57 protein-coding genes, 5 pseudogenes, 1 CRISPR repeat array and 2 riboswitches (2 of these 65 running past the window's edge) are annotated in these 57671 nt (G+C 30.1%); of the genes and pseudogenes, 21 read left to right on the plus strand and 41 right to left on the minus strand.

The genetic code is table 11. The annotated features are described in order from the left end of the window. Window positions 1-293, plus strand: the final stretch of a protein-coding gene (locus AGR56_RS12615; RefSeq protein ID WP_053242525.1) for a metallophosphoesterase. Its footprint begins 403 nt before the window's first position; the window shows 293 of its 696 coding nt (coding positions 404-696); the start codon falls outside the window, past its left edge; its stop codon occupies window positions 291-293. 8 nt (window positions 294-301) lie between these two features. On the opposite strand, the gene AGR56_RS12620 is transcribed toward AGR56_RS12615, so the two are convergent. The 15 genes from AGR56_RS12620 to AGR56_RS12680 all read right to left on the minus strand — a co-directional run bounded on the left by AGR56_RS12620 (window position 302) and on the right by AGR56_RS12680 (window position 15458). Beyond that, complete coding sequence (locus tag AGR56_RS12620; RefSeq protein ID WP_053242526.1) at window positions 302-1159, minus strand: methyl-accepting chemotaxis protein; 858 nt, start codon at window positions 1157-1159, stop codon at window positions 302-304. A 241-nt stretch (window positions 1160-1400) separates the two neighbouring features. Continuing rightward, the gene (gabT, locus tag AGR56_RS12625) at window positions 1401-2741 is read right to left on the minus strand and encodes a 4-aminobutyrate--2-oxoglutarate transaminase (RefSeq protein ID WP_053242527.1); all 1341 of its coding nucleotides are present in this window, start codon (window positions 2739-2741) and stop codon (window positions 1401-1403) included. Window positions 2742-2788: 47 nt separating this feature from the next. After that, window positions 2789-4177 (minus strand): APC family permease, encoded by a 1389-nt coding sequence (locus AGR56_RS12630; RefSeq protein ID WP_053242528.1) that lies wholly within the window; start codon window positions 4175-4177, stop codon window positions 2789-2791. A 221-nt stretch (window positions 4178-4398) separates the two neighbouring features. Then, entirely contained in the window at window positions 4399-5262 is an 864-nt protein-coding gene (locus AGR56_RS12635; RefSeq protein ID WP_242851436.1) for a helix-turn-helix domain-containing protein, read from the minus strand. After that, complete coding sequence (locus tag AGR56_RS21950; protein ID WP_242851437.1) at window positions 5259-5642, minus strand: PucR family transcriptional regulator ligand-binding domain-containing protein; 384 nt, start codon at window positions 5640-5642, stop codon at window positions 5259-5261. The genes AGR56_RS12635 and AGR56_RS21950 overlap by 4 nt, the downstream gene beginning before the upstream one ends. Before the next feature lie 221 nt (window positions 5643-5863). After that, window positions 5864-7279, minus strand: a complete 1416-nt coding sequence (locus AGR56_RS12640; RefSeq protein WP_053242529.1) for an amino acid permease — start codon at window positions 7277-7279, stop codon at window positions 5864-5866. A 305-nt stretch (window positions 7280-7584) separates the two neighbouring features. Then, the gene (locus AGR56_RS12645; RefSeq protein WP_053242530.1) at window positions 7585-8874 is read right to left on the minus strand and encodes an NCS2 family permease; all 1290 of its coding nucleotides are present in this window, start codon (window positions 8872-8874) and stop codon (window positions 7585-7587) included. Window positions 8875-9197: 323 nt separating this feature from the next. Then, window positions 9198-9299, minus strand: a riboswitch (purine riboswitch). Window positions 9300-9605: 306 nt separating this feature from the next. After that, on the minus strand, window positions 9606-10721 hold the full coding sequence (locus AGR56_RS12650) for an ABC transporter permease (RefSeq protein WP_053242531.1): 1116 nt from the start codon (window positions 10719-10721) through the stop codon (window positions 9606-9608). 142 nt (window positions 10722-10863) lie between these two features. Next, complete coding sequence (locus tag AGR56_RS12655) at window positions 10864-11832, minus strand: ABC transporter permease (protein ID WP_053242532.1); 969 nt, start codon at window positions 11830-11832, stop codon at window positions 10864-10866. An 11-nt stretch (window positions 11833-11843) separates the two neighbouring features. Further along, on the minus strand, window positions 11844-12779 hold the full coding sequence (locus tag AGR56_RS12660) for an ABC transporter ATP-binding protein (protein ID WP_053242533.1): 936 nt from the start codon (window positions 12777-12779) through the stop codon (window positions 11844-11846). A 115-nt stretch (window positions 12780-12894) separates the two neighbouring features. Then, a complete protein-coding gene (locus AGR56_RS12665; RefSeq protein ID WP_347460477.1) occupies window positions 12895-13368 on the minus strand; it encodes a response regulator transcription factor in 474 nt (157 codons plus the stop codon). Between the two features lie 35 nt (window positions 13369-13403). Then, window positions 13404-13526: a hypothetical protein gene (locus tag AGR56_RS23480; protein ID WP_347460478.1), complete on the minus strand. Its 123-nt coding sequence runs from the start codon at window positions 13524-13526 to the stop codon at window positions 13404-13406. A 1-nt stretch (window position 13527) separates the two neighbouring features. After that, window positions 13528-13902 carry an ATP-binding protein gene (locus AGR56_RS12670; RefSeq protein WP_053242534.1) on the minus strand — a complete coding sequence of 125 codons (375 nt, stop codon included), beginning with the start codon at window positions 13900-13902 and terminating at the stop codon, window positions 13528-13530. A gap of 83 nt (window positions 13903-13985) precedes the next feature. Beyond that, window positions 13986-14636 carry a histidine kinase gene (locus AGR56_RS12675; RefSeq protein WP_053242535.1) on the minus strand — a complete coding sequence of 217 codons (651 nt, stop codon included), beginning with the start codon at window positions 14634-14636 and terminating at the stop codon, window positions 13986-13988. A gap of 9 nt (window positions 14637-14645) precedes the next feature. Beyond that, on the minus strand, window positions 14646-15458 hold the full coding sequence (locus AGR56_RS12680; protein WP_053242536.1) for a tetratricopeptide repeat protein: 813 nt from the start codon (window positions 15456-15458) through the stop codon (window positions 14646-14648). Between the two features lie 181 nt (window positions 15459-15639). On the opposite strand from AGR56_RS12680, the gene AGR56_RS12685 reads away from it, so the two are divergent. Beyond that, window positions 15640-17037, plus strand: coding sequence for a sulfite exporter TauE/SafE family protein (locus AGR56_RS12685; protein ID WP_231017154.1), 1398 nt, complete (start codon window positions 15640-15642; stop codon window positions 17035-17037). Between the two features lie 23 nt (window positions 17038-17060). Here AGR56_RS12685 and AGR56_RS12690 read toward each other — a convergent pair whose 3' ends face one another. From AGR56_RS12690 to AGR56_RS12700, 3 genes are all read right to left on the minus strand, one after another. Beyond that, window positions 17061-17744 carry a response regulator transcription factor gene (locus tag AGR56_RS12690; protein WP_053242538.1) on the minus strand — a complete coding sequence of 228 codons (684 nt, stop codon included), beginning with the start codon at window positions 17742-17744 and terminating at the stop codon, window positions 17061-17063. After that, window positions 17741-19114: a HAMP domain-containing sensor histidine kinase gene (locus AGR56_RS12695; RefSeq protein ID WP_053242539.1), complete on the minus strand. Its 1374-nt coding sequence runs from the start codon at window positions 19112-19114 to the stop codon at window positions 17741-17743. The genes AGR56_RS12690 and AGR56_RS12695 overlap by 4 nt, the downstream gene beginning before the upstream one ends. 349 nt (window positions 19115-19463) lie before the next feature. Next, on the minus strand, window positions 19464-20795 hold the full coding sequence (locus AGR56_RS12700) for a PLP-dependent aminotransferase family protein (RefSeq protein WP_053242540.1): 1332 nt from the start codon (window positions 20793-20795) through the stop codon (window positions 19464-19466). Between the two features lie 113 nt (window positions 20796-20908). Here AGR56_RS12700 and AGR56_RS12705 point away from each other — a divergent pair, with 113 nt between their 5' ends. Both AGR56_RS12705 and AGR56_RS12710 read left to right on the plus strand, forming a co-directional pair. Continuing rightward, window positions 20909-21196, plus strand: a complete 288-nt coding sequence (locus AGR56_RS12705; protein WP_053242541.1) for a YciI family protein — start codon at window positions 20909-20911, stop codon at window positions 21194-21196. 11 nt (window positions 21197-21207) lie between these two features. Beyond that, the gene (locus AGR56_RS12710; protein ID WP_053242542.1) at window positions 21208-22140 is read left to right on the plus strand and encodes an N-acetyltransferase; all 933 of its coding nucleotides are present in this window, start codon (window positions 21208-21210) and stop codon (window positions 22138-22140) included. Window positions 22141-22145: 5 nt separating this feature from the next. On the opposite strand, the gene AGR56_RS21955 is transcribed toward AGR56_RS12710, so the two are convergent. The 8 genes and pseudogenes from AGR56_RS21955 to AGR56_RS21975 all read right to left on the minus strand — a co-directional run bounded on the left by AGR56_RS21955 (window position 22146) and on the right by AGR56_RS21975 (window position 31754). Then, window positions 22146-22325 carry a hypothetical protein gene (locus AGR56_RS21955; RefSeq protein WP_053242543.1) on the minus strand — a complete coding sequence of 60 codons (180 nt, stop codon included), beginning with the start codon at window positions 22323-22325 and terminating at the stop codon, window positions 22146-22148. 337 nt (window positions 22326-22662) lie between these two features. Continuing rightward, a CRISPR array of direct repeats spans window positions 22663-25048; the repeat unit is 30 nt; unit sequence ATTTAAATACATCATATGTTAATGTTCAAC. Between the two features lie 401 nt (window positions 25049-25449). Then, window positions 25450-27081 carry an NAD-dependent malic enzyme gene (locus AGR56_RS12725; RefSeq protein ID WP_053242545.1) on the minus strand — a complete coding sequence of 544 codons (1632 nt, stop codon included), beginning with the start codon at window positions 27079-27081 and terminating at the stop codon, window positions 25450-25452. 344 nt (window positions 27082-27425) lie between these two features. Then, window positions 27426-27833 (minus strand): beta-galactosidase trimerization domain-containing protein, encoded by a 408-nt coding sequence (locus tag AGR56_RS12730; RefSeq protein WP_347460537.1) that lies wholly within the window; start codon window positions 27831-27833, stop codon window positions 27426-27428. Between the two features lie 11 nt (window positions 27834-27844). Further along, window positions 27845-28324 (minus strand): beta-galactosidase, encoded by a 480-nt coding sequence (locus tag AGR56_RS12735; protein ID WP_157055767.1) that lies wholly within the window; start codon window positions 28322-28324, stop codon window positions 27845-27847. Between the two features lie 346 nt (window positions 28325-28670). Then, window positions 28671-29662: pseudogene (locus AGR56_RS12740) on the minus strand (Gfo/Idh/MocA family oxidoreductase). Between the two features lie 102 nt (window positions 29663-29764). Continuing rightward, window positions 29765-30321, minus strand: a pseudogene (locus tag AGR56_RS22890) (Gfo/Idh/MocA family oxidoreductase). A gap of 153 nt (window positions 30322-30474) precedes the next feature. Further along, window positions 30475-31080: a PRD domain-containing protein gene (locus AGR56_RS21970; RefSeq protein ID WP_242851438.1), complete on the minus strand. Its 606-nt coding sequence runs from the start codon at window positions 31078-31080 to the stop codon at window positions 30475-30477. A 50-nt stretch (window positions 31081-31130) separates the two neighbouring features. Further along, complete coding sequence (locus AGR56_RS21975) at window positions 31131-31754, minus strand: HTH domain-containing protein (protein WP_242851439.1); 624 nt, start codon at window positions 31752-31754, stop codon at window positions 31131-31133. 164 nt (window positions 31755-31918) lie between these two features. Between AGR56_RS21975 and AGR56_RS12760 the strand changes: the two genes are divergently transcribed. The 5 genes from AGR56_RS12760 to AGR56_RS12780 are packed head-to-tail and all read left to right on the plus strand — an operon-like array spanning window position 31919 to window position 34653. Continuing rightward, on the plus strand, window positions 31919-32143 hold the full coding sequence (locus tag AGR56_RS12760) for a hypothetical protein (RefSeq protein WP_053242550.1): 225 nt from the start codon (window positions 31919-31921) through the stop codon (window positions 32141-32143). Window positions 32144-32156: 13 nt separating this feature from the next. Further along, the gene (locus AGR56_RS12765; protein WP_242851440.1) at window positions 32157-32777 is read left to right on the plus strand and encodes an energy-coupling factor transporter transmembrane component T; all 621 of its coding nucleotides are present in this window, start codon (window positions 32157-32159) and stop codon (window positions 32775-32777) included. Beyond that, window positions 32759-33619 carry an ATP-binding cassette domain-containing protein gene (locus AGR56_RS12770; protein WP_242851441.1) on the plus strand — a complete coding sequence of 287 codons (861 nt, stop codon included), beginning with the start codon at window positions 32759-32761 and terminating at the stop codon, window positions 33617-33619. The genes AGR56_RS12765 and AGR56_RS12770 overlap by 19 nt, the downstream gene beginning before the upstream one ends. Beyond that, entirely contained in the window at window positions 33612-34142 is a 531-nt protein-coding gene (locus AGR56_RS12775; protein ID WP_053242552.1) for an ABC transporter ATP-binding protein, read from the plus strand. The genes AGR56_RS12770 and AGR56_RS12775 overlap by 8 nt, the downstream gene beginning before the upstream one ends. Further along, entirely contained in the window at window positions 34126-34653 is a 528-nt protein-coding gene (locus AGR56_RS12780) for an isochorismatase family protein (RefSeq protein ID WP_053242553.1), read from the plus strand. The genes AGR56_RS12775 and AGR56_RS12780 overlap by 17 nt, the downstream gene beginning before the upstream one ends. Window positions 34654-34882: 229 nt before the next feature. Here the strand turns inward: AGR56_RS12780 and AGR56_RS12785 are convergent, their stop codons facing one another. Further along, the gene (locus AGR56_RS12785) at window positions 34883-35257 is read right to left on the minus strand and encodes a hypothetical protein (protein ID WP_053242554.1); all 375 of its coding nucleotides are present in this window, start codon (window positions 35255-35257) and stop codon (window positions 34883-34885) included. A gap of 553 nt (window positions 35258-35810) precedes the next feature. Here AGR56_RS12785 and AGR56_RS12790 point away from each other — a divergent pair. The 10 genes and pseudogenes from AGR56_RS12790 (at window position 35811) to pdxT (ending at window position 44687) form a co-directional block, all read left to right on the plus strand. Continuing rightward, a complete protein-coding gene (locus tag AGR56_RS12790; protein WP_053242555.1) occupies window positions 35811-36509 on the plus strand; it encodes a response regulator transcription factor in 699 nt (232 codons plus the stop codon). After that, entirely contained in the window at window positions 36485-37891 is a 1407-nt protein-coding gene (locus AGR56_RS12795) for a HAMP domain-containing sensor histidine kinase (RefSeq protein WP_053242556.1), read from the plus strand. The genes AGR56_RS12790 and AGR56_RS12795 overlap by 25 nt, the downstream gene beginning before the upstream one ends. Window positions 37892-37905: 14 nt before the next feature. Continuing rightward, window positions 37906-38364, plus strand: a complete 459-nt coding sequence (locus AGR56_RS12800) for a hypothetical protein (protein ID WP_053242557.1) — start codon at window positions 37906-37908, stop codon at window positions 38362-38364. Further along, window positions 38342-39349, plus strand: a complete 1008-nt coding sequence (locus AGR56_RS12805; RefSeq protein WP_053242558.1) for a hypothetical protein — start codon at window positions 38342-38344, stop codon at window positions 39347-39349. The genes AGR56_RS12800 and AGR56_RS12805 overlap by 23 nt, the downstream gene beginning before the upstream one ends. A gap of 59 nt (window positions 39350-39408) precedes the next feature. After that, window positions 39409-39522: riboswitch (FMN riboswitch) on the plus strand. Window positions 39523-39678: 156 nt separating this feature from the next. After that, complete coding sequence (gene ribD, locus AGR56_RS12810; RefSeq protein WP_053242559.1) at window positions 39679-40761, plus strand: bifunctional diaminohydroxyphosphoribosylaminopyrimidine deaminase/5-amino-6-(5-phosphoribosylamino)uracil reductase RibD; 1083 nt, start codon at window positions 39679-39681, stop codon at window positions 40759-40761. Window positions 40762-40765: 4 nt separating this feature from the next. Beyond that, a pseudogene (locus AGR56_RS19625) lies at window positions 40766-41338 on the plus strand (riboflavin synthase); the annotation flags it as partial. 81 nt (window positions 41339-41419) lie between these two features. After that, window positions 41420-42626 (plus strand): annotated as a pseudogene (locus AGR56_RS12815) (bifunctional 3,4-dihydroxy-2-butanone-4-phosphate synthase/GTP cyclohydrolase II). Window positions 42627-42654: 28 nt separating this feature from the next. Continuing rightward, window positions 42655-43119 carry a 6,7-dimethyl-8-ribityllumazine synthase gene (ribE, locus tag AGR56_RS12820; protein ID WP_053242560.1) on the plus strand — a complete coding sequence of 155 codons (465 nt, stop codon included), beginning with the start codon at window positions 42655-42657 and terminating at the stop codon, window positions 43117-43119. A 126-nt stretch (window positions 43120-43245) separates the two neighbouring features. Next, on the plus strand, window positions 43246-44121 hold the full coding sequence (gene pdxS, locus AGR56_RS12825) for a pyridoxal 5'-phosphate synthase lyase subunit PdxS (RefSeq protein ID WP_198150092.1): 876 nt from the start codon (window positions 43246-43248) through the stop codon (window positions 44119-44121). 2 nt (window positions 44122-44123) lie between these two features. Then, entirely contained in the window at window positions 44124-44687 is a 564-nt protein-coding gene (pdxT, locus tag AGR56_RS12830) for a pyridoxal 5'-phosphate synthase glutaminase subunit PdxT (RefSeq protein ID WP_053242562.1), read from the plus strand. A gap of 97 nt (window positions 44688-44784) precedes the next feature. On the opposite strand, the gene AGR56_RS19630 is transcribed toward pdxT, so the two are convergent. Genes AGR56_RS19630 through AGR56_RS12850 form a run of 3 tightly spaced genes read right to left on the minus strand, consistent with a single transcriptional unit; the run spans window position 44785 to window position 46820 of the window. After that, window positions 44785-45444, minus strand: a complete 660-nt coding sequence (locus AGR56_RS19630) for a methyl-accepting chemotaxis protein (protein WP_084757020.1) — start codon at window positions 45442-45444, stop codon at window positions 44785-44787. Further along, window positions 45401-46225, minus strand: a complete 825-nt coding sequence (locus AGR56_RS12845) for a methyl-accepting chemotaxis protein (protein ID WP_053242565.1) — start codon at window positions 46223-46225, stop codon at window positions 45401-45403. The genes AGR56_RS19630 and AGR56_RS12845 overlap by 44 nt, the downstream gene beginning before the upstream one ends. Further along, window positions 46212-46820, minus strand: coding sequence for a hypothetical protein (locus tag AGR56_RS12850; RefSeq protein ID WP_053242566.1), 609 nt, complete (start codon window positions 46818-46820; stop codon window positions 46212-46214). The genes AGR56_RS12845 and AGR56_RS12850 overlap by 14 nt, the downstream gene beginning before the upstream one ends. Before the next feature lie 122 nt (window positions 46821-46942). Between AGR56_RS12850 and AGR56_RS12855 the strand changes: the two genes are divergently transcribed. Both AGR56_RS12855 and AGR56_RS12860 read left to right on the plus strand, forming a co-directional pair. Continuing rightward, complete coding sequence (locus AGR56_RS12855; RefSeq protein WP_053242567.1) at window positions 46943-47320, plus strand: GntR family transcriptional regulator; 378 nt, start codon at window positions 46943-46945, stop codon at window positions 47318-47320. A gap of 36 nt (window positions 47321-47356) precedes the next feature. After that, complete coding sequence (locus AGR56_RS12860) at window positions 47357-48262, plus strand: DUF1648 domain-containing protein (protein WP_053242568.1); 906 nt, start codon at window positions 47357-47359, stop codon at window positions 48260-48262. A 1057-nt stretch (window positions 48263-49319) separates the two neighbouring features. On the opposite strand, the gene cwlD is transcribed toward AGR56_RS12860, so the two are convergent. The 11 genes and pseudogenes from cwlD to AGR56_RS12915 form a co-directional block, all read right to left on the minus strand. Further along, the gene (cwlD, locus tag AGR56_RS12865) at window positions 49320-50015 is read right to left on the minus strand and encodes an N-acetylmuramoyl-L-alanine amidase CwlD (protein WP_053242569.1); all 696 of its coding nucleotides are present in this window, start codon (window positions 50013-50015) and stop codon (window positions 49320-49322) included. A gap of 222 nt (window positions 50016-50237) precedes the next feature. Beyond that, window positions 50238-51230, minus strand: coding sequence for an inorganic phosphate transporter (locus AGR56_RS12870; protein WP_053242570.1), 993 nt, complete (start codon window positions 51228-51230; stop codon window positions 50238-50240). Then, on the minus strand, window positions 51223-51810 hold the full coding sequence (locus tag AGR56_RS12875; RefSeq protein ID WP_347460479.1) for a DUF47 family protein: 588 nt from the start codon (window positions 51808-51810) through the stop codon (window positions 51223-51225). Before AGR56_RS12875 ends, AGR56_RS12870 begins: the two co-directional genes overlap by 8 nt. Before the next feature lie 441 nt (window positions 51811-52251). Further along, window positions 52252-52644, minus strand: a complete 393-nt coding sequence (gene rpsI, locus AGR56_RS12880; protein WP_053242571.1) for a 30S ribosomal protein S9 — start codon at window positions 52642-52644, stop codon at window positions 52252-52254. Between the two features lie 24 nt (window positions 52645-52668). Beyond that, entirely contained in the window at window positions 52669-53103 is a 435-nt protein-coding gene (rplM, locus tag AGR56_RS12885) for a 50S ribosomal protein L13 (RefSeq protein WP_053242572.1), read from the minus strand. 183 nt (window positions 53104-53286) lie between these two features. After that, window positions 53287-54021 carry a tRNA pseudouridine(38-40) synthase TruA gene (gene truA / locus AGR56_RS12890; protein ID WP_053243334.1) on the minus strand — a complete coding sequence of 245 codons (735 nt, stop codon included), beginning with the start codon at window positions 54019-54021 and terminating at the stop codon, window positions 53287-53289. 14 nt (window positions 54022-54035) lie between these two features. Further along, window positions 54036-54842: an energy-coupling factor transporter transmembrane component T gene (locus tag AGR56_RS12895; RefSeq protein WP_053242573.1), complete on the minus strand. Its 807-nt coding sequence runs from the start codon at window positions 54840-54842 to the stop codon at window positions 54036-54038. Further along, window positions 54835-55697 (minus strand): annotated as a pseudogene (locus AGR56_RS12900) (energy-coupling factor transporter ATPase). Before AGR56_RS12900 ends, AGR56_RS12895 begins: the two are co-directional and overlap by 8 nt. Then, window positions 55682-56527, minus strand: coding sequence for an energy-coupling factor transporter ATPase (locus AGR56_RS12905; protein WP_053242574.1), 846 nt, complete (start codon window positions 56525-56527; stop codon window positions 55682-55684). The pseudogene AGR56_RS12900 and the gene AGR56_RS12905 overlap by 16 nt, the downstream one beginning before the upstream one ends. Window positions 56528-56611: 84 nt before the next feature. Continuing rightward, a complete protein-coding gene (gene rplQ, locus AGR56_RS12910) occupies window positions 56612-56953 on the minus strand; it encodes a 50S ribosomal protein L17 (RefSeq protein ID WP_053242575.1) in 342 nt (113 codons plus the stop codon). Between the two features lie 93 nt (window positions 56954-57046). Continuing rightward, a protein-coding gene (locus AGR56_RS12915; RefSeq protein WP_053242576.1) for a DNA-directed RNA polymerase subunit alpha crosses the window boundary here: on the minus strand, window positions 57047-57671 show its 3' portion. It continues 323 nt past the right edge of the window; only the last 625 of its 948 coding nucleotides appear in the window; its start codon lies off the right edge, out of view — the gene reads right to left on this strand; it ends in the stop codon at window positions 57047-57049.

The raw sequence follows: 57671 nt of genomic DNA on the forward strand, positions 1-57671 counted from the left end.
AAATATACAATAGGGAGATTTTAAGACTTAAACTATCTTTAGACTCGGCAGTAAAAGCTGGATATAAGAAAATTATAGTTATGCTTCATTACCCTCCATTTAACGATAAATATGAGGATTCTGATCTTACAGATGTTGCGGAAAGTTATGGAGTTGAAAAGGTGATTTATGGTCATATTCATGGACCAGCATTAAAAAGCGTTAATGGCTATTTAATCAAGAATAATGTTGAATATATATTAACATCCTGTGATTATCTTAATTTTAACCCTATGAAAATAAAGCTAGTTTAACACTAGCTTTATTTTTGTTTTAAATTATTTATATATGTACTTAAATTAATTACATTAGAATTTTGAGAATCTAATTCAGTAGAAACCGTAGAAATTAACTCATCAAATTCATTAGATACATTTGATAAATTATTTATACCATCATACATTATTTGTTTTGTACCTAAAAATTCAGAAAGTGATTCACATACATTTGAAGTTTCAGATTTAGAATAATCAATTGAAGACTTCATTGATGATAAAGTTTCCTTTGTACTAGTTATAGTAGTATTTTGAGTTTTAATACTATCTTCAGCTGACGACATAGAAGTAGATGCGTTCATTATGTCATTTTTTATTTCACCTAATATTTTTGTACTGTTTTCAACAGCTGATTTTGTATTTTCAGCAAGTTTTCTTATTTCATCGGCAACAACTCCAAATCCTTTGCCAGCTTCACCGGCTCTTGCAGCTTCAATAGCGGCATTTAACGCTAATAAATTTGTTTGACCTGCTATTTCACTTATAGAGTCTGTTATTAAGTTAACTGATTCTATTTTCGATACCATGTCATTAACGATGGAAAAAGAAGTTTTGAAAACAGTTTCAAACTCATTTAAAGATGAATGTAAATCTTCTATGCTTTGGAGTCCGTTATCAGCTAAAGAATCACTTTTTTCTATTGTTTCAAGAACTTTTTGTGTTTTCCCAGATAAATTATTAATATTTTTACCAAGCCCATCTAGCATAGTAAGAAAATCTGAAACACGAGTTGATTTAGATTCACTTAATGAATAGAGCTTATCAAATGAGGAACATATCGATGAATTTTTAGAAGAAATCTCTTCACTACTTTTGGAAATTTCATCGAGAGCTTTATCTAACACGTCATTACGGGAAGCTTCAGTTTTAGATGGTTCATCATTTTCTTCTACAGATGTTGTATATCTGCAAATTTGAAGATTTATTTGTGGAACTTTTTAAATATATATCCATAAAATTATTTTTCTCAAGTTCATTCGTAAATAAAAGTGCTTTCTAAATTTAGAAAGCACTTTTTATTTATAAGCTTTGTTTTAAATTAATGCCATAAACTTATCAATATTCTTTTAAAATACAGTTTATTTATTAAATAGAAGCGTTTATTGCATCATCCAAAGTATTAAGTCCATACTCGAGCTGCTCTTTAGTCATTACAAGAGGTGGTAAGAAACGAATTACATTGCCAAATAATCCGGCATTGAGGAATATTACACCATGCTCAAAACAATATTTAATTACTTTTTTAACTATTTCACCATAAGGTTCTTTTGTATCCCTATCTTTAACAAACTCCAAACCTATCATAGCTCCAAGACCTCTTACATCGCCAATAACATTATACTTTTCTTTCATTTCATTTAATCTCTTCATTATATAATTACCCATCTCAAGAGATTTTGAATTTAAATCTTCTTTTTCTATTTTTTCTATAACCTTAAGTGCAGCCACACAGCCAAGAGGACTTCCACCATAAGTTCCTCCTATACCACCAACGCAAGCCGCATCCATTATTTCTGCTTTTCCTACTACAGCACTTAGTGGTACTCCATTTGCTATAGACTTTGACATAGTTATAAGGTCAGCTTCAACGTCAAAATTCTCATGTGCAAAGGTTTTTCCTGTTCTTGCAAAACCTGCTTGCACTTCATCTACAATAAATACTATATTATTTTCATTGCAGATTTCTTGAAGCGTTTTAAAATATTCTTTTGGTGGAACAACAAACCCTCCTTCACCTTGAACAGGTTCTGCAATAAGGCAAGCAATCATATCAGGTGAAATAACAGTCTTAAGCATAGTTCTAAGCTTCTCTGCGCAAGCAATCTGGCAGCTTGGATATTTACAGCCTAATGGACATCTATAACAGTATGCAGCATCAGTTTTATAAGTTTCTGATACAAAAGGACCAAATCCATTTTTATATGGCTTATATTTACTTGTTATTGACATCGTCATATTTGTTCTACCATGAAATGAACCTTGAAGAGAAATAATGCCTTGTTTTTTAGTATATGCTCTGGCTATTTTAATAGCATTTTCAACTGCTTCAGCTCCACTATTTGCAAACATTGCCTTTTTAGAATAATCTCCAGGTGTAATCTCAGTAAGTTTTTCTGCTAAATCTACATATGGTTCATACATATTTACATGAAAACTTGGATGAATATATTTATCAAGCTGTGCTTTTATAGCTTCAACTACTTCTTCATCTTTATGTCCAATATTTTGAACACCTATTGCACCAGCAAAATCTACAAATACATTTCCATCTACATCTTTTATGAGTGCCCCTTTAGCTTCATCTATAAATACAGGTGTACTGCTGCTAACCCCTTTTGCAACATACCTTTCTCTTTTTTTAGTGAGCTCCTGAGATTTAGGTCCTGGAACTTGAGTAATAATTTTTGCATTTGACTCTCTTATCATTATAAATACCTCCAGTATTTTAATTTAAATATATCTTAAATTTTTAATTAATTAGCATTTTCAATAAAAATATCTTCTTTGTTGGTTTGAACGTATAAGTTTTTCTTAGCAAACATTTTACTTAATATAACACCTAGTCCAATCCATCCTAGAACTATATAAGGAAATAAGTTTTGTGGAAATTCAGGGACAGGATAAATGCTTGACCACAGCACATATATAAGTGATATAATTCCGAAAACTGGGATCAATAAATTTAACTTGTTCCAAACTTTATTTTTTGTAAAATAAACTATTGCACCAGCACTTGTGAATATATACGATACTAATATTGCAAGTGAACCAATTGTTGCATAATACCCAAATACATCAATACCATCTTTATTAAATAAAGCTGCTTGAGCTATCACATTAACAACAATTATAAATATAAGAGCAAAATAAGGTGTGTTATATTTGTTATGAACTTTTTTCATGCTTTTATGCATTAATCCATCTCTACTCATTGAAAATAACATCCTTGCAGCTGCACATACAGCACCAAGAGCACAAGAGAAAAATGAAAGTGATCCAGATAAAATTAAAAGAGTTCCAAAACTTTTAAATGCATATTTACGCGCTAAATCTGAAAGTGGAAGTGTAGACGATGTTATTGCTTTAAGACCTTTTGCATCTAATCCAAAGCCTATGACTTGAGCATAACTTGATAATAAGTAAAAAACTCCAGTTAAAAATACTGCACTTCCTATAGCTATAGGGATGTACTTACGAGGATTTTTTGTTTCTTCTCCTAAACTAGATGCACTTTCAAAGCCTATAAAGGATAAAAATGCAAGCACTGAAGTACCAGCAATAGCCGACGGTTTAACGCCATTTAGTTTAAAAGGAGTAATGCTTAACCCCTTAGTGACACCAACTTTAAATATAATTACAATTGATAAAACTAATATTAGTAAAATTGACATTCCTTCCATAACAAGCATTATTCTTGTACTTATTTTGGCATCTGTAATTCCAAGAAATATCATACCTATAGAAAGAACTATTGATAATGGAAGCCAATCTATTTGTACTCCAAATACAGCTAATAGTTTAGAGGTAAATGCTCCAGCTCCTGCACTGCAACCTGCTGCAAGTGCCATATAAGCAAATAAAAGTGACCAGCCTGATATAAACCCCATTCTTCTGCCCAGTGCTTCTTTTGTAAAAGTATAAAGTGATCCAGCAGTAGATATATATTGATTAAACTTAATGACCGAATAAGCTACAATTCCCACAATAATAGTTGAAATTAAAAAAACAAGTGGGGAAGAAAACTCAGCCGTTTTAGCCATTAATGATATATTAAGTGACATTGATGCTGTAGGTGCTATAATTGCAACTGATAGAGCTACGGTTTCAATTATGCTTAGGTTATCTTTTTTTAACTTTTCCATAATTCACTACCTCCAATTTTACATATATGATTATCAATTTTGCCTTTTGAAATATTATTAATTTTTTTCATTTGTCATTGCCAATATATTATGTTTATTTGTATTTTATTAATGATTTATTAATAATGTTATATATAATTTATCATATTTTAAATTAATTTATATATTCATTTGGACAAATATACATACGTAATTTTGTTTCAAAGGATAAAAAAAATGAATCATTTCAACCTCAACTGTTGAAATGATTCATTTTTAAGAACTTTTTCTATTTTAAATGAAATATAAAAATCAAATAACTCATTAACATCTTTCAGATCACACTTTGAAATATCTTCAATTCTTTTAATTCTGTATTTCAAAGTATTCTTATGGATAAAAAGCTTTTCAGATGTTCTATTTAAATTTCCTCCTTCATCTATATAAGCTTCAAGGGTTTCTATAAGCTCTGTAGCATTTTTATTGTCATACTCCATTAAATTTTTTAATGAATTTAAATAAAACTTTTCCATCTCACTTTGGTTATTTATCTCGAAAAATAATTTATAAACACCAACATTTTCATAATACCTCACAGCATTTTTAAGTCCATTAGATTTTAAAAGTCTAAGTACTCTATGGGCATCACCGACACTTTTTTTAAAATCCTTAAGCTCATTCCATAATCCACCTATGCCAATATTCACAGTTAATTTATCAATGGCAACATTTATATTTTCAATTATTTCTTCCCCGATTTCTTCAACTGAATTTTCATAAGAATTATTATTACCCTCAGGAACCATCAATATAATAGAACTATCTTCCGTTATTTGAATTGGCTTTTTTCCTTTTTTATTAAGCACACTCATTACTATTTGTTCCACATGCTGTTTAATTTGAAGCATTTTTTCACCATTATGAACTCCATCTCTAATTGTAAGTTCATTAAAGTTTTCAAGATTTATAACAAAGGAATAGTACTTTTCATCTGGGTTGTATCCATACGAAATAGCTCTTTCCAAAATCTCCTCCGTGAAGACTACTCCTCTTAAGATAATATCTTTCATAAAATTATCTCTAGACTGCTGTTCTATCTTATTCATAAAAATTGCTTACATATACTTTGACTTACATCTATAAACTTCATTTGAAATGGAAATTCAAATATTGGGAATCCAAGTGAATTAGCCAGTTCTATAACTTCCTTTGGTGTTTTTTTAATATACGGTCCAATATTAACTGCAAGTCCAGAAACATTTTTAGAATTTATGTCCCTTACAAAATTTATAAATTTATCTACATCATTTTCAATAGACACTCCAGAAAATAAAATAAGTTCTCCGCCGTTAAGCCATTTTGAATATTCTGGATATTCCATAACATGAACCCATCGAATAATTCTATTTAATCCTTTTTCTCCTGCTACAACTTTCATTTTTTCAAGAGAAGGTAATTTTAACATGTTACCACAAGTTACTACCATGATACAGCCCCCTATCACAGTTTAAATATGATATGCATTACTAAAGATTGACCATTTGAAATTTCGAAAATTTATTTGTAAATAATATTCTTAATATTTAAATTATATTTATAATTATCATATTTGTCAATATTTTGTTAACATTTTGTTATTAATAATCAATAAAAATTGATAATTTATTATAATTTATAGCAAAAAATAGATAAGGCATAAAGTCTTATCTATTTATAATTTTCCTTTAAATTTTCTTCCATTTCTTTAGTTTGATTTTGAAGTACACTATGACGCACTCCATAAGTAAAGTATATTATCAATCCAATGCTCAGCCATATAACAAATCCAAGCCAGGTTATAGGCCTTAATGTTGTAAGCAATGCTATACAAGCTATCAATGTTATTATAGGAGTAAATGGAACCCCTGGGCACTTAAATTTTCTTTCAAAATTAGGCATCGTCTTTCTAAGCACAACAACGGCAAGTGATACAGTTGAAAAACTTAAAAGAGTGCCAACACTTAAGAATTCAACAATAATATCAAGTGGCAAAACTCCAGCTATTATAGCTGCTGTAATACCTGTTAACAAAGTGGCTACATATGGTGTATTATGTTTTGGATGGATTTTTGAAATAACTTTTGGAATAAGTCCATCTCTTGACATAACCATAAACACTCTTATTTGACCATAAAGAACTGCTATCATTGTTGAAATCATACCTAAAATAGCTCCAACACCAACTAATGCTGATCCCCATCTAATTCCTACTCTTGCAAGCGCACCTGGAACTGCATTTTCTGATATTATCTCTTTGTATGGAACCATACCAGTAAGAACAAACGCAACTGATATGTATAATAAGCTTACAACTATAAGACAGATTATAAGTCCTCTTGATACGTCTCTGCTTGGATTTTCAGCTTCTTCTGCTGTAGTTGAAATTGCATCAAACCCTATATAGGAGAAAAATACTGTTGATGCCCCAAGAAAAACTCCTTTAAAACCAAATGGCATAAATGGTTTATAATTTGTAACATTAATATGCGATGCGCCCAATGCTAAAAACAAAAGAATTATAAGTATTTTAATACCTACAATTATATTATTTACACGGGAACTTTCTTTCATTCCATAATATAACATATACGTTAAAGCTAAAGTTATAAGCACAGCTGGTAAATCTAGGATTCCACCTTTACTTGGTGATGTAATAATGCTGTGAGGAAGATTTATTCCCACATTCTTTAATATTCCAATTAAAGTTCCTGACCAACCAGATGCAACAGCGCTACATGCCACTAGATATTCTGCCGTTAAACACCAGCCTATTATCATTGCTACAAATTCTCCAAAGGTTATATATGCATATGAATATGTGCTGCCCGCTACTGGAAACATAGTGGCAAGTTCACAATAACTTAATCCACATAAGCATGCTACTATAGCTGCCAAAACAAATGAAATTATTATGGCTGGTCCTGCCATATGTGCACCTGTACCTGTTGCAACAAATATACCAACACCAACAACTGCACCTATTCCTAAAGCTGCTATATCTTTTGCCTTAAGGCTTTTTGTAAGATGTGTCTTTTCTGCACTATTAAGCATGCTTTCTAAAGACTTCTTTCTAAAAATGTTCATGAAAACCCTCCTTCTTATTAATTGCAACGATTAATATTATATCGTGAATTTTAACTATTTAAAAGTTTCATATTGTCCTTTAAAAAACGTTTTCATAAATCAATGTATTAATTTTTGCCCTATAATATTGACATGCTTTTTTAATATAATAAAAATTGACATAGTTCATTATTATTTTTACATATTTTTTTAAATTTCTTCTTTTTTTTGTATCCTCTAATAACATTTTTTTTTACACAAAATATTATTCCCTATTTGATATAAAAAAACTGCACAAGATTTCTCTTGTGCAGTTTTTTTATACATTAAAGTGCAAACATAATTATAAACAATATTGAGATTACATATAAAGCTTTTGGTATTTCTTTGAATTTACCAGAAAACACCTTAATTACTACATATGATAAAAATCCAAATGCAAGCCCATCTGTAATTGAATAAGTAAGAAGTATAAGTAACAAAGTTATAAATACTGGAAATCCTTCTGTAAAATCAGAAAAATTGACTTTGCCTATAGGTTCCATCATTACTGCTCCAAGTACAATTAAAACAGGACCAGTTGCAAATGAAGGTATTGCTGTAAAAAGAGGTGATAAAAATAGCGATAGTAAAAAGAGTACTGCTATTGTAAGACCTGTAAGTCCTGTTCTTCCACCTTCTGCAATTCCAGAAGCTGATTCTACAAACGCAACTGGTGTGGAAGTTCCAAGGCAAGCTCCTAATGTTGAGCCAACAGCATCTGCTGTAAGAACTTTATCCGCATTTTTAACATTTCCATCCTTATCTAAATATCCTGCCTTTGAAGCAAGACCTATAAGAGTTCCAATACTATCAAATATATCTATAAAGAGCATTGTAAGTATTACTGGAATTATGCCTATAACCATTGCACTTTTAAAATCAAATTTCATAAATACAGGTGCAACTGATGGAATAGGTGCAAAAATTGTACTTGGCGCTTTTGCAATTCCGAATATTATACCTACTATGTATATTACAAGCATACCAATTACAAAAGAACCTTTTATATTTCTGTTGTATAAAACGGCTATAAATAAAACACCTAAAACTGCAAGTAACACTGCTGGAGTTTTTAAATTTGCTAGTGTAACTAAAGTTCCCTCTGATTTTACTATAATTCCTGCGTCTTGAAGACCTATAAATGCTATAAAAAATCCTATGCCAATACTAATTGCATACTTAAGCGTCTGAGGAACACTATCGATTATAAATTGCCTAACTTTAAAAACATTTAATACTAAGAATATAAGACCTTCAATTAAAGAAGCTGCAAGAGCTGTCTGCCATGAAAATTTAAGAGTAATACATATTGTATAAGTGAATAGTGCATTAAGTCCCATTCCTGGGGCCATTCCAAAAGGATAATTTGCTACAAATGCCATTATTATAGTTCCTATAAATGATGCAAGAGCTGTAGCTGTAAAAACAGCTTTTATTGGCATACCAGTTTTACTTAAGATTTGAGGATTAACTACGAGTATATATGCCATTGTCATAAAAGTAGTAAATCCAGCTAAAATTTCTGTCTTGACATTTGTGTTGTTTTTTGACAAGTGAAAAATTTTTTCTAACATAAGTACCTCCCAGATTTATTTTAATATTTTATTATGAAAAAAATATTATGTCCGTTTTGTCTTGTAGTGTTTATTCATAGCAAAACTATGCAAAATACAATTTATATATACTTTTAGTTAAACTGTTAACATATACAAATTTAGTTTGCCTATTTTACTATTTAATATAAGATATTTTTGCAGTGCTTTAATAAACATCCATTTTAATAGACATTTTACCTACAGCTTTTATTGTGCTTAAACCTATTTTGTCATAAAATACGAACAATAAGCCTAAAAAACAAAATAAACTCCATAATAATTTATGGAGTTTATAAATACACAAAATATCTATAAACACCCATAGTCAGACAATTTACGGTAGTCCGGTAGAAACTCTTAGACCATATTTCTAAGGATATACGGGTATATTAAATTTATTCATTATTCGTGTCGTCCTTAGTACATATTACAACAATTTAATAATTAAATCAAGCTACTTTTAAACTTTTTATAAATTAATTATGAACCAATTGTGGTACATATAATATGCTTAATTATTAATCTGTAGGAGGTTGTTAAAAAAAGTTATTCTATAGATTTTACTATATCGTACATGAAGCCTCATGAGCGGCTCGTAAAAAAGAATATCTATATTTTTCACAAGCTCCTACACGTGCATTAATGACATAAATTTTTATCCATATTTTTCAACATAGCTTCATTCAAAACTCTTTACATTTTGGTCTCTGCTAAATCCGTAAGCAGCAATTATAAAAAATGTAACTGCAAAAACAAGTATTACAAGAATGTACGTATATATGCTTGAAAAAACTGCTTCCACCTTGAAAGTTTTTGAATAGCATCAATTGCCCACCTTTGAGGTAAAAAATATGATATTTTTGCACCGATTCTGGCATAATATCAGTAGATATAAAGCAACCGCTCATCATACAGCTTGGTGTTACTATTAAATTAATAGCATAAGTTGCTCCGTTAGAAGTTTTAGAAAACGCCACAATCAATATTCCAAGTCCAACAGCTGAAATTGCAAAACAAACTAGTATAATAAATAGCTGCCAAAATCCAACATCTGTATTGATTTTAAATAGCCCTATCATTATTGCAAGCGCTGCAAAAATTTGAATAGCAGCAACAACTAAACCAGTGAATATATTAGCTAGTACATACGCCTTTGAGCTAACAGCTGAAGATTGAATTCTAAGATATACCCTGTTTTTCTTTTCCTTTAAAATAAACCCAGCTGAAATGCTTGCATTCATCATTATAATCATTATGAAAAATCCTATGCTCTTTGAAGTAATTTCCTTATCTGATGCCTTATTTTTTAGTTTTTGTATATTAAGTGATATAGCTTTTACTTTAGTATTTTTATACATATTATTAAATATAATTTTATTATTACCTGATGCTTTCCAGGTATCAACTATATTATTCAAATAAATATTAGAATAATTATCTACCCATGCCGTAGCAGTTGCACCCTTTAAGGATTGAACCCTAAGTTTTTTTGTAGTATTATCATACACACTTTTTTCAAAACCCTTAGGAATTATAATAACAGAATCTATGTCTCCGGATGTAATTTTACTTTTTACATCGTCTTTATTGATTGCTGCAATTTTAAAATTATCCTGACCCTTAATATTTTCAATAAAGTCCTTAGACAAAATGCTTCTATCATTATCTAAAATTCCAACATCTATGGGGTTATTATTACCTGTAGTACTTACCATCATAGCAAACAAAATAGAGAATATCGGAAGCATTATGATAGCTATTATTTTGCTTTTTTTGCTAAAGTTTATTTTTAGAGTATTAAGCATAAGCCATAATATATTTTTCATGTTTAAAACACTCTCCTTTCGTAAAAAATTGATGTTATTATAATAAATATTATGCATACCACGCTGCATATTCCTATTGCTCTAAAAGCCATAACAAAGTTATTTTCGTAGATAACATTAAATACCGCATCATTTATTAATTTTATTGGCGATATATTAGCACCATCTGAAAGGTTTTCCCCATATACTTCACTGGAAAATATGATCCTCCTAAAAAACCAATCACCATACTTACTGCTACAAATTGAGTATTAATTTCATCATAATTCTTATCCATAAGCCCTATACTAATGCCTATGCTAATAGCCACCGCAGCTTCAGCTAAAACTATTAGAAACACAGCTAGAATATGCTCTCCAAAGTACGCTTTAAATACAAATTTACTAAATAAAATTAATATAAGTATCTGCATTGCAGAAAATACAATGTCTCCTAAAATTTTCCCGCAAATCACATCACTATTCCTCACAGGAGAACATATAATTCTATTTGTTATTTGCTTACGCTTAGACATTGTAGTAAATCCATTAAGCAAAGAAAACATCATTATATAGGTGAGCATAGTTACAGCATAATAATCCATTGAGCCTGGAGCTCCTTTTCCATTAATTGAAATATCATTTACTAAACTCATATTTATGCTCTTTAAATTTATATTGCCTAATGCCTTTGGATTTACTGACGCTATTTTAAAAATTGCATTATATCTTTGAATAAAAGTTTTCATCAAAGACTCAACAAGGCTGGTTTTAAATTCATCCTTGTCGCTTTTATAAATATTAATTTCACTATTTTTTATTTCAATAAAGCATGTATATTTTCCATCTTCAACTTTTTTAATTCCACTTTCTTTTTTCTCTTCGTAAAACTTCATACCAAGCTTAATACCTTGCCTTTTAATTTCATTAAACTCATTATTCATATCTTTATTTTCAGCACTATAATATCCAATTTTTACATCTTTAAAATTTTTAGATTTATTCATAGTTCCATTTAAAATTATTCCAAATACAAATATAAGAACTATTGGAAATAATATTTGCATAAAAAATACCGTCTTATTTTTGAAAGTAAGTTTTACAGTGTTAATAGTAATTGAAAGCATATTCATTTTTTTCACCCCTAATCCCTTAATTTTCTTCCTGTAAGAGTTAAAAATACCGTCTCAAGATCAGGAGTTTTTATTTCAAGATTTTTTATATGCACACCTTTTTTAGTAAAATACAAAATTATTTTATCTAAATTATTTACGTCTGTTGAGCTACTTATGGTTGCTGAATTTTCATTTAATTCTACGCCTATAACCCCACTAATCTCTTTAACTTCATCTTCATTTATATTTTCAATTGCAGTGCAAGCTATACATGTGGTGTTTACATTGGTAATACTGCTTTTAAGCTCTTCCTTAGTTCCTTCTATTATTAATTTTCCATGATCAATTATTCCTATCTTAGTGCATATAGCTTCTATTTCCTCCATGTAATGACTTGTGTATATAATTGTACTTCCCATTTCATTTAGCTTTTTTACGGATTCAAGTATATGATTTCTTGACTGCGGATCAATTCCAACTGTAGGCTCATCCATTATGATAAGTTTTGGTTTATGTGCAATAGCGCACGCAATGTTAAGCCTTCTCTTCATTCCTCCTGAAAATTCTTTTGGATAATTTTTAACTCTATCAGAAAGTCCAACAAATTCTAATGCTTCTTCCACTCTTGCCTTAAGTTCCTTTCCACGAAATCCATATAGTCCTGCAAAAAACTTAACATTATCATATGCCGTAAGCTCCTCATATATAGCAATATCCTGTGGAACTATTCCTATATTGCTTTTAACAAACAGCTTGTTTTTATCTATACTTTTATCCATTACACTAATATCTCCACTATCTCCTCTAATAAGCCCGCAAAGTATATTTATTGTAGTGCTTTTACCTGCTCCATTTGGTCCTAAGAGTCCATACACTTCCCCCTCTTCAATTTCAAGTGAAATATTATCTACTGCTGCTATATCATTAAATTTTTTTACCAGATCTTTAATTTTAACTATTTTCATAATAACCTCCAAATTTCTAACTATATGTATATTATAAAAAAAAGGCTAAACTTATAATAGTACATAAGTTCACCTTTTCTGTATGAAGATTTTCACTTTATAAACATGAGGAACTTCATATTGATCCGTTATTTAAATAATATATTGCAATTTGAGTTCTATGCTGAAGCCCAGTTTTATTTAGTATTGATGTTATATAGTTTGCAACAGTACCTTCAGATATGAAAAGTTCTTTTGAAATTTCTCTATTTGAAAGTCCCCTTGATATGCTCCCTATTATTTGAAACTCTCTTTCTGAAAATAAGCTTTTGTCAATTTTACCTACATTAGAGGCTTTTAAGCTTTCCTTCAGCCTATCAAGCACAACATTTTCAATAACTGCATTTCCTCCATAAACCATTTTTATAGCATTTTTAATTTTTTCAGGAGGATTGCTTTTCAAAAGATATCCTTTAGCTCCGTACTTTATTGCATCATTTATGAACTCATCGTCATCAAAGGTTGTTAATATTAGCACCTTAGTTTTTGATTTCTCACATATTTCGCGAGTTGCCTCAACACCATTTTTTATTGGCATCCTAACATCCAAAAGAGCAACATCAACCTCATTACTTTGGCAAAATTCTACAGCTTCTGACCATTTTCTACTGCACCTATTATCTCAAAACTTTCATCCATACCAAGGACCATTTTGAAACCCTCTCTTACAATAGCATCATCATCTGCTATTAAAAGTCTTATTGACATGTTATCCCTCCTCAAGTGGAAGTATAATTATTACTGAAAAACCTTTAGAGCCATCAACAATTACCTTGCCATGAAGTTTGCTGCACCTTTCTTCCATACCCATTATGCCAAGGCTCTTTTTAATACTCTTAGCTCCAACTCCATTGTCCTTTATTTCAACTTTAACAAATTTGCTAAGTACATCTATTTTAACCGTCACCTGCGCAGCCTTTGAGTATTTGAGAACATTTGTTAGTGCTTCCTCTAAATTATCATATATAACCTTCCATTGTATATGAGTTATTTTATTCATCATTCCAATATAAACCAAATTTGAGCTTATGCCATTATCTACTGAAAATTCATCTAGTGCAATCTTTATTTTGTTAATACCCATTTGTTCTGAAGGTGGTTTTATATTTTTAAGCGATAATCTTATGTTCTCATTACTGCTTCTTAATATTTCGGTAACCTTATTAATTATGTCCTCTGATTTTTTAACATCCTTGTATAAAAAAGTTTTGAAGCTTCTAATTGTATCAAGCTTCCCGCTATGGTATGTCCTAGTTTATCATGTATCTCCTGAGCAATTTTATTTCTTTCTTCAAGTTTAGACATATATTTTATTTGACGCTCATATTCATAATTTTTATCTAGTCTTGATGAAAGATTATAAATTTTTTCTCTCATTCTGTCATTTTCTTTTACAACTGTACTCATTTTTATATAATAACTATTTGAAAGTGCATATATAACGCAGCTAAAAAACGTAAAGATCATATATTCTGCTCTCACTGAAGAGCTTATGGAAAGCAAAACAAGCATTAATTCACAAGCACTTATAATAATATTGTGTTTAAACCCCAAATTTAATTCTAATATATTTAATGCTATTGGAAAAATAAATATTGGGCTAAAAAGATTTACTGCAATTCCCATATCCATTATAGATAAAATTAATATTATTCTTCTCACACTTATCCTCTTTACAAGATGTATAAGTGTATTAATACAAATATATATAAGTATAATTAGCACAAGTTCGTATACACTTTTTATTTTATCACTATAATACTGATATGTGCAGTAAATTAGCACAGCTATCTTAGTTAAATCTACCCATACATCCATGATACGCCTTTACTCATTCTGAGTTAACTTTTCAACTTGCTTTATCTTTTCTTCAATTTCTTCTTTTTGTATAAGGCTTATAAATGAAAATTTACAATTTGCAGCCTTTTTCAAATTATCTAACGCATTTTCATAATCCTTTTTCTCAATAAGTACAAGTGCATAATAATAATATGCTGTTACAAAATCTGGATTCATTTTCATCAATTTTTCATAAATCTCAGCTGATTTTTCATGATTGCCTTTTAAATAATAGCTAAGAGCTAAATTATCCAAAATTCCTGCATCTGAATCACTATATTCGTATGCTTCTTCGTTAAATGAAATTGCCTTATCATAATCCCCCTTAAGTATAAGAAAGTATCCTAAATTTTCATATACAGCAGTTGTCTTATATTTTTCATATACCTTAAAAACCATTTCAACTGCCTCATCAATTTTTCCTTTTTTCCATAAAACAATTCCATATGTAGATACATATCTTATTTCATCTTGAACTCCCATTTTTGTACCTTTATATTTTTGTAAAACTTCTTCTGCTTCATCTACATACCCATTCTTTATAGCAATATAGCTATATGCGATTTTAACTTTAATAGAAGCAAATATATTATTTGCTGCCATTTTATAATACTTAATCGCTCTATCCATTTGCCCTGCTCCATAAGCTGAATTTCCAAGAAACATAAATACTATTGGAAGTCCAATTGCAATTATAAATGCACCTATAATTACTATTCCAAGAAGCCTATTTATAAAAATAAAAACTAATACTCCAATGGCAATAGCAAAAACGTTTGTTAAAAGTTTATTATTTAACATAAAAGTCCACCCCTATAAAATATTCTGCTTTTTTCCTTGATTACATACTTTAATTATATACTTTACCCCCTATGCAATAAACCTCTTAACAGAAAGTTAACATTTAAGTTCCTACATAATATCTCCACAATTAATAGCTATAATAATGGCAACTTAGTTTAGAGGGGAGTTATCAATTATTATGGTAAAAAAAAGATTTAAAGTTTATGGTATGACATGTACCTCCTGTCAAAATAAGGTTGAAACAGCTTTAAAAAACTTAAAAGGCGTCAAAAATGCTTCAGCAAATTTTAAAGAACAAAGTGCAACTATTGAATTTAATCCAGATCTATGTACTTCTAAAGATATAATAAATGCAGTAAGCAAAGCTGGTTACAGTACTAAAGATTCCTCAAAATTAAAAGTCATTGGAATAGTTATAATAGCTGCAGCCGTAATACTCTTAAGCACTTCAACTTCTACAGGCTTCAATATTAATTCAAAATTAAATGGAGCAAGTTATTTCATGCTTTTTATAGTAGGAATTTTAACATCAATACACTGCGTTGGTATGTGCGGTGGAATAATGCTTTCACAAAGTAGCTACTCTGAAGGTCCAAGCAAACTTAATTCTATTAAACCAGCACTTTTGTATAACTTAGGGCGTGTTATTTCTTATACCCTTCTTGGAGGAATTGTTGGTGCAATCGGTTCTGTTTTTTCTCTTTCTATAACTATGAGAGCAATGCTTCAAATATTAGCTGGAATATTTATGATAATAATGGGTTTAAATATGACTGGCTTTAGCTTGTTCAGAAGATTTAATATTAAACTTCCATGGTCTTTCTGTTCACTGAAGAAAAAACCTAAAGCCCCACTTTTTATTGGAATTTTAAATGGCTTAATGCCTTGTGGTCCTCTTCAAACAATGCAGCTATATGCTCTTGGAACTGGAAGTCCTATAAAAGGTGCATTATCTATGTTTTTATTTTCCTTAGGAACAATACCTTTAATGTTAGGTTTTGGAGCCATATCTGGTATTCTAAGCAAAGGCTATACAAAAACTGTATTAAAATTCAGCGGAATTGTTGTTGTTGTATTAGGACTAATTATGGGAAGCAGAGGACTTAATTTATATGGAGTTTCATTTTCACCATTTTCTCCTAACAATTCTGGAAAAACTTTTGCAAGTTCAAAGAACAGTTCTGGATCTGAAGCTAATATAAATAAACCTACGATAGAAAATGGAGTGCAAATAATAAAAATGACTGCGAACTCATCTGGTTATTCTCAAAATGTATTTTATGTTCAAAAAAACATGCCTGTAAAATGGATAGTATCAGGAAAAGAACTAACCTCCTGCAACTACGAACTAATAGTGCCCTCTCTCAATATTCAAAAAGAATTAACCTCAGGAGACAATGTAATAAGCTTTACTCCTAAGGATGAAGATATAAATTTCACCTGTGGAATGGGCATGTTAAATGGCGTAATAAAAGTAGTAGATAACATAAATTCAGCTGATACATCGAAAGCAGCTAAAGAAATACCACCAGCTACATCACCAAGTTGCTGCACCGGAAAAATTCCCTCAAATTAAAAAAGGTGAAATCTTCACCTTTTTTAATTTCTATCATCAAATTTATAGCCAACTTTAGTAACTGTAACTATATATTTAGGTATTCTGCTGTCTTCTTCTATCTTTTTACGTATATTTTTAATGTGAACATCTACGGTTCTATCTGACCCTTCAAAATCTATGCCAAAGACTTTCTCAATAAGTTGTTCTCTGGATAAAACTCTTCCTCTATTCAACGCAAGTGCATAAAGTATATCAAACTCATTTGGAGTTAAAGTTACATCCTTGCCCCTTACCTTGACATTTCTTGTATCTTTATTTATTTCAAGTTTACCATTATCAAAGATAAGAGTATTTTCCTTTTCACCACCCACTCTCCTAAAAAGCGCATTTACTCTAGCAGTAAGTTCTCTCGGACTGAAAGGCTTTGTAAGGTATTCATCTGCTCCAATATTTAATCCTCCGATTTTATCGTTTAAAGAAACCTTAGCAGTAAGCATAAATATATACACATCTGAACTTCTCCTGATTACTTTACAAACCTCCTCTCCATCAATATCTGGAAGCATGAGGTCAAGTATAATCAATTTGAAATCTATTTTATTAAATAATTCTATTCCGCTAAGTCCATCTTCAGCACAATAAACCGTATAGCCTTCTCTTTCAAGATAAGCCTTTATAATCTCTGACACATGCTTTTCATCTTCAATTACAAGTATATTTTTCATTTACCCACTTCCTTAAAACTTAAAATAAATTCTGCACCTTTTCCCTCTTCGCTAGAAACACTTATATTCGCAGAATGCAATAAAAGTATCCTTTTAACAATAGTAAGTCCTATTCCATTTCCTTCTACCTTATGTCTACTTTTATCACCTCTATATAACCTTTCAAAAATATTTGGCAAATCCTCTTCTTTTATGCCAATACCGTTATCCTTAATCTTAGCTAATATTTTACCTTTATCCTTATATAGGCTTACCCATATCTTCCCGTTTATATCTGTAAATTTAATTGCATTTGATATTATATTTATAAAAACCTCTTTAAGTTTATTGTAGTCTCCCATAACCTTAAATTCTTCATTCTTTTCTACATCTAACATAAAATCTATATTTTTACTTTTAAGTTCAATATAAAATTCACTACAAACGGATAATATAATTTCATCTAGCGAAATCACCTTCATATTAAGCTTAACTTTTTCATCTTCAAAGTCATTCAATGTACTTAAATTATCAAGCAATTTCCCAAATCTTATAACTTCATTATTTAAGTAGTTAAGTCTATTTTCATCGACAGGAAATATGCCATCTATCATTGCTTCCAAGTTATTTTGAAGTACATTTAAAGGCGTTCTTATTTCATGAGATATATCTGATACTAATCTTCTCCTTAACTCATCTTCTTTCTTAAGCTTTGCACCAAGAGTATTTATACTTTCAGTTAAATTACTAAGTTCAACTATGTTACTTTTTATATTAGAATTAGCAGAATAATTTCCATTTGATAGCTCAACTGAAATATCTGAAACTGATTTAATAGGAGCAGAAAATTGTTTTGAAATAATAATACTTATAACAATGGCTGCCAGCGCAGTTACAATAACGCTAATAACAATATTTTTATTTATTTCTAGCTTAAAATCAATATCCTGCTTTGATAAAATAACCGATGAATATTGACCTATAGTAATATACCCAACAATCTTGCCATTATTTTTTATTGGAAATGTATTTGATATATACACTCCACTATTTTGAGATTTCATCATCATATTACTCATATTTTGCTTTATAGTCGATGGGTTCATTCCCCAAATAGCATGTTTATTTTCATCTAAAAGTGTAAGACAATAATTACCCATATAAGCCTCATGCATAAGTTCTTCTCCAGAGGTTTGCTGCCATCCTTTATCTTTCTTATAGATTTGCTCAAAATACTGTACAATTCTATTATTTCTCTGCTTTTGGATGTCTGACATATATTTATTAAAAGTATTGTTAACCGCCAAATTTACAAATAAAGCACACAATATAATTGCAAATATAGAGCACGCTATAATTATTATACTTAATCTTTTTCTTATACTTTGCATGAAACCACCTCCAAAAATATATACATTTTATCATTTTACTGTAAAGATTATGTGTAGAGAAATAAACATTTCCTGAGAAATATTGATGATAAGCATATTCTGTTGAAAATAAAGCTCTAATATTTTATAATTATACTTATCTTGCTTAATTCTTTTTAAAGGCGTGATTTTATTGAAAAAAAGTAAAACCTATTATATATCGCTCCTTCTATGCTTTGGAGGAATATTTTTCTTAATGGCTTCAATTGCTTCAAAAAAGAAACTGACTAATTATAATACACTTTATTTTATATCTACAGGTTTTTTTCTTTCAGCTGGCTTGTTAAGCTATAAAAATAAACCGAGATAGCTATACAGACTGTAATATTTTGAAAAGCTTCTTAATACCAATTTTTATATCGTTCTCTTTGCAGCTTGCAACACTTATGTTTAAAATTTCACTATTAAAATAAGCCTTTAAATATTGCCCCTCCATATTATTTATCAATATATTTGCCTTGCTGCATTGATTGATTAAATACAGCATATTAACAGGCTTCAAGAACTCAAAGCACCCGTAAAACCCCGTATCTGGTATATGAAGCCTAGCACTTGAAAGCTCATTTTTTAGTGCTTCCTTTTTTAATGTCTCCATTCTCTCTTCATATATTTTTCTTACTCTCTTTTTATTTGCCTTAAACATACCGTTTTTAATGTAAATTTCAAGAGCACCCTGCGACAAAACTGCCGTATTTAAATCCATCCACCTTTTGTATTCCATAAATGTATTCCTAAGCATCTTAGGTAATACTACTGCTGCAATTCTAAGTCCTGGAAGAAATATTTTAGAAAAGCTTTTTACATACACCATTCTACCTGAAGTATCCATATAGTATATTGGATATTCATTATTTCTAAGCTCTAAATCTCCAAGGTAATCATCTTCAATTATATACACATCGTACTTTTTAGCTAAACTTAAAATATGCTTTTTTTCTTCATTTGAGTAGCTTAACCCAAGTGGATTACTAAATCTAGGAATTGTATAAAAGCACTTTATGTTTCCAAAAGCAAACTTCCTTTCAAGCTCATCAAAATCTATTCCCTTGAAGCTTCTTTCTATTCCAATTACAGGAACATCATTTATTTCAAGGGCTTTTAAGGCACCTCTGTATGTTGGCTGCTCTACAAGCACATTTTTCTTTCCATTAGGAAAAGGCATGGTGCAAAGTATATTTATTGCCTGTTGTGAACCTGATGTTATAAATATCTGCTCTTCTTTGCAAAAAATCTGGTATTCCTCAAAATGTTTTTTTAGTGTACAGCAAAGTTCACTAAGTCCCTTTGGAGAAGAATAATTAAAAAGAGCAACCTTATAGGTTTCTATAGCTTGATTTATACAATACTGAAAATCCTCATAGCAAAGTATACTTTCGTCTGGCGCTCCGGAAGAAAAATTAATTACCTTGTTAACTTCTCCCTTATAGGTTTCTTTTTTATCTACAAGATAGTACCCACTTTGTGGTATTGAATATATAATGTGTGAGCTTTGAAGTTTTTCATAAGCGTGTACAACCGTTTGTTTGCTGCATTCAAATTTCTCTGAAAGCTCTCTTATAGTTGGAAGTTTTTCTCCACATTTAATACACCCCTTTGATATTTCATTGTTTATATATTCAACTATATTATTGTATTTACTCATATACCTTACTCCTTTTGTACTAGTACAATGTATATTTTTCATTGTTGAATTAGGTTTTTATGTACTTTACACTATAAGTGTACCATAAATTTATCATAAAGGGGAGACAATCAATGTTTGTAATAATTTTAAAATATAAAAAATCAATCGAAGAGGTTATAAAAAATTTAGATGCGCATATAACATTTCTTAACAAATACTATGCTCAAAATAAATTTATATGTTCTGGAAGGCAGGAACCAAGAACCGGCGGCATAATAATATGCAAAGCCAAAGATAAATCCGAAGTAAACTCAATGATCTTGGAAGATCCTTTTTATAAAAATGGCATAGCTGAATATGAAATAATAAAATTTATACCAACTAATTATGCAAAAGGATTTGAAAAATTTATAGATTAGGAGGCTTTAAAATGTTAAGAAGTATGAAATTTGAAGATATTGAACAAGTAAAAGAAATAGACAAATTATGCTTTAAAACGGAAACAAAGAGAAACTCTTATGGAATCGAGGGTTACATTGAAGCAAGCAATAATGCTAGTATTGTTTATGAATTAGATAATAGGGTTGTTGGATATAATTTCATACACCTTTGGGGTTCTTTTGCCTGGTTTGGTCCATTTGGGGTTCATCCAGAATATCAAGGAAATGGCATTGGAAAAGCTTTAATAAATCACACAATAAAAATCCTAAAGGAAGATTACAAAGTATCCACCATAGGACTTAACACTATGCCAGAATCAAGCTATAATGTTGGCTTTTATATGAATATGGGATTTAGTCCACTTAAGCTAACTCTAAGTTTAAAAAAAGATATAAATTCCTTAGACTTCCTTCCTACTTCTGATAATTACAACGTAAAGGAGTTAAAGCTAAACAGCGAAAATGACTATTTAAGTTTAGAAAATGAGTTAAAGAGTTTATCGTGTAAAATATCTAAGAACTTTGATTTAACTTCTGAGCTTTATCTTATAAAAAATAAGGGCTTCGGTACTGTTTTTGAATTAAAAAATAATAACCGTACCTGTGGAATTGCAATATGCTACACAAAATCTATAAGAGAAAGCTCCACTAAAGACCTTCAAATAAAATTGGCTGTAATCGACAGCAGTGTTAATTACAAAAATGCACTTAACTCAATTATAGATGCCTGCACAAACTATGCCAAGAGTATTAGCTATGAAAGCATATCCATAGACTGTAATACTTATAACACTGAAATATGCAATTACTTAATTTCAAAACATAATTTTAAAATACAGCGCTGCTTTGTCATGCTGCTCATGGGAAAGGAAAATCCTTTTAAAAGCAAAAACGCGCTGCTGCTTACAAGATTGGCTGGGTAAGTTTTTTATGATTCTTCTTCTACTGTCCATTCTTCCTTCCATTTCATTATTTTGCTTATTTCCTTAGAATGGATATCTAAAAAACTTGTTGCAAACCTATCGCAATCCTCCAAAAGAGCATGCAGTGAGTAAAGCTGTTTGCTCTCTTTGTCATCTCCATCATCATTTTCTGAAAATATAAACACACTCACCCTATTTTTAGTTGATAAAACAAGCCTTCTATTTTTCCTAATAAAATAAATATAAAGCTCGTAAAAACTTCACTATACCTAAACATACTTTTTAAAACATCGGTTCTAGTTTCATATATCACAATGCAATTTGGTCTATAGTTATTGCCTAATAATTTAATTATCTTTTGAATCTGTTTATTTGTAAAATAGTTTTGTGGATTAATTATATTCATATTGGATTGCCTTTCATATTTAGTCCTTGAAGTCATATGCACTCTCGCGCAAACTCTTATTTATTTTATTAAGGTTCAACTGTCTACTATCTCCAGTAAGTATAGCAATATGGTCAATTTAAATACATCATATGTTAATGTTCAACCAGCTTTTTCATCATATTCAACGCCACGTGGCAGATATTTAAATACATCATATGTTAATGTTCAACTTATTAAATAAAAATAATAAATATAATATTTTAGATTTAAATACATCATATGTTAATGTTCAACTTGTCAAAAGTTATGTCCTAAATAGTTCTAGTGACCGATTTAAATACATCATATGTTAATGTTCAACTAATATAAGTATAGTAAGGAAAGGGGATATGAAAGAATTTAAATACATCATATGTTAATGTTCAACAAGCCAACTTCAAACATATATAAGCGATTATGGGTAATTTAAATACATCATATGTTAATGTTCAACACTGTGACATCTTGTCATATGCCGTATGTATGCCTATTTAAATACATCATATGTTAATGTTCAACAGATTTGGGACAAAAGGCTTATGACACTGGTGCTTATTTAAATACATCATATGTTAATGTTCAACAATATTGATAGATAATATAATAAAGGAGAATGATTAATTTAAATACATCATATGTTAATGTTCAACTTATTTTGCCCTTTTGCAGAGGGCATTTTTTATTCTATTTAAATACATCATATGTTAATGTTCAACAGTTAGAAGGTTTCCCTTCCCACAATATGTGTTCATTTAAATACATCATATGTTAATGTTCAACGTTAGAGGGGATAGGGAATATATTGATTTTTAGTAGATTTAAATACATCATATGTTAATGTTCAACAGTTGTTGAAACATCTGTATAGCCTGTTTCATCTATTTAAATACATCATATGTTAATGTTCAACCTATTACACTAAGCGGTAATACCTCTGTTTCTAAATTTAAATACATCATATGTTAATGTTCAACAGACTTTTTAAGTTATCTATTTGAAGCTTTAACTGCATTTAAATACATCATATGTTAATGTTCAACCAGCACCGCCTTGTTCCATGTAATTTATTGTGTTAATTTAAATACATCATATGTTAATGTTCAACCCACTTTATTTTTAAGGTGGTTAATTCTTATTTCGATTTAAATACATCATATGTTAATGTTCAACTAATTCCTCTTGTTCTCATTGACATTTTCATTTCTATTTAAATACATCATATGTTAATGTTCAACTATTCGACTTATCATGGCAAAGGTTATACACACTCATTTAAATACATCATATGTTAATGTTCAACACCCTAGATTCATATAGTGGAGATACAGCAAAGGCATTTAAATACATCATATGTTAATGTTCAACTTTTCTGCCATGTCTGCGTACTGTTTTTGATAATCTATTTAAATACATCATATGTTAATGTTCAACTACGATCGTACCTCCAGACGTGGAGGAATAAAACAAATTTAAATACATCATATGTTAATGTTCAACCAACTGGTTTAAAGTAAATTCTAGGTCTGCATTGTCATTTAAATACATCATATGTTAATGTTCAACATGGGAAAATTTTAAACGAGAAGTTGACAACATGTTATTTAAATACATCATATGTTAATGTTCAACTTTCTAATATTCCATTCAAATCATTGATATCTAGATTTAAATACATCATATGTTAATGTTCAACTATTAAGCATTTAAAGAAGTACCCACAATTAGCTTATTTAAATACATCATATGTTAATGTTCAACAATAGATAAAGGTGCAGTTATTGAAACAAATGAAACATTTAAATACATCATATGTTAATGTTCAACTTGCGATAAACTAGGATATTTAGAGCAAAAAGAACTATTTAAATACATCATATGTTAATGTTCAACACTTTTTCTACAGACAAAAGATGTGATGCTTATTTATTTAAATACATCATATGTTAATGTTCAACTGAGCATTCAACAAAAGAAAGTTGTTATCCATTAAGATTTAAATACATCATATGTTAATGTTCAACACAATGTTTTCAACTTGTTTGCTTAATCTATCTAAATTTAAATACATCATATGTTAATGTTCAACCGCAACGCAGACAACTCAAAATGCTGCACATATGGCATTTAAATACATCATATGTTAATGTTCAACATGCAAGAAACTTCTTATTGTACTTGCTACTCCACATTTAAATACATCATATGTTAATGTTCAACTTATTGGCTCTGTTATAAAGGAAAATGATTGTATTAAATTTAAATACATCATATGTTAATGTTCAACAAATCTTAAGACTAGAATAGATAAATACTGTAAAAAATTTAAATACATCATATGTTAATGTTCAACCTATTTTGGCAAATTTAGATTCCCTTTCTTAGGCGATTTAAATACATCATATGTTAATGTTCAACTAAGTTTGATGGTGGTTCAGTTGAACTAATTAAAAAATTTAAATACATCATATGTTAATGTTCAACGAATGTTTTTGACACTTTAAGTCAAAATTATTCGTAAGCGTAAAAAATTAAGCACCTAGATAACCTTTCTATCCATTGATAAAATTAAGAAAAATAAATATCAATGGGAGGATAACTATGTCAAAAAATTAGATAATGTAACCTGGGAAGAATATATTAATAAATTTGAGGATTGTAAAAACCAGATAACTTTAAAGGATTTTTGTTTGGAAAATAAGCTTGTTCACCTTTTTACGTGCACAGCACCGTAAAACCCTTCACCTTTCGCATAGCGAAAACCTTAGTCTTTTAACAAACGAAGTGAGTTAAAACCCTTCACTGTAGTGCTCGACAAATTCCAGTTTAACAGGGTTAATTTGGCATTAGTCATTTTAACCTTTCAAGTTGTCTATCTATATCTTTTATTTATATTTAGCTTCCCAAATTTCTTTTTCAACAGCTTCTTTCGCATCTGTTATAGGAGCTCTATTTAAATCATCTTTAATTGCTGCATTGACAACTGCGGTTGCAACTAACTTTGAAGCTTCTTTGAGTCTTGCAACAGGCGGAAGTATTGATGCACCAGGTTTTGAAAGATCTTGAAGAGTTGCAATTCCATGAGCAGCAGCAGAAAGCATTGCATCTGAAACTGTCTTTGCTTTTGCAACTATTATTCCAAGTCCCAGACCAGGGTAAAGTAGAGCATTGTTTGCCTGACCTATTTTGTAAGTAACACCTTTATATTCAACAGGAGCAGAAGGGCTTCCTGTTACAACTAGTGCTCTTCCGTCAGTCCATTCTATAAGATCTTTTGCAGTTGCTTCTGCAAGCCTTGTAGGGTTTGAAATAGGCATAATAGCAGGTCTTTCATTTATTTCTGCCATTTTTCTTACAGCAGTTTCAGAAAAAGCACCATGAACTCCAGAACAGCCTATGAGAACTGTAGGTTTGACTGCTGCTACTATATCAGCAATATCAGTTAAAGGGGTTTCAAATTCTCCTTTTTTTCTAGCATATTTCTTTTGACCAGTTGTTAAGTTTTCCATATCTTCAGTAACAAGTCCGTATCTGTCTATAATATAGAAATCTTTTATTGCTTCCTCTTCAGCTTTTCCAGTTCTAACTTTTTCAAGAAGTATTTGATCTGAAATTCCAATTCCAGCAGTACCACCACCGAATACTAATACTTTGTGGTCTTTTACAGGAATTTTTGTGACTTCTGCAATGGCATTCATAGCAGATACCATCATTACGCCTGTACCCTGAATATCATCATTAAAAGTACAAATTTTTGATCTATATTTTTCTAGTATTCTGCTTGCATTTCCACGTCCGAAATCTTCCCAGTGAATTAGAACTTCAGGGAAAAGTTCTGTGGAGATTTTTACAAATTCGTCTATAAAATTATCGTATTTTTCTCCTGTAACTCTTTTATGTCTATTTCCTGTGTATAATGGATCATTTAAAAGTTTTTCATTGTTTGTTCCAGCATCTATTACAACAGGAAGAACATTTTTAGGATTAACACCAGCTGCAACAGTATATACTGCAAGTTTTCCTATGGAAATGTCAACACCTTGAACTCCCCAATCTCCAATTCCAAGAACACCTTCACCATCTGTGACAACAATAAGTTTAATTTCATCAAGATCTTTTAATCCTGCTTCAATGGATTTCTTTATGTTTTCAGGGTGATCGATGGATAAAAATACAGCATCTTTTGGAGTTTCATAATTTTTAGAATAATTTATAACTGCATCACCTATAGTTGGAGTATAGATTATTGGAAGAAACTCGGTAACATGTTTTCCAACTGTATAGTAAAAAAGAGTTCTGTTTATATCAAATAAATTCATAAGATAATTGTGTTTTTCAAGATTGTCTTCAAAAGCTTTTGTTCTTTCATATACAATTTGTTCCTGCTCTTCAATTGTTCTTACTGTACTTGGAAGAAGGCCTGTAATACCATATTTCTCTCTTTCTTCTTCTGTGAAGGCAGTTCCTTTGTTTAAAAATGGGTTCCTTAATAAATCTTGTCCTTTTAGGTTTATCATCCAATAACACTCCTTTAAATTTTAATCTTATCCAATAAATTTCAACCGTATAGAAACTAAACAAGCCATATATAGACAACTTGAAACTTGAAAATTTGAAGTTACAAATTTTGATTTGACAGGATACGTTTGGTACTTATAATTTCTATGTTCCAGTTATTCATCTATAATAAAGTATATTATACCAAGAATAAAGTTTAAACTCCACCTTTGTAAGAGTTTGTGCTATTGATTTTCATTCAAACCATGGTGTAAAAACATAGCAGTGGCTATAGCATCTCCATTAAACTCAGAAAATATAGGAAAAGACCATATTTTTATTTTTCTTCTGTAATAAGATATCTCTAAGAAGAAAGTTTTGTTTTATCCCCACATTTAATGTTACCTCCAGTTAACAAATCTACCATGTTATATGGAGAAGTTATATATTCGTCATTATCAGAATAATTGAAATAAAATCTTATTTTATGATTTTCATCATTTACTGCTTCTTTATAGATTATAGGAAATTGCAAAGAATCATCTCGGATAATTCCAATTTTATCAGTATAATATCTTAATAGTGTGTTAATTACTTCTTTACTTGGAAGGCATCCAATGTATACTGAACTTCCGCTGCCATAGTTGTTTTCAGTAATAGCGGCGTATTTACCCCAGTGTTTATGCTCATATGTTGCTATAACATCAGCAGTATCAGGAATTAAAAGTTCCATCCAATCACTTATTTTTTTATCTATATCTTGATTAAATATTGAATTTAGTTTTAAGGTAGATTTTGAACGTTTTCACTAGAGGTTCCATAGTGTTTTGTTTCATTATCTATTTGATAGCCTATAACTGCTGGATGATTGGCTACATGCTTTATCATTTTTTTGATGATTCTTTTTGAGTATTTTAGAAATACTGGATTAGTAATATCCATTATTTGTCTTGAACCATATTTCTTTTGACCATCTTTAGTTGTAACCATTATCTCAGGATATTTTTTTACAAGCCATGTTGGAAAAGCATAAGTTGGTGTTCCTACTATTACGCTAATGTTAGCTTTGTTCATAGCATCTAATACTTTGTCTAATGGAGAAAAGTCAAAGATACCATCTTGAAGTTCATATGCACTCCAAGTACTTTCCCCAATTCTAACAAGATTGATATTAGCCTTTTTCATCATAGCTATATCCTTTTCTAAACGGTCGTAAGGTAAGTATTCATAGTAATAAGCTGTTCCATATAATATTTTATCCAAACCAATAGAGGGAGGTATTATGGGAAATTAAGGAATATTAGCAAATGCACATAGGTTACCAGTGTTAGATTGGAATTTATGCTTTTTGGGTGGTCATATTCAGAAAAGGGTATAAAAATTTAGCGCATTTTAGTTGTCAATTTAAAAGATGGAAAGGAATATCACCTAATAAATATCGGAAAACGGTTATTTAAAATGTTAATATATTGTATTAAATCTTGTAATATATTCTCAACAATTAAATGCTATTATATAAATATAGAAAATGAACAAAAACTGATGTTTTAATAATATGATAAAAGCAGTTGGAGCTTCACTTTTCCAACTGCTTTATTTTTTATAAAAGCTACCTTGAAGTGTTGTCTGCAGGAAATATAATTCCGCCTTTTTTTCTTGCAATTGTCAGAACATCACTAACTATTAAGCTGTGGTTAAGCAGCTTATAGCACTTATCTAGGTTGTTATTTTTAATGATGTCTATAAATTCGATAAATTCATTAACCATGCGATGCTCATAATTATTTTCATTGATTAGCTTGCTTGTTCCATCATTCATCAATAATTCGAATTTCTTGCAGATATTTGCTGGGGTATCTTGATATATACAGCCCTTATCTCCTTGAATATTGTTTGCAATAGGTGCTTTGCAATCTTTTGCTCCAATACAAACGCATTTGAATTTTTCATAATCCAACATCAAAATTCCAGAGGTATCTATTCCTTTTTCAATATTAGGATAATATTCAATATTTTTAGGCTTTCCAAATAAACCAACAATGTAATGAATATTATAAATGTTTAAATCCATTAGAGCACCACCAGAGAAATTAGGATCAAAGGATGGCAGTACAGAACCTGCTTTAAAGCTGTCATATCTTGTAGAGTATTGAGAATAATTACATTGGACAATTTTTATTTCGCCTAAGCTTGGAAGTAGTTCTTTTATTTTTTTATAATTAGGCAGGTATTGATTTGTAATTGCTTCAAATATGAATAAATTTTTTTCCTAGCTAGATTACTTAAGCTTAACGCTTCTTTATAGTTTGAGGTCATAGGTTTTTCTACAATAACGTTTTTATTTGCTTCTAATGCTATTTTAGAAAATTCAAAATGCAGATTATTGGGAAGAGCAATATAAACTGTATCAACATCACTATTTAATAATTCATTGTAGTCAAAAAAAATATTTTTAATTTTATATTTATTTTTTAGTTCCTTCATTATTTTTTCATTATTTTTTCGTCCGAAGATAGCTTCTAATTCTAAATCTTTTAAATGGGAAGTGATTGTCAAGAAATCATTAACAATCATACCAGCGCCAATAATACCTAACTTCATTTTTATCCCTCCAAGTTTATATTTTTGAAATTATTATGTATAGCTATTAGCTCAATTAAATAAGCAATGTTTCTTCCTTCACCTTCGCTTCCTCAATATTTTTTATTTTAAGTTTTTTATTCCTGTTTCTAATATTTCCATTTGTAATAAGGTTTGAGCATCTGTTATAGTTTTATTTTTGCCGTTTTTAATTGTTTCATACAAATCATCATAGACTCTTCCATAGTCACCATTTACGAATTTTACCTTTTCCTCATGCATATTTCCGCTGCTGTCAATGTAGGTAAGCACACCATAGTGTTCAAGGGTGTCAACTCCAAAATCTTTATTTTCTGGCATATAAAACAGTTTTAAATGCTCTTCCTGGCGATCTTTTTTTCTTTAATAAAACAGCCTTTTTTACCATGCTCTAGTACCATTTTTGCATATTCATAGTGACTGTTATGCAGTGCGCAAACTACAATCAATTGTATTTCCTTGTCCTTTAATAAGTCATCTAAATTAGAGGTGTAATTTATGCCTTTAATTCTAGCCCATTTTTCGTGTTTAGGATTTCTCTCATAAATAGTTTTTACCTTGATATTTTTCCTTTGTAAAACGAAGGGTAAATGATATCTGTTGGTGCTTTTACCATTTTCAATATAACCAATTGTAAGCATATTACTTCATCTCCTTTAATTAAATTATAGTAGGCTACTATTTTCCTACAAACTAAAATATGTCACCATAAATAGTGAAAATCTTTATACGTTATTTCACAATACTATTAAAGGGGTTATCGTAATAAAAATATATATTAGTATAATGGCTATTTACCTTCTTTTGTAGGTATCAAGGTATTCTTTTATCATATCAAGGTCATTTTGTTCAATTTCAGGGTTTATTCTGATGAAGGGAATATCCGTAATATCGGCTATAGTTGAGGTAGTAATTATAAGCTCTACTTCTTTTAGTTTTTCTTTTTCTTCGTACATAAATTCCTGATAATCATAAAACCTAGTTATTTTTAGCTTTTCTCCAAAGCAATCTTTGATTTTGTCCTTAATAAAACTTAATATAGACTCGTCATAATCACAAACTATTATGGTATTAAACTTATATTTCCACAATCCACACATTGATACTAGATGCATAGCTATATAGGCTAAATCAATCATTTTTATATCAAGCTTTAGTTTTTCTTTTATTATATATTTAAGTTCTATTGCCATTTTAAATTCAGTTTTGTAGGTTTCAATAATTTTTTTATCTATACTATTAGGTATGCAATGCATATATTTTAAGCGATTTATCATTGGAGCAACATACAGAATTAATTTGTATCTATTATCTGGCTTAGCACTTAAATTTATGTTGAATTCTTCCTTTAAGGTTAAAAAAAACTTATCCACTATAAAAGCAGTTTCTTTCGTTTCCACATTTTTAATATCTGTTCCATGAAGAAATTGCTTTGATTTAAAACATTGCTCTAAATTAAGCCAATCTGTTTCTGGTAAATAGCTCTAGCCTTTGAGATAACATCTTTATCGTCAAATAAGTAGTTCCAATATTTTAATACTGAGCTTATATTAAGTCTTATTGCTAAAACCCAGCTGATAATATTTCTTTTTTCTATTTCATTTGCCTTAAGTGTAAAGCCTTTATTTAAAGAGTAACCTATTCTTAATCTTAAATTGCTTTTTAACCATTTGTTCATTAGAGCAACATCGTTATTTACAGTAGCTTCTGACACATATAAAGTTTTTTCTAATTCTTCTAAAGAAATATGTTTTTTAGTTGTTAATTTTAACAATATATATATTTGTCTGTCTAGTGGTGAATTTGGAACTTCAATTATATATTCATAATCTAATACTTTTCTTATAAGATTACTTTCTTTCAAAACATTCTTGCTTTTTTTATTAAGAAAGTACCCCTTTTTTAAACTAGAAGTTATTTGAGAATCGTATTCCTTTAAGGTCTCATTAATTTTTTTTATGTCTCGCCTTATTGTCCTGAGTGTAACGTTACAAAGCTTAGCTAATTCATTTCCAGTAATGTAGTCCTCTGTGTTTAAGATTAAATTTAAAATATCTCTATGTCTTCGATTCAATTTACGTTCACCTACTTACTTTGCAGAAGATATATTATAAGAAGCTTTATGTTAATTACCGAATTTTTATTATATTATATCAAAATAAATATTACTTTGCCCTATCGTTTTAACTTTTAAAACTTTTACTTTGTCTTGATTCAATAGGAACGATACTTGCAGGAATGCTTTCAGGACTAATTGTTGGAGCTATATGTGGTGCAATTAACAACATAATTTATGGACTAACAATATCGCCAGTAAGTTTTATATATGGATTTACAAGTGTTGCAATTGGACTTGTTGTTGGTATGCTTGCATACAGTGGTTGGGTTAAGAATATTGGAAGAGCTGTTATGCTTGGAATTATAGCTTCAATAGTATCAGCAATTCATAATGCACAAAATTGATCCGATTACTAAAATGCTGTATATAATTTTGGCAATCGCAATACCTATAATTCTTCCAAGCAGAATTACAGCTTTAACTTTTATAGCTTTAAGTTTAATATTTTTATGCATTGGAAAAGTTTTAAAAAGGGTTGTGCCAATTATAGGATTTAGCTTCATTGTTTTACTTTCAGTTATCTTAATTCAAGGATTATTTAAAGCTGGAAATAAAACCGAATTATTCAGATTTGGCAGTTTGATTTTTTATAAAGAAGGACTGCTTTATGCACTCACAATTTGTCTACGCGTTTTAAATATATTGTGTTCTGTTGCAATACTTATACTTACCACTAAACCATCGGATTTGATTGAAACTTTTGTGAGAAGAGGATTATCTCCTAAGATAGGATATGTTTTGAACTCTGTGCTTCAGTTAATACCAGAAATGACTTTAACTATGAATAAAATTACAGATGCCCAAAGATCAAGGGGAATGGAAACAGAGGGAAGTATCATAGTGAGGATTAAAGCTTTTGATTCAAAGGTTAAAAAAACATTTTTAAATGAAGAAGAGATTTATACAGGCAGTAAATTTATAAGATTGGCAATGATAATGTCATTTGCGGCGGCAATTATTTGGAGGATACTTATATAGAAGAAATAGTTGTAGAGAATTTAAAATACAAATATCCTTTGACGGATAAATTGGCATTAAATGACATAAGTTTTAAAGTAAAAAGAGGAGAATTTATAGGGATAATAGGAAAAAATTCATCTGGAAAATCAACTTTATGTCAGGCACTAGTAGGGCTTATTCCTCATTTTTATAAAGGAGCTTATGGTGGTAAAGTATTTGTTTGTAATATGGAGGTTTTAAACAGCAGAATAAGCGATATCGTAAAAAAGGTTGGATTGGTTTTTCAAAATCCTTTTACACAAATTACGGGCTCAAAGCTTTCCGTATATGAAGAAATTTCATTTGGACTTGAGAATTTAGGAATGCCTAGAAATGAAATGATAGAGAGAATAGATTATTCACTAAAATTACTTGATATATATAAGCACAAGGATAGAAGTCCATTTGAATTGTCAGGTGGTCAAATGCAGAGAGTTGCCGTAGCTAGTGTTATTTCTATGAGTCCAGAAATAATAATATTAGATGAACCAACCTCACAGCTTGATCCACAAGGTTCAGAAGAGGTGTATAAAGCAATTGAAAAGTTAAGTGAAGATGGAAAAACTGTAATAATGGTTGACCACAAGATGGAGAAAATTGCAAAGTATGCATCTAAAATAATGCTGCTAAGTGAAGGTAGGATAGTAGATTTCGATGTTCCGGAAAAAGTTTTTTCAAAAGAAGATTTAGAAAGTTATGGAGTTACGCCGCCTGTTTATACTAAAATATGTAGGGGATTAAAATTAAAAGATATGAAGACAGGCTTGTATCCAGTAACTTTGGAGGATGCTTGCAGCTTGGTGGTGAAGAATAATGAATAATATAGAAATCAGAAATCTACATTTCTATTATGATAAAGAAGAAGAAATACTAAAGGGGTTGAATTTAAACTTCGATGAAAGGTCTACGGCTATAATAGGTCAAAATGGTACGGGAAAAACCACATTTGTTAAATTGCTTAAAGGGCTATTAAGACCTAAAAGTGGAGATATAATTATAAATGGAATAAATACAAAGTCCGTAAGCGCAGCTAAGCTTTCTAAACACATTGGAATGGTATTTCAAAATCCAGATGATCAAATATTTAAAAATAAAGTTATTGATGAGGTGATGTTTGGACCTTTGAATATAGGTCAAAGCAGGGAAGAAGCTAAAAAAAACTCAAAACTTGCTCTTGAGGAAGTTGGCATATCTTATGAGATTAATAAAAATCCATATGATCTTAGCTTAGCTGAAAGAAAACTTATAAGTATTGCCTCGGTAATAGCCATGGATACAAAAATTATTATATCTGTAGAAGAATTTTTACAAAGAGGAGATGTGTTTTATGGAAAAAATAACTGATAAGGATAAGTTCATAGAAAAATCAAAGGAAAGTTTATTAAGGATATTAGAATCCTTTGAGAAATTGCCAATATTAAAGGTGAGTGACTTTAGTCCAGAAAATACTGTAATAGTAAATGTAGATTTAATAAATGGTTTTTGCAGAGAAGGAAATTTAAGCTCAGAATTAGTTGCAAAGATAATACCGTATGCGGTTAAAGTTAATGATTATTTTAAAGAGTATCATAAGATATTTTTTGTGGATAAGCATACTAAAACCTCAGCTGAGTTTAACTCTTATGTGGAGCACTGCATAGAAAATACAAGTGAAAGTGAGATTGTTGATGAATTACAACTATTTGTGGATGAGAACAGCACGATTTGTTTTAAAAACAGCGTAAATGGATTCCTATGCGAAGATTATTCAAAATGGCTTGAAAATAATATGGACAAAACAAATATAATAGTTTTGGGAGATGTTACTGATATATGTGTTTTGAATTATTGTCTTACTCAAAAAACTTTTTTTTAATGAAAAGAATATAAATTCAAGAATAATAATACCTATCAAAGGGGTTGAAACTTACGAATTAGAAATAACTAATCACAATGCTGAGCTAATGAATTTATTTGCATTGTACAATATGAGAATGAATGGAATAGAAGTTGTTGGGGAGATTGAAAAGTAATTTTTATTTTAATAGGGTTTTGATAAAGAAGCTTACAGCAAGTTTAACTGTAAGCTCTTTTCTATTTTTTTACTAAGTTCTTTTCTTAAAGGATGTACCGCACTTCTTGCAAGTTATAACTATTTTTCCTTGTTTTTTTGGAACTCTTAATTTTTGTGAACAATTTGGACATTTAAATATTTTATATTGACTTGAGTGTCCTATGCCTGGCTTGAAATTGTGAAATTTGTTTTGCAAACCATTTAAAAAATTTTCAAATCCTTTAAGTTCTCTTTGACGACTGTAGATATTTTTAGAAATACTTCTTATTGTGCTGAAAATTATTAGTGCAAAGCCTATGACCGCTGTGTATTTGGTGAATAAAAGAATAGCACCAATGGCATATAAATATTTTGAGAATTTATCTACTCCGTAAGAACCTCTAAAATAATCCCTTAATTTATTCAAAATAACGTCACCCCACTATTATAAATAAAGAACTTGAAAGGTTAAGATTAGCACTACCAAGTTCATACTGATAAACTGAAAGTTGACTCAGAGTACAGATGACAGAGTACAGTGAAGGTGGATTTACCTTTCGTTTCTCTCAGGTAAATCTTAGAACTTGATAGTGTCAGCTGCGCTGAGCACTATACTTTATGCCATGCGTAAGCATTAAACTTAAGATTTTTCGAAGCGATAGCGGAGAAAAATCATCCTTCACTGTACTCTGTACTCCGTACTCTGTGCTCTTAGATAAATACCAGTTTCACAGGATAAAACTGGTATTAGTCATTTCAAACTTTTATGTTGTCTACTTATAAAATATCACATGTATTTTTATTATTCAATGTACATTTTGTTAACGTATTAATAAATGTTTATATATATTAAAGTTACAAAATAGTTACAATAAATAGATAAGAAATAAGTTTGAAAATAAAGTGTGATATAATTACATTGAATTTATGTAATTTTTTTGAAGAAAAATGATTTTTTTATTGCTAGTTAGAGGTGAAATATGGGAAAAAAAGTATTGATAGTTGAAGATGAAGCATCCATAAGAGGATTTATTAAAATAAACTTTAAGAGAAACAATTTTATTGTTATTGAGGCGGAATCAGGAGAAGAAGGAATTGAAAAAGCTACCATTGATAAGCCAGATATTGTAATATTGGATGTTATGCTTCCAGGAATGGATGGTTTTAAAACTTGTGAAATTCTTAGAAAAAAGTTTTGCGATATTGGAATAATAATACTTACCGCAAGAAGTCAGGATATGGACAAAATCATGGGACTTGAATTTGGGGCGGACGATTATATGGTAAAGCCTTTTAATCCACTTGAACTTATAGCAAGGGTAAATGCTATCCTGAGGCGTATGGATAATGAGACTAAAAATAATGATAACATTTTAGTTTCAGGTGTTTTTAAAGTTGATAATTTAGCTAGAAAAGTATATAAGAGTGACAAGGAGCTGGATTTAACACCAAAGGAATATTCACTTGTAAAAATATTTATAGAGAATTCTGGAAAAGCCTTAAGTCGTGCTGAACTTTTGGATCAAGTTTGGGGATACAGCTATCTTGGAGATACAAAAATAGTTGATGTTAATATAAGAAGGCTTAGAGAGAAAATAGAAGACGATTCATCTAACCCTAAATATATTGAGACAGTTTGGGGAATAGGATATAGATGGAGAAAGGAGAGTCAAGCTTGAAGGGCATAAGAGCTAGACTACTTGGAAGTTATCTTTTTTTAATAACCGTAACTGTAGTAAGCTTTGAACTTTTCTTTATTGTTGCTGTGGATAAGTATTACTATAATAATATTGAAAATCTTCTTCTAAACCAAATAAAAGTTTCAGCTAATTTTTACGATATGTACTTGTCTACAAATACACTTAAAGAAAATGTTCAAAATAATGCAGATGTATTTTGGAATAATACACATGCAGAAGTGCAAATAATAGACAAATCTGGCAATATGCTTATGGATTCTATTGGGAATTTTACAGAAGAGAAGGTGAAAAGCAAGGATATAAAAAAGGCACTGCAGGGTGAAGCCGGAAAAGTTATAGAGAGAGACGAAAACTCTAAGGAGAAGATACTTTGCATATCCTATCCACTAAAGTCAAAAGGAAAAATAGAAGGAGTACTAAGATTTATAACATCTGTACAAGATGTTGATATGACCATAATAAAGATAAGCTTTATTCTTATATTAATAGGCATTTGTATAATTGCAATTGGCGGAATATCAAGCATGTTTTTATCTAATTCTATAGTAAAACCTCTAAGAGAAATTACAGAAATGGCTAAGAAGATTTCCTCTGGAAACTTTAATGAGAGAATAGTAAAAAAGAGGGATGATGAGATAGGCGAATTGTCTGATACTATTAATGTTATGGCTGACGAAATATTAAAAAATGATAATTTAAAAAATGAGTTTATGGCATCTATGTCACATGAGCTTAGGACCCCATTAACATCCATAAAAGGATGGGCATCAACAATACGTACTGGAAATTTAGAGGATAAAGAAGAGATGATTTCTGGACTCAATATAATAGAAACTGAAAGTGATAGATTATCAAAGCTTGTAGAAGAACTTCTTGATTTTTCAAAATTTATTTCAGGAAAAATAGTTCTAAAAAGAAATAATGTTAATATTGTAAATACAATTTTATATATACAGAAGCAAATGTCGCTTAAAGCGTTAAGAAACAATATTAAATTTATGGTAACAATGGATGATAACATTCCTATTGTACTTGTAGATGAAAACAGAATAAAGCAACTTTTAATAAATATCCTTGATAATGCATTTAAATTTACAGAAGAAAATGGTACAGTTGAGCTTAAAGCTAAAACTAAAGACGATAACTTAATAATAATTGTAAAAGATTCTGGAATTGGTATACCGGAAAGCGATTTGCCAAGAGTTACAGAAAAGTTTTTTAAGGGGAAAAGTAGTAAATCAAGTAATGGCATAGGCTTATCTATTTGTAAGGAAATAGTAGAACTTCATAGTGGTAAACTTGAAATTAATAGTAAGCTTGGAAAGGGAACCGAGGTGCGTATAATACTACCTATATTATAGAAAAAGGTGATAATTTGAAAAAAATTAATACTATAATTTTCGTTTTTGTAATCGTAACAGCTTTTTTGCTTTACAAAAATATGAATTTGTATTTTAATGTTAGAATTGCACCTACTAAAACTTCAAGGGTTCCATTATATGGTGAGTGGACAGTTTCTAAGTTTGTGAAAGCAGGGCAAACAAATTTAACAGATGAAAAAATTAAAAGTATTATAGGTAAAAAAGCTATTTTTAGTAATTTTGAAGCAAGATTTAATAATGACATTTGTAAAAAACCCAACTATAAGATAAAAGTAGTTGACACTGAAAATTATTTTGAATCTAATTTTAAAATAAAACCTTCTCAACTTGGAATAGATGAGAAGGAGGTAAAGGTTGTAACTATTTCCTCTAGAAATTCATTTTATGATGAATATATACAAGTTAGTGATAACCTTATATTGAAGAATTATGAAGGCGTGTTTTTTTCTTAAAGAAAAAAATGGAACAATAAAAATTAATAAAAATAGGTCCAAAGGACCTGATGAAAATAAACTTACAGATGGCGATAGAAAGAAAAAAGTCATGGCACAAAATGGTGTGCTTATAGGATTAAGATATAGTACTGATTATGGCTATCAATATAAGACAATTTGGATAAATAGTAATGATAAAAATCAATTTGGCATAAAGGAAATGAATAATTTAATTGTTCCAAGAAAAAATGGTTTTATGATGGTTGGAGTTGATAAGATAAATGAAAATGGAGTATATGTTAGGGATCAAATTTGGACAGGAACACTTAATACTGCTGCAAATAGTATAGTTAAAAATGTAAGTTCTGCTAAACAGGATAATACTATTGATTATAAAATAAACTTTGTTGGAAATGAGTATATATCTCTTGAGAATAGTGAATTAAAAACAAACAGTTATGGCAAATATGTATCAAAAACTTATCTTTCTGTATTGCCATTGGATAACATTTATGGCAATAGTGTTGCATTTTCAAAAATAATAGGAAATAACAATAATGATTTACTAAGTAGAAATGCAGAGGAATACCTTGTAAAGACAGGTAAATCTGATTATAAGTTAGATAAAGATGAACTTGAGACCAATTGGGGAATTGTAAGATCTAAAGGAAAATGGATAATAAGAGGAAGAATTGCAAATGAAGATTTTAATGTAAATATAGAGGTGCCTAAAATATTGACTACTTATGATCGTTTATTTATTCCTTTTAAAACCATTCAATACAAGTTTCCGGACGTTTTAGATGCGTATACATCTTTAAATAATAATTTTATGATTACAATAACGGACAATAAGCTAAATATAGTAAGTATTGAAAATAATTCAATAGAAAAAATAGAGAAAACTATAGCTATTGATGAAAATGCTCAGGTAGTTATGTCCCAATGGGCAACTGGCTCATACGTTGATAAGTGGGATAAGACTTTTCAGAATATAAAGTAGAGAGTAATATTATTGACATAATTAAATTACAATGGTAAACTAAAAATAATTAAATAGAGATTATCCTTCGGGGTTGGGTGAAATTCCCGATCGGCGGTAAAGCCGCAAGCCATTTGGCAGATCCGGTTAAATTCCGGGGCCGACAGTTAAAGTCTGGATGAAAGAAGGAAAGAAAGTATGTGTTTTTGATGCATATTTTTTGGTATTCAAGTCCCTGAAAGATAATTTTAGGGACTTTTTTGTGCGCACAATTTTTAGTCCTACTTTAGTAAAAGTATATTTAAGGTTTAATAAGTATTGGTAGGTGATTTAAAATTAACGATTTTTTTATGAAAAGAGCTCTTGAACTTGCGGCAAGGGGGAGAGGGCGTGTAAATCCAAATCCAATGGTTGGGGCAGTTATAGTAAAGGATGGAGAAATAGTTGGAGAAGGATATCATGAATATTTTGGAGGAAATCATGCGGAAATTAATGCATTAAATATAGCAGGAAAAAAAGCAATTGGTGCAGATATATATGTTACTTTAGAACCTTGTTCGCATTTTGGAAAAACACCTCCATGTGCTTTGGCATTAGTTAAGGCAGGAATAAAGAGAGTAATAATTGCTATGAGGGATCCTAATCCGCTTGTTAGTGGAAAAGGAATTGAAATACTTAAACAAAATGGAATAGAGGTTTTAAATGGGGTACTTCAGAAAGAAGCTTTAAAATTAAATGAGGTATTTGTTAAATATATAACTACGAAAAAACCTTACGTTATTATGAAAACAGCTTCAACCTTAGATGGAAAGATATCAACTGTAACTGGACAATCAAAGTGGATAAGTTCAGGAGCTTCTAGAAAATATGTGCATTATTTAAGGAATAATATTATGGGAATAATGGTTGGGATAGGAACTATTATTGCAGATGATCCACTGCTTACAACAAGATTAGAAGGGGAAGTTTGCAAAAGTCCAACTGCTATAATTGTAGATTCAAAGCTTAGAATACCCTTGAACTCTAAAATATTAGATACTTTAAAATATAGAAAGATTATTATTGCAGTAACAGAAAAAGCAGATAAAGTTAAGCTGAAGCAGCTAAAAGATATAGGAGTTTTAATAATTGAAACACCAACAAAAAATAAAATGGTTGATTTGAATTATCTTATGATGAAGCTTGGAGAGCTTAATATAGATAGTATTTTGCTTGAAGGTGGAAGTACTTTGAATTTTTCTTGTATTAAGGAAAAAATTGTAGATAAAGTTATGTGTTTTATATCGCCTATACTGCTTGGTGGTGAAGAAGCTAAAACAACCATTGGTGGTGCTGGAATAGAATGCTTAAGTAAAGCTATAAAAGTTTCAAATATAAAACTAAAAAATATAGAACAGGATATTTTAGTAGAAGGGTATATAAAAGGAGTGTGAGCAGTTGTTTACAGGTTTAATAGAAGAAGTTGGAGAAATTAATACAATTAGAGAATCGGCTTCTTCAATAAAATTAGGAATTAAGGCTGCAAAGATAATGAAAAATATAAGCATTGGAGATAGTGTTGCTGTAAATGGCGTATGTCTTACTGTTACATCTATAGAAAAAGGTGAATTTGATGTTATGCCAGAAACAAAGCGGATTACAAGCTTAAAAAATTTAAAAATAGGAAGCAGGGTTAATCTTGAGAGAGCATTAGCACTGGGAGATAGATTTGGTGGTCACATAGTAAGTGGACATGTAGATGGAGTGGGAATTGTTGACAAAGTTAGAAAGGATGATATAGCAATTGAGTTTGTAATAAAAGTGGATACTGAACTTGCAAGTAAGTTAATTTACAAAGGGTCAGTAGCTGTGGACGGTGTAAGTTTGACTTGTGGAGAAGTTGGAACAAGTTGTTTTAAATTTTATTTAATACCACATACTCAGGAAAAAACTACTTTGACATGGATAAGAGAAGGCAATCTTGTAAATATTGAGTGTGACATTGTAGGTAAGTATATTCAAAATTTTATAAATATACAGAATGTTCGTAAAAAAACGTGGTATTACAGAAGAATTTTTAACAGAAAATGGATTTGCTTAGGAGGGGTAGTAGTGGAAGATAAGTTTAATACGATTGAGGAAGCTATAGAAGATATAAAATTAGGAAAAATGATTATAGTTGTTGATGATGAAGATAGGGAAAATGAAGGCGATCTTGTAATGGCAGGAGAAAAGGTCACTGGAAAAACACTTAATTTTATTGCAAAATATGCAAGAGGACTTATATGCACTCCAATGGATGGAGAAACAATGGATAGACTTGATATAGATCAAATGGTTGATAAAAATACTGAATATTTTGGAACAGCTTTTGGTGTTTCTGTTGATGCAGTTGGAACCACAACAGGAATTTCTGCCTTTGAAAGGGCGTATACCATTAATAAACTTGCAGATAAAAATTCAAAGGCAGAGGATTTTTTAAAGCCTGGACATACATTTCCGCTTCGTTCAAGAAAAAATGGCGTACTAGATAGAACAGGTCACACGGAAGCTACAGTAGATATAGTTAAACTTGCTGGTTTTAAAACAGGAGTTGGAGTATGCTGTGAAATTATGAATGAAGATGGTCATATGGCAAGGCTTCCACAGTTAATTGAATTTTCAAAAGAACATAATATTAAAATTATATCTGTTGAGAAGCTTATTGAGTATAGGAAGAGAACAGAAAGCTTTGTAAAAAGAGAAGCAGAGGCCAAGCTTCCAACTAAATATGGTGAATTTAAGGTTATTGGATACAGGAATATTGTTAATGGAAAAGAAAACTTAGCGATAATAAAAGGAAATATTGATGGTGATGATGACGTTCTTGTTAGAATACACTCAAAATGCTTGACAGGAGATGTATTAGGTTCCTTAAAATGTGATTGTGGGGATCAGTTAGCTATGGCACTTAAAATTATAGAAAAGGTTGGCACAGGTGTAGTTTTATACATGGATCAAGAAGGAAGAGATATAGGACTACTAAACAAGCTTAAAGCCTATGCACTTCAAGAAAAAGGAATGGATACGGTAGAAGCAAACTTAGCACTTGGTTTTGCACCTGATTTGAGAGACTATGGAAGTGCAGCTGAAATGCTCAAGGATCTTGGCATAAAAAGAGTGAGATTAATTACAAATAATCCCGAAAAAATAGAGGGATTAAAAAAAATATGGAATTGACGTATCAGAAAGGGTTCCAGTTAATACACAGCATTTCAAGGAAAATAAATTTTATCTTAAAACTAAAAAGGAAAAAATGGGACACATGTTAGAGATTTAAAAGTAAATATTAAAGGAGATTAAGGATTATGAAAATATATGAAGGAAAACTTGTAAGTGAAGATTTAAAATTTGGTATAGTAGCAGGTAGGTTTAATGAATTTATAGTATCAAAACTTATATCAGGTGCTTTGGATGGATTAAAAAGACATGGATGTAAAGATGAGAATATTGAAATGGCTTGGGTTCCTGGAGCATTTGAAATTCCACTAGTAGCTCAAAAGATGGCCGCTTCTAAAAAATATGATGCTGTAATATGTTTAGGAGCAGTTATAAGAGGAGCAACTCCACATTTTGATTATGTAGCATCTGAAGTATCAAAGGGAGTAGCACAAACTTCACTTAAAACTGAATGTCCTATTGTATTTGGAGTGCTTACAACAGATAGTATTGAGCAGGCAATTGAGAGAGCAGGTACAAAATCGGGTAATAAAGGCTTTGACGCTGCCGTAACAGCAATTGAAATGGCGAATTTAATAAAAGCTATGATTTAAAAAAACATTAATTGTATCCATACACTTTTTTGATAATGAGCGCTATATGTATAATTATAATATAGCGCTTATAATTTTATATTAAGGTACCTTAATATAATAAATTTTATATTAAGATTGAGAGGTATTTTTATGGAAAGACTTGAAATAAACAAAAATTTAGCTCAGATGTTAAAGGGCGGAGTAATAATGGATGTAGTTAATAAGGAACAAGCTATAATTGCAGAAAAAGCTGGTGCTTGCGCTGTTATGGCATTAGAAAGAGTTCCATCTGACATCAGAAAAAATGGTGGAGTTGCTAGAATGTCAGATCCAAAAATGATAAGAGAAATAAATGAAGCAGTAACTATACCTGTTATGGCAAAGGTTAGAATTGGACATTTTGTAGAAGCGCAAATACTACAAGAATTAGGAATAGATTTTATAGATGAGAGCGAAGTACTTACTCCTGCTGATGATGCATACCACATTAATAAACATGATTTTAAAGTTCCATTTGTATGTGGAGCTAGAAATTTAGGGGAAGCACTTAGAAGAATTGGTGAAGGTGCAGCTATGATAAGGACAAAAGGTGAAGCTGGAACTGGAAATGTAGTTGAAGCAGTAAAGCATATGAGAACGGTTATGGATGAAATAAGAAAAATAAAAAATGCATCAGAGCAAGAACTTATGACATTTGCAAAGGAACTTCAGGCGCCTTATGATTTGGTACAATATGTTTGGAAAAATGGTAAGCTTCCAGTTGTAAATTTTGCTGCAGGTGGAATAGCAACACCAGCCGATGCTGCTTTAATGATGCAATTAGGATCGGAAGGAGTTTTTGTTGGTTCTGGAATATTTAAATCACAAAATCCAGAGAAAAGGGCAAAGGCTATTGTTTTAGCTACTACTTATTACAATGATCCTAAAGTGCTTGAAGAGGTTTCAGAAGATTTAGGTGAACCAATGTCCGGACTTGAAATAAGTGATATAAAAGATAGATATGCAGAAAGAGGCTGGTAAAAATGAAAATCGGTGTACTAGCATTTCAAGGAGGAATAGAGGAGCATATTCATCATATAGAAGCTTTAAATTGTGAAGCGATTAAGGTAAAAAAAGTTATCCAATTATCTCAAATAGATGGCCTTATAATTCCAGGTGGAGAAAGCACTACTATGGGAAAGTTCCTTCATTTTTCTAATATTCTTGAACCATTGAAACATAAAATATCAGAAGGAATGCCAGTATGGGGAACATGTGCAGGAATGATACTTCTTGCAAAAAATATAGAAAACTCAGAAATAAATTCTCTAAATGCTATTGATATAACAGTTAGGAGAAATGCTTATGGAAGCCAAATTGATAGTTTTAGAGAAGATACTTTAATTCCAGAAGTTTCAGACCAGAAGATTCCATTAGTTTTTATAAGAGCGCCTTTTATTACACATTTAGGAGAAGGAGTCAAAAGCTTGTGTAAAGTAAAAAATAATGTAGTGGCTGCAAGATGCAAAAATGTTCTTGTAACTTCATTTCATCCTGAGCTCACTGATAATCTTGATTTTCACAAATACTTTTTATCTATGTTTTAAGAAAATAATATTAAGTAACAGTATCTTGGAATATTAATTTTATTTAAATTATTCCAAGATACTCAAAATTAATTGTGAAGTGATTTATCTATATATATTATAGTGTAAATTTTTCAATTATTTTATTTAGCTTATTTGCATTGTCTTTATTTTCTTCAGCACATTTTGAAATATCTTTAAGTTTTTGTATTATAGATAAATTCTTTTCTGAAATATTTGATACCCCATAAGCACCATCACTAGCAGTTTTAGCTACATTACTTATTGCTGAAGAAATTCCAGTGATTGATGCATTTAACTCCTCAGAAATTGCACTGAAATCTAACATGAAATTATTAATGGTATCTGCATCTTTATCATATTGTTTTGCCGTTTGTATAAAGCCTTCATAGTTTTTAAGGACATCCTTATCAATAAAAGTAAGGAGTTTTTGAGAATGCTTACTAAGGTTATTTACAGAATTAATGACTAAGGTTACAATGTTTTCTATTTCTTTAGTAGTGCTTGATGATTGCTCTGCAAGTTTTCTTACTTCATCTGCTACTACAGCAAAGCCTTTACCAGCTTCTCCAGCACGAGCAGCTTCTATAGCTGCATTGAGCGAAAGTAAATTGGTTTGTTCAGTGATTTCAAGTATTGATTTTGTTAATTCATTAATTTTATATACTGAAGTAGAATCGTTTATTGCTTTTTCGAGATTTTTTCTTACGCTTTCATAAAGCTTTTTTTGTATCAGTATTAGAGTTAATAGATGTATTCATTAAATTATTTGCACGTTTTGATATATCTCCTGCCTCAAGTGAGCCATCATTTGCTTTAAGGGCCATTGAATTAATAGCACTTTTTATTTCACTGGAGGAAGCGGATACTTCTTCGGAAGAGGCGGCGGTTTCTTCCATACCAGCTGAAAGTGTTTCGGTTTCTGCGCCAGTTTCTTCAGCAAACCCTTTTAATTCAACTGTAAGTTTATCTACTAATTCTGCATTTGAATTTAAGGTAATTGATGTATTTTTCAATAGAACAACCACATCTTTTAGTATTTTTCTCATAGTCCATATTGAATTAGCTATGTCTCCAACTTCATTATTGTATTTCATTAAGTAATCATACTTAGAATCATCATCAAGTTCAAGATTAGAAGTTTTGTTTACTAAATCTTTTAATTTTGATATAGGGTCAGTAATATTTTTAGATAAAGCAATTCCTATGGCTGCCGCAATTATTGTTACAACTAAGGATATTAATAGTATTGTGAAGATTAAGCTGTATATAGATTTTGTAACTTCATTTTTATTAACAGAAATGACTATTGTCCAGTGAGTATTTGGAATTTCACCATAATATGAAAGCTTTTTTTGGCTATTAAAATTATATTCTATTGAAGTAGCTTTTATTGCATTACCTTTTTTTATAGAATTAACCACGTTTTTTATAGCAGTATTTTCAACAGGTTTACCTATTTTCGATTGCGTAGGGTGGTAAATTACATTTCCTTTTTCATCAACTAAATAAGTATAACTTGAATTAAGGTCTGGCATTTTTATATTTTTTAGATATTTTGAAAAAACTTTTAGAGTACAAACCTGAAGCTATAAATCCAAGTATTTTTCCATTATATTTAATTGGACTTGCAAACACTACTATTTGTGTATTACTATCTTTTGAAATTAAGGTTTCACTTATGGCATCATTTCCGGCAAGAGCTTCTTTACAATATGATCTGCCAGAAATATTCTTGCCAAGAGTGTTTGCTGAACTATCAGAATAAATTATTGAGTTTGAATCTACTATAAAAGTATGTTCAATATATTTAGCGTCAGCTACATATTTCTTTAAGCTTTTGTTGCTTTGCGACACTAAATTTTTAAACTCTTCTGATTTACCATCGCTTTGCCTTTTTAAAGCAAGTTCAATAACAGCTTTGCTTTGAGCGAGTTTTTGTATTTCAGTTTTTTCTTTTTCTATCATAACTTCAATTGTATTGTTAGCACCTCTTTCTGTTAAAGCCATTTGAGAATTAATTTGATGTAGCATTATATTGTTGGTCTTATAATAAGTAAATATTGAAGTCGTTATCATTGACGATGTTATGAGAATTATTATGACTGTAGGGATTTTTTTCGTAAGTTTCATGCTAAACACCTCCATTTGTTCTATAATATATATATCGTAGATATGTTTGATGGAATTAAATAATTACGATATAATAATTTAAGAATTAATATTAGACATAAATAATGGAAGAAGGTGGTTTTTTGCTGATAAAAATAGATTTTGAGTCAGAAACACCAATATATGAACAATTAAAGCGTCAAATAGTTAAAGGAATTGCTAAAGGCGAACTTAAAAAAGGAGAAAGCCTTCCTTCTGTAAGACAAATGGGGGAGGATATAGGAATAAATCTTCATACTGTAAATAAAACATATAATATATTAAAACAAGAAGGATATCTTAATATAGATAGAAGAATAGGTGCAGTTGTAAGTGAAAATATGCCTATAAACAGTGAGGAATTTAGCGAAGAATTAAAAGAAGAATTGGAATATGTCATAGCCAATTGCGGCTGCAGAGGAATAAAAAAAGGTGAATTTTTAGATTTATGTAAGAAAATCTATGATGAATATAATTATTGAATTGTTTTATACTTATATTAAGTAGGAGTGGTTTTTATGAATGATAAATTATACTTGAGTTTAATATCCATGTTCACCATGTCAATACTTATTTTGGTGCAAATAATTTCTTTAAACTCCTCCAAAAGCGATATATTTTTGGGAGTGCGAATACCTCAAAATGAAAGAGACAGCGATGAATTAAAAAAATTGGGAAAGAGATATATAGTTTCAAATTTATTTATAGGCATTCCAGTAGCCATTATATTTTCTGTCCTTGTATATAATTCTATTCATGTATGGTTATTTGTAGCATTATTGTTTACTTTTATTTTTATAAATTTTTTAGTTTATTATAGATACAACAGAATTGTTTTAAAACTTAAAAGTGAAAAAGGTTGGCTTAAAACAAAAAAGCAATTTGTTGTTATAGATACTAACTTTACTAAAGAAAACTACAGTGAAATTATCCCATCAACTTGGTGGTTTTCAATATCCTTTCTTATAATAGCTGCGTGTATAATTATAAATATTATTCAATATCCTAAGCTTCCATATAAATTTCCTACGCATTGGGGATTTAATGGTGAACCTGATGGATATTCGATAAAATCTTATAGCAGTATATTTTCAATGCCAGTGGTACAGTTATTTATGCTTGTTGTTATGTTTTTTTTATATAAAACAATAGGATGGAGTAAGAGGGAGATAAATCCTAAAAATCCAGAAGAGTCAAAAATAAGAAGCATTAAATTTAAAAGAATATGGGGAATATATCTCATAATAATTAATTATGTAATGCAAATTCTTCTTGTAATTGGAGATTTGCAAACTATGCAGATTATTAACCCTAATATGAAATTTACCTTGTTTTTTATACTTATTGTTTTCTTTGGTGTTACCGCTGGGTCTGTAGTGCTTTCAATTAAAGTTTGGACAGGGAGGGAGCAAATTAAAAATTAATAAAGAGAGTAAAATTTATGATGTTGATATTAGAGATGATGATAAATTTTGGAAGCTTGGAAATACCATATACTATAACAAAGATGACCCGTCCGTATTTGTTGAAAAAAGATTTGGCATAGGATGGACGGTAAATGCAGCAACTACTTTAGGTACTATATTTTATATATTTATAATCGTAATTTTAATCTGTTCCCTTATTCCGTTATTTTTTATTAGGTAATAAGAATATGCTAAAAAATAATCGATAAAAATAATATGGTAGAAAATATTAAAATTTTCTACCATATTTGTTTAGAACTTAAAATCATCTTATTATGACTTATATATATAGTTACACACTTAAATAAACCTTTTCATTTTTTATCTAAGCATCTCATTACACATATAAATCTTCATTCGACTTAGTAACATACCTTAAAAACTATATTAATATTTCAATTAATATAATCTTTAACTTAAAATTGCATATAAGCTATTTATAAGCCTGCGGAACATTAATAAATCTTCGCTTGACCATTACATATCTTTTAAAACCTTATAAAGTTTAATTCAATATAAAGCTCTATGAAAACATATAATAATCGTCCATTGACATAAATAAAACCTCGCATCAAATTACAATTTTAAGAAAAATTATTAACAGATACTAATGTGATCTTATTTATATCGCAAGTCGAATAAATTCGAACCTACAAATTGAGATCCTAATTACTCTTCGCTCAACGATTTTAAATCCTTAACAGTAATTAGAATGCCCTTATTATTTTTTTATATTCATAAATTTAAAATAATAAATTTTAATCTTATTAAAAATAAAATTAAAAAATGACAGCATATTACTTAAATATATATAATCCGTTAGAGAATCGAAGGAAAATCCTCATTAAACTTTTTCATGCTCATTAAAAAAGTTACACTTTTTAATGAGCAAAGCAAAGTTAAAACCCTTCACTTTTACCGAAAGTAAAAAAGTTAGTCTTTTAACTAGCAGAGCGAGTTAAAAACCTTTCACTATAGTTGCTTTGCAACATTTATATTTGGTACAATAACTCCTTTAATCTAGTTCTTTAAAGAATTCTTCAACTGATTTTCCTATGCTATCTGCTATTTTTTGTTGGTAGTTTACGTCTTTTAATTTTTGTCTCTCTGCATCATTCGATAAAAAGCCGCATTCCACAATAACAGATGGTATGTCCTTACCATATCTTAATATTTTATATGAGTTTTTAGCCGGTTTCTCTTTTCTCCTATTGCTTTTATCAAGGTCATCAATTGCATTTCTTTGAATTATCCCAGCTAATTTTTCACTTTTCTCATTATCTCCATACCAAACTTGTGCTCCATAGTATTGTGTTTGAGGGAACATATTCAAATGAATACTTATGAATGCATCACAATTTGAATTTAATTTTATTTTACATCTGTTTTCTAAATCTTCAAGCTTTTTTTTTCTTATTTTCCCACCTTCGGTATAGAGTCCTTTATCCTCCTGTCTTGTCATGATAACCTTAAATTTTTTGCTTTCAAGATACTTCTTTAATTTAAGGCTTATATTTAAGTTTATATCTTTTTCACATGTACCATCCTTCGCCTGAGCTCCACCATCTATTCCACCATGACCTGGATCTATTAATATTATTTTGGGTACTTCATTAGAACCTTTAGCATAAATAATTTTATATGGGAAGACAAAAGATAAAAGTAAAATTAAAACTATCACTCTTCTTATTTTACAACTTATAAAACGCAAAATATAACCCCCTAAACAATTTTTTTAATCATTTAATTTATTTTGCGTCTTTAATGTAAATTTTATTTAAGTAAAATTATCCAAATGGCAACAATTCGTTAACATTTATAATTTATAATAAGTATAATAAAAAGGGTTATCGGCTGTAATTAACCACTATAACCCTTTAATGAACCATTATGTATAATATATAAGTAACAAAACCTTTATCTATATAAATATCTATCTAACAAATAGTGTAATTAATCCTGCAATTCCTGCACAAACTGGCATGGTCACTACCCAGGCTATTACTATATTCTTAGCAAGCATCCATCTTACAGATGACATTCTATTTGACGCCGCAACTCCCATAATTGAAGTTGAAATTATTTGAGTTGTACTTACTGGTGCATGGAACATAGTAGCTGAAAAAATTACCGCTGCTGCTCCAGTTTCAGCTGCAAAACCATTTACGGGAGCTAATCTAGCCATATTCATTCCCATAGTCTTTATAATTTTATAGCCTCCAAATGAAGTTCCTAATGCCATAGCAAGTGCACAAGCAGCCTTAACCCAGTCAGGTACTGAAAATGAATTTAAAGAACCTATACTTAAAAGTGCCATTGTAATAACACCCATAGATTTTTGAGCATCATTACCACCATGATTAAGTGCCATAAGCATCGCTGAAACAATTTGTGCTTTTGAAAAAAACTTAGAGACAAACATTGGCTTGGACCTTCTCAATATCCATTGAAGCAATATCATAACTATGTATCCTGCTAAAAATCCTATTATTGGAGATAAGAATAACCACAATACTATTTTCTCCATAAAAGTAACCCAATTAACCACAACAAAAGAAGCCTTGTACACTACAGCTGAACCTATAAGACCGCCAATTAGGGCATGAGACGAACTACTTGGGATTCCAATATACCAAGTAACAAGATCCCATATAATAGCTGCAATTAATGCAATTAAAACAACCTTCGGTGATATCTTAAAAGGATCTATTATACCATCACCAACCGTTTTAGCTACTTTATCGCTAATAAAAGCTCCTAAAAAATTCATACATGCGGACATTATAACCGCTGATCTCATGCTTAAAACTCTTGTAGAAACTGATGTTGCTATAGCATTAGCGCTATCATGAAAGCCGTTAATGAAATCAAACGTAAGAGCTAACATTACAATTACTATTGTTATTAATACAGCAGAATTAAGCATTTTTCATAGCAACTCCTTCTACAACATTAGCTACAGATTCACAAGCATCTAATACATTTTCCATATATTGATATATCTCTCTCCATTTAATTAGGTTGAGGACGTCATCCTTCTTTTCTGTGAATAAAACTCTTATTGCCTTTCTAAAACAGAGGTCACCTTCTTCCTCTATCTTGTTTATTTCAATAATTATATTCTGAAGTTCTTTGCTTTTATTCATAAATTTAAACTCTTTCATTAGTTCTATAATCTTACTGCATGATCTTACCACAAGTTCTGCCATTGCTCTTGCATCATCTGTGGATTCATGAACATCAAACATTATAAATCTACTTGAAGCAACTTCCATAAAATCCACTATGTCATCCATAAGGTTGGCTACTACATAAATATCTTCTCTATCAAAGGGGGTTACAAAGGTTTTGTTGAGTTCATTTAAAATATTGTGCTGCTGATAGTCACTTTTATGTTCCATATCTTTTATAACTTTGAGCTTACTTTCACCATCTTCTGGTTCATTAACATAATCCTTAAATAATAACGCAGTTTCATAAATTATCTTTGCATTTTCAATAAACAAATTGAAAACTTGTCGTCTTTGGGTGATAAACTAAACATAAAATTCCTCCTATATTTTATTTATTTTATATAAATATTATTATGTTAAAAACAAAAACAATAAATACTATTAATAAAGATATTTAAGTATATAATTAAATTTAGTTTTATAAGATACTACTTTTAAAGGATTGTTCACTTGATGGGACTAAAGTAAAATTAACTCTAAACTATAACATTATATCATATAATTTTGTACAATAGAATATATTGTCTTTCTGCAAATTATCTATATTGCATTTTTATTTAGATATACAATACATTTTATTAAATTTAGACTTATTTTATTAATATTTTTTCATGACAATAAGAAATTTATTATAAAAATGCATTTAAGCTTTTTCAAAACTCTTAAAAAATCCCAGCAAGTAATCTTGCTGGGATGTAATAAGCATAGAAATAATTATCTCTTTGAGAATTGTGGTGCTCTTCTTGCTTTCTTGAGACCGTATTTCTTTCTTTCTTTCATTCTTGGATCTCTTGTTAAGAATCCAGCTTTTTTAAGTTCTGGTCTTAAGGAATCATCAGCTTTTAATAAAGCTCTTGCTATACCATGTCTTATAGCTCCTGCTTGACCTGTGAATCCACCACCATTAACACTTACTATTACATCAAATTTTTCTTTAGTACCTGTAAGTACTAGTGGTTGATTGATTATAACTCTTAATGTTTCAAGTCCAAAATATTCTTGTGAATCTCTCTTATTTATTGTAACTTTACCTTCACCAGGTACAAGTCTTACTCTTGCTATTGCTTCTTTTCTTCTTCCAGTTCCTATATACTGTACTTTTGCCATTTTACTTCCTCCTTCCGGTTACTTCTAATATCTTAATTCTAATACTTCTGGCTTCTGAGCCTCGTTATTATGTTCTGATCCTTTATATACCTTTAATTTTTTAAGCATTTTTCTTCCTAAAACACCTGATGGAAGCATTCTTCTAACTGCTTCATAGAATACAAAATCAGATTTTACAGCCATAGCTTTTCTATAAGGCATTTCCTTTAAACCACCTGGATAAAGTGAGTGGTGTCTAAGCATTTTTTGATCTAATTTTTTACCTGTTAAAACTATCTTATCTGAATTTATAACAATTACGAAATCTCCTGTATCCACATTTGGAGTATATGTTGGTTTATTTTTTCCTCTTAATATTGTAGCTATTTGACTAGCTGCTCTTCCTAATGCCATTCCTGAAACGTCAACAACATACCATTTTCTTTCAACTTGTTCTGGTTTTGCTAAATACGATTTCATGTTTTTTCCCTCCTCGAACTTCTTTCGCGCATTCTATGTCTAAGATCCGGGGCTAGTGGATCTTTTTATCAATTTTACAAACATAACTATTATAATACAATTATCCTGGTGTGTCAACAATTAAATAAGATTTCAGCTGGTATTAACTCTCTGAACCTTGAATGCATTTTTAAGTAAATCACCTTAATAAAACACCTTTTCGAGACAAAGGCCTTTTGCAGGAACTACTTTGCCAGCTTTATTTCTATCCTTTGATTCTATAATTTCTTTAACATATAGGGAACTTATTTTCTTTTCCCCAACTAAAAGTAGTGTTCCAACTACAATTCTTACCATATTATACAAAAATCCATCACCAGACACATATATTTTTATATAATCTCCATTTTTTTCAACTCGCACTTCTTTTATGGTTCTTACATTATCTTTAACGGAACTTCCAGTACTTTTAAAAGCTGAAAAATCATGTTTACCTAAAAAATATACTGCTGCTTTTTTCATAGCCTCAACATCAACACTTCTACCGTATTGATATACATAATTTCTTTCGATTGCAGCTCTTTCGTTTCTATTTAATATGGTATAACTATACATCTTCCCTTTGCTGCAGTATCTAGAATGAAACGTGCTGTCTACCTCTTCAGAAGCTAATATTACAATATCTTCTGGAAGTTCATGATTTATTACTATTCCTATTTTTTCTGGTGGTATAGTAGAATTTGTAAAGAAATTGCATACATACATTTTGGCATGCACTCCTGCATCTGTTCTACTAGAACCTATAAGCTTCACATTTTCTCCTGTAACCCTACCTATAGCTTCCTCTATAGTCTGCTGTATACTTTTACCATTACGCTGTCTTTGCCATCCGCAGTAATTTGTTCCATCATATTCTACTGTAAGTTTTATATTTTTCAAATTAACCACCTGAATTACTTCCAAAAGTTACTCCATATTGATATTCCAACCAAGATACATACTGAAAAAACTGCAATATAATCTCTAGATGTAATCGTAAGCTTTTTCATTCTTGTTCTTCCTTCTCCACCTCTATAACATCTTGCTTCCATTGCCATTGCAAGCTCATCAGCTCTTCTAAATGAGCTAATAAACAACGGTACAAGTATTGGCACTAAACTTTTAGCTCTATTAAATATATTTCCTGAGTCAATATCTGCTCCTCTAGCCATTTGTGCCTTCATTATTTTATCAGTTTCATCGATGAGTGTTGGAATAAATCTTAGCGCTATAGTCATCATCATAGCAAGTTCATGGGCTGGTACCCCTATTTTTTTCATAGGATTTAAAAGTTTTTCTATGCCATCAGTAAGCTCAATTGGCGATGTTGTTAAAGTAATAATTGATGTTCCTATAATAAGAAATATAAGTCTTATGGACATAAATGCTGCTAAAATGAGCCCCTCTTTATATACATGTATAAAACTCCAACGAAAAAGTGCCTCACCTTTCCCTGGTGTCATTAAAATATTTATAGCTCCTGTAAATATAATTAGTATAAATATTGGCTTTAATCCTTTATATATATAGCTTATATGAACTTGAGAAATTGAAATTATAAATATAGTGAAAGCAACAATAAAAATATATCCTTTAAAATTATTTACCAAGAACAAATCAACTACATACACTAGTGATAACAATATTTTAATTCTTGGATCTAATTTATGGACAAAAGAATTACCTGGTACATACTGTCCTATCGTTATATCCTTAATCATTCTTTGCACTTCCTAACACTTTAAGTATTTCAGCTTTAGCTTGTTCTACAGTGAATATTTTTTCAGATATATTAAATCCTCTTTCTCGAAGCTTCCTTACCAAATATGTTACTTGAGGCACAGCTAAACCTACACTTTCCAAAGTATCTACTTCTGTAAATATTTCCTCTGGTGAACCATTAAGTATACATTTAGCATTATACATTACAAAAATTTTGTCTGCTACTTTTGCCACATCTTCCATACTGTGTGAAACTAAAATTATAGTCATTCCATATTCTTCTTGGAGTTTCTTTATTTGATAAAGAATTTCATCTCTTCCACTTGGATCGAGTCCTGCAGTAGGTTCATCAAGTATTAATATTTTGGGTTCCATAGCAACTACACCTGCAATTGCTACTCTTCTTTTTTGCCCCCCACTTAAATCAAAAGGAGACTTATTCTTAAAGGTTTCATAATCTAATCCTACTATATTCATAGCTCTTTTTACTCTATTATGTATTTCTTCTTCACTAAGCCCTAAATTCGTAGGTCCATATGCTATATCCTTTTCTATGGTTTCTTCAAAAAGCTGGTATTCTGGATACTGAAAAACAAGTCCTATTTTCTTCCTTATATCGCTCATTTTAACTGATTTGTCTGTTATATCTACATCATCTACTAAAATCTTACCTGATGTAGCTTTAATAGGCCATTTATATGTTGTATAAGAGTGGACTTTCCTGAACCTGTATGACCAATGAGTACATTAAACTCCCCATCCTTTATAACAATATTTACATTGTCTAAAGCTTTCTTCTCAAATGGAGTTCCTGGCATGTATATATGTGTTAAATTTTCTATTTTAATCGACATAATTCATTCACCATCTCATCTATAGTAAGTATATCCCTTTTTATAGAAATACCCTCTTTATTTAATTCATACGATAATTCAGTCATTTGTGGAACATCTAATCCTATATTTTTCATAACTTCAACATTACTAAAAACTTCTCTAGGTGTTCCAATTTTAATTATTTTACCATCATCTATTACAACAATCCTATCAGCATCAACAGCTTCTTCCATAAAATGAGTTATAAGGACAATAGTCATATGACTATTTTTGTTCAAATCTTTTATTGTTTTCATTACTTCTTTTCTTCCTGATGGATCAAGCATTGCTGTTGACTCATCAAATACTATACACTCAGGCTGCATTGCAAGTATTCCAGCAATAGCAACTCTTTGTTTTTGTCCTCCAGATAAAAGATGCGGTGCATGCCTTCTATATTCATACATTCCAACTTTTTTTAAAGAAGCATCAACTCTTTTTCTTATTTCGCTCGGCTCAACTCCAAGATTTTCAGGTCCAAAAGCTACGTCTTCCTCAACAATAGTAGCAACCAATTGGTTGTCTGGGTTTTGAAATACCATACCAGCACTATGTCTTACATCCCATGTATTTTCTGGATTTGACGTATCAAGTCCATCAACTACAACTTTACCATGTGTAGGAACAAGCAAAGCATTAAAGTGCTTAGCAAGTGTTGACTTACCAGAGCCATTTTTCCCCAATATAACAAGAAATTCACCTTTATTAATATCAATACTTACTCCATTAACTGCAATATTGCCTTTTTCTTTATTTTCATTATGGTATTCATAAACTACATCTTCACATTCTATCATCTTTTCACACATACGAACACCCCAATTACAGCAATTTCACTGTACTTATTAAAATAGGGACTAAGTTATTAGCTACTTAATCCCCTATAATATTTATTATACTAATTCTAATACTACTTGTTCTGCTCCGTCTCCTCTACGTGGTCCCATTTTGTATATTCTAGTGTAACCACCTTTTCTTTCAGCGTACTTTGGAGCTACTTCATCAAATAATTTTTTAACTACATCTTCCTCTGTAACGAAAGCAAGAACCTGTCTTCTAGCATGTAAATCTCCTCTTTTTGCAAGAGTGATCATTTTTTCTGCTAAATTCTTAGTTTCCTTAGCTCTTGTTTCAGTTGTCTGTATCTTACCATGCTTTAAGAAACTTGTAACTAAATTTCTAAGCATTGCTCTTCTCTGATCAGTAGGACGACCTAATTTACGTTGTATTGCCATGCCTTTACCTCCCAACTTATGGATATTTCTAACTTTATATTTTTATAAAGTTTAAAATTATTAATGTACATTAATGAAAGTTATCATTTAAAATTAATCTTCGAGTAACTTTAATGACAAACCAAGACCTTTTAGTTTTTGTTCAACTTCTTCAAGAGACTTCTTGCCTAGATTTCTAACCTTCATCATATCTTCCATAGATCTTTGAGTCAATTCCTGAACAGTATTTATTCCTGCTCTTTTTAAGCAATTATAGCTTCTAACTGAAAGATCCAGTTCTTCTATAGTCATTTCAAGAACCTTTTCCTTTTTATCTTCCTCTTTTTCTACCATTATTTCCATATCATCTGCATGGTCAGTAAGAGTCATAAATAGTTTAAAGTGTTCTATCAATATTTTTGCAGCTAAACTAATAGCTTCTTCTGGTCTTATTGTTCCATTTCCCCATATTTCTATGGTTAATTTATCGTAGTCAGTTATCTGACCAACTCTTGTATTTCCAACAGTAAAGTTAACTCTTTTTACAGGAGAATATATTGAATCAACTGCAATAGTTCCTATTGGCATATCATCTCTTTTATTTCTATTTTGAGTGACATATCCTCTACCTTTATTTACTTCGATTTCCATATACAGCTTTCCATCATCATCAAGAGTTGCAATATGTAAATCTTTGTTGATTACTTCAACATCTCCATCTGTTTTTATGTCATTTCCA

Origin of the sequence: Clostridium sp. DMHC 10, from assembly GCF_001270375.1 — a bacterium.
Lineage (GTDB): Bacteria > Bacillota > Clostridia > Clostridiales > Clostridiaceae > Clostridium_S > Clostridium_S guangxiense.

What these genes read in the sequence shown, in the direction of transcription:
- gabT (WP_053242527.1), bottom strand. Translation starts at nt 2,741, where the DNA reads ATGATAAGAGAGTCAAATGCAAAAATTATTACTCAAGTTCCAGGACCT.
- AGR56_RS12630 (WP_053242528.1), bottom strand. Translation starts at nt 4,177, where the DNA reads ATGGAAAAGTTAAAAAAAGATAACCTAAGCATAATTGAAACCGTAGCT.
- AGR56_RS12635 (WP_242851436.1), bottom strand. Translation starts at nt 5,262, where the DNA reads ATGAATAAGATAGAACAGCAGTCTAGAGATAATTTTATGAAAGATATT.
- AGR56_RS21950 (WP_242851437.1), bottom strand. Translation starts at nt 5,642, where the DNA reads ATGGTAGTAACTTGTGGTAACATGTTAAAATTACCTTCTCTTGAAAAA.
- AGR56_RS12640 (WP_053242529.1), bottom strand. Translation starts at nt 7,279, where the DNA reads ATGAACATTTTTAGAAAGAAGTCTTTAGAAAGCATGCTTAATAGTGCA.
- AGR56_RS12645 (WP_053242530.1), bottom strand. Translation starts at nt 8,874, where the DNA reads ATGTTAGAAAAAATTTTTCACTTGTCAAAAAACAACACAAATGTCAAG.
- AGR56_RS12650 (WP_053242531.1), bottom strand. Translation starts at nt 10,721, where the DNA reads ATGAAAAATATATTATGGCTTATGCTTAATACTCTAAAAATAAACTTT.
- AGR56_RS12655 (WP_053242532.1), bottom strand. Translation starts at nt 11,832, where the DNA reads ATGAATATGCTTTCAATTACTATTAACACTGTAAAACTTACTTTCAAA.
- AGR56_RS12660 (WP_053242533.1), bottom strand. Translation starts at nt 12,779, where the DNA reads ATGAAAATAGTTAAAATTAAAGATCTGGTAAAAAAATTTAATGATATA.
- AGR56_RS23480 (WP_347460478.1), bottom strand. Translation starts at nt 13,526, where the DNA reads ATGTCAATAAGACTTTTAATAGCAGATGATGATGCTATTGTAAGAGAG.
- AGR56_RS12670 (WP_053242534.1), bottom strand. Translation starts at nt 13,902, where the DNA reads ATGGGTATTAACAAAATAAAGATTGCACTAGATGAATTTTCAGTAGAT.
- AGR56_RS12675 (WP_053242535.1), bottom strand. Translation starts at nt 14,636, where the DNA reads ATGGATGTATGGGTAGATTTAACTAAGATAGCTGTGCTAATTTACTGC.
- AGR56_RS12680 (WP_053242536.1), bottom strand. Translation starts at nt 15,458, where the DNA reads ATGTTAAATAATAAACTTTTAACAAACGTTTTTGCTATTGCCATTGGA.
- AGR56_RS12685 (WP_231017154.1), top strand. Translation starts at nt 15,640, where the DNA reads ATGGTAAAAAAAAGATTTAAAGTTTATGGTATGACATGTACCTCCTGT.
- AGR56_RS12690 (WP_053242538.1), bottom strand. Translation starts at nt 17,744, where the DNA reads ATGAAAAATATACTTGTAATTGAAGATGAAAAGCATGTGTCAGAGATT.
- AGR56_RS12695 (WP_053242539.1), bottom strand. Translation starts at nt 19,114, where the DNA reads ATGCAAAGTATAAGAAAAAGATTAAGTATAATAATTATAGCGTGCTCT.
- AGR56_RS12700 (WP_053242540.1), bottom strand. Translation starts at nt 20,795, where the DNA reads ATGAGTAAATACAATAATATAGTTGAATATATAAACAATGAAATATCA.
- AGR56_RS12705 (WP_053242541.1), top strand. Translation starts at nt 20,909, where the DNA reads ATGTTTGTAATAATTTTAAAATATAAAAAATCAATCGAAGAGGTTATA.
- AGR56_RS12710 (WP_053242542.1), top strand. Translation starts at nt 21,208, where the DNA reads ATGTTAAGAAGTATGAAATTTGAAGATATTGAACAAGTAAAAGAAATA.
- AGR56_RS12725 (WP_053242545.1), bottom strand. Translation starts at nt 27,081, where the DNA reads ATGATAAACCTAAAAGGACAAGATTTATTAAGGAACCCATTTTTAAAC.
- AGR56_RS12760 (WP_053242550.1), top strand. Translation starts at nt 31,919, where the DNA reads ATGCTTTCAGGACTAATTGTTGGAGCTATATGTGGTGCAATTAACAAC.
- AGR56_RS12765 (WP_242851440.1), top strand. Translation starts at nt 32,157, where the DNA reads ATGCTGTATATAATTTTGGCAATCGCAATACCTATAATTCTTCCAAGC.
- AGR56_RS12775 (WP_053242552.1), top strand. Translation starts at nt 33,612, where the DNA reads ATGAATAATATAGAAATCAGAAATCTACATTTCTATTATGATAAAGAA.
- AGR56_RS12780 (WP_053242553.1), top strand. Translation starts at nt 34,126, where the DNA reads ATGGAAAAAATAACTGATAAGGATAAGTTCATAGAAAAATCAAAGGAA.
- AGR56_RS12790 (WP_053242555.1), top strand. Translation starts at nt 35,811, where the DNA reads ATGGGAAAAAAAGTATTGATAGTTGAAGATGAAGCATCCATAAGAGGA.
- AGR56_RS12795 (WP_053242556.1), top strand. Translation starts at nt 36,485, where the DNA reads ATGGAGAAAGGAGAGTCAAGCTTGAAGGGCATAAGAGCTAGACTACTT.
- AGR56_RS12805 (WP_053242558.1), top strand. Translation starts at nt 38,342, where the DNA reads ATGAAGGCGTGTTTTTTTCTTAAAGAAAAAAATGGAACAATAAAAATT.
- ribD (WP_053242559.1), top strand. Translation starts at nt 39,679, where the DNA reads ATGAAAAGAGCTCTTGAACTTGCGGCAAGGGGGAGAGGGCGTGTAAAT.
- ribE (WP_053242560.1), top strand. Translation starts at nt 42,655, where the DNA reads ATGAAAATATATGAAGGAAAACTTGTAAGTGAAGATTTAAAATTTGGT.
- pdxT (WP_053242562.1), top strand. Translation starts at nt 44,124, where the DNA reads ATGAAAATCGGTGTACTAGCATTTCAAGGAGGAATAGAGGAGCATATT.
- AGR56_RS12845 (WP_053242565.1), bottom strand. Translation starts at nt 46,225, where the DNA reads ATGCCAGACCTTAATTCAAGTTATACTTATTTAGTTGATGAAAAAGGA.
- AGR56_RS12850 (WP_053242566.1), bottom strand. Translation starts at nt 46,820, where the DNA reads ATGAAACTTACGAAAAAAATCCCTACAGTCATAATAATTCTCATAACA.
- AGR56_RS12860 (WP_053242568.1), top strand. Translation starts at nt 47,357, where the DNA reads ATGAATGATAAATTATACTTGAGTTTAATATCCATGTTCACCATGTCA.
- AGR56_RS12870 (WP_053242570.1), bottom strand. Translation starts at nt 51,230, where the DNA reads ATGCTTAATTCTGCTGTATTAATAACAATAGTAATTGTAATGTTAGCT.
- rpsI (WP_053242571.1), bottom strand. Translation starts at nt 52,644, where the DNA reads ATGGCAAAAGTACAGTATATAGGAACTGGAAGAAGAAAAGAAGCAATA.
- rplM (WP_053242572.1), bottom strand. Translation starts at nt 53,103, where the DNA reads ATGAAATCGTATTTAGCAAAACCAGAACAAGTTGAAAGAAAATGGTAT.
- AGR56_RS12895 (WP_053242573.1), bottom strand. Translation starts at nt 54,842, where the DNA reads ATGATTAAGGATATAACGATAGGACAGTATGTACCAGGTAATTCTTTT.
- AGR56_RS12905 (WP_053242574.1), bottom strand. Translation starts at nt 56,527, where the DNA reads ATGTGTGAAAAGATGATAGAATGTGAAGATGTAGTTTATGAATACCAT.
- rplQ (WP_053242575.1), bottom strand. Translation starts at nt 56,953, where the DNA reads ATGGCAATACAACGTAAATTAGGTCGTCCTACTGATCAGAGAAGAGCA.